Here is a 46,483-nt window from a genome sequence, read left to right on the forward strand (position 1 = left end):
GTCAGCCCTCCGCCGCCGACATCAGGCCACAGCGCGCAGGCACCACTTCCGGCAGCGCCTGCGCCTCCAACACATGCAGATCTAGCTATGTAGTACTAGTCGACGTCGGCGTAGCTGTGCAGGCCGTCGATGAAGATGTTGACCCCGATCAGGTTGAACAGCAGGCAGCCGAACGCCACGAGCTGCACGATGGTCGCGGACCTTCCCTTCCAGCCCGCCGTCACCTTGGCGTGCAGGTAGGCCGCGTAGGCCACCCAGGTGATGAAGGACCACACCTCCTTGGGGTCCCAGCCCCAGTAGCGGCCCCACGCCCGGTCCGCCCAGAGGGCGCCCGCGATCACGGCGAACGTCCACAGCGGGAAGGCGAACACGATCGCCCGGTGCGCCACCTTCTCCAGGTCGGCGCGCGACGGCAGGCGTGACAACCCGTCGCCGCGCACCAGGTAGAGCACCCCGGAGACGCCGGCCAGCGTCAGCAGGCCGCTGGCGATGATCGCGGCGGAGACGTGGATGGCGATCCAGTACGAGTCCAGCGCCGGCACCACCGGCCCCGCGGCCGTGTAGAAGACCTTGACCGCGAGCCCCAGCCCGAGCGCCGAGGTGACCATGACGAACGCGCCCAGGAAACGCACGTTGTGGCGGATCTGGGTGCCGAGGAACGCGGTCACGGCGGCGAAGCAGATCGCGACCACGAACTCGTACATGTTGCCCCACGGCCATCGGTCCACGGCCAGGCCGCGGGTGATGATGGCGCCCAGGTTGGCGGCCCAGCCGAGCCAGGCGAGCACGAGGGCTGTCGTCCCGGCCTTGGCGGCCCCGCCCGGCTTCTCGTCGCGAGAGTCCGCGGGAAGGGGCGTGGCGGGCGTCTCAGCCCCCGTCCACTCCGGGGTGGCGTCGCCCGGCCGCGCGTCGCGGGGCCGGGCGGAGAGTGTGTCCCCGTCCGGAACCGCGGCGGCCTCGGACGCCCCGACGGCGACCGGCTGTTTGACCCCGGCCGGCCGCGCCGACCCGGCCCGGCCCTGCCGGGCCCGCCCGAAGGCCAGCTCGACCGCGAAGAACACCATGGCGACGACATAGAGCAGGACGGCTGCGACGACGAAAAGATCGCTCAGCTCGGCGAGTTGCTCAGCGGACATCCTTCTCTCCTGCTGATAGAACCTTGACGATCTCGGCGAACTCCTCGGCGAAGCCCGCCGCGGAGCCCTCGGTACGGGTCAGGCCGCCGACCTCGACCCTGCCCTCGGAGATCCGGACGAACACCCTGCGGCGCCGGATCATGAGCGAGAGCGCGATGGCGACGACGGCCGTGGCGGCGGCCACGAGGGCGGGCAGACGCCCGGGGTCGTAGGCCGTCTGGAGCGTGATCCACTCCTTGACGCCGGTGAACTCGAGCTTGCCCAGCCCGTCGGGCAGCTCCAGCGACTGCCCCACCGCCAGCGGCTTGGGCACGGCGGACCCCATGACCAGGGGCTTGAGCTTCTTCAACACCTCGGGCGGGGCCAGCTCGTAGACCGACTGCGGCTTGCCCGAGCGTACGCCCAGGTCGCCGGAGAAGGCGCCGAGGATCTTCACCTCGGGGTTGATCCCGCCGGGGAAGGCCGAGGCGTGGTCGCCGTCGGTGAGCGGCACGCTGGTGGGCAGGAACTGCAGCAGGAACCCGAGCTGCGACGGCTGCGCGTCGGGCACCTTGACCACGCAGCCCGAGGTCATCGTGGTCTTCTGCTCGATCAGGCAGGGCACGGGCCCTTCGAAGGCCACCTGCCCCTGACCGTCGGTGACCTTGAACACGGGCGCGTAGCCGTTGCCGATCAGGTACGTCTGCGTGCCGTTGACCTCAAGCGGTTCGTTGACCTTCAGCTCGAAGTCGCGGGCGGGCGCCGCCGGGGTGTCGTTGACCTTGAGATGGGCCGAGTAGTCGAGGGCCTGCCCGCGCTTGTCGCCGGCGACCTGGTAGGCCACCTCGAACTCCGACAGCGTGAACGAGAACGGCTCCAGCGACTCGGCCGAGACCTGGTTGCCCGGCATGAACCGGTCGTAGGCCGCCACGGTGTTGGCGAAGCCGTCGCCCTCGACGACCAGCACGTTGCCGCGGTAGCCGAACAGGGACCCGGCGCCGATCGCGAGCAGGATGCCGAGCAGGGCGATGTGGAAGAACAGGTTGCCGGTCTCGCGCAGGAAGCCCTTCTCGGCCGACACCCAGCCGTCGCCGGTCACGACGCGGAAGCGCAGCTTGCGCAGCCTGCGAGCGGCCTGCGCGACCTCCAGGTCGCCGTCGAACGAGGCCGCGTGCGGCAGCCGGGACGGGTGCTTCGGCGCGGCGGGCGGCTTGCGGCGCAGCTCGCGCAGGTAGGTGGCGGTGCGCGGGACGATGCAGCCGATCAGCGAGGTGAACAGCAGCAGGTAGACGGCCGCGAACCAGGTGGAGGTGAACACCTCGAAGAGCTGGAGGCGGTCGTACCACTCGGCCAGCGCCGGGCTCTGCTCGTAGATCTGGGCGACCTTGTCGGGCTCGACGCCACGCTGCGGCACCAGCGAGCCGGGCACCGAGCCCAGCGCCAGCAGGAACAGCAGGATCAGCGCCGTCCGCATCGAGGTGAGCGTGCGCCACGCCCAGCGCAGCCAGGCCACCGGGCCGAACCCGGCCTGTTGGGGCGGGCGTTCCTTCGTCAGTTCCTGGACGCTCATCAGATCACCGGCTCGAACGCGCCGATCAGCCCCTGCATGGCGGCGATCATCTCTCCCCAGAGCCCGGTCACCAGCAGCACGCCGACGGCCACCATCATGCCGCCGCCGACCCTGGTGATCAGGCGCGAGTGCTTGCGGATGGCCCGGAACGTGCGCAGGGCCCTGCTGTAGGCCAGCGCCGCTCCCACGAACGGCAGGCCGAGGCCGAGGGCGTACGCCACGGCCAGCAGCGCGCCCCGGCCCGCGCTGCCCTCGTTGAGCCCGAGTGTCAGCACCACGGCCAGCGTGGGCCCGATGCACGGGGTCCAGCCCAGCCCGAACACCACCCCGAGCAGCGGCGCGCCGGCCAGCCCGGCGGCCGGCAGGCGGTGGATGCGCACGTCGCGCATCAGGCCGGGCAGCAGGCCGAGGAAGGCGAGCCCGAGCACGATGGTGAGCACGCCGAGCACGCGGGTGATGATCTCCGCGTTGCCCAGCATGACGGCCCCGAGGCCGCCGAACAACGCCCCGCTGAGCACGAACACCAGCGCGAACCCGGCCACGAACAACGACGCCCCGAGCACCAGCCGGCTCCGCTTGGGGTCGGCGCTCATGCCGGTGACGTACGACAGGTAACCCGGCACCAGCGGCAGCACGCACGGCGACAGGAACGACACCACCCCGGCCAGCACCGCGATCGGCACGGCCAGCAGCAGCGAGCCGGAGGCGACGACGTCACTCATCGCGCACCTTGGTCACCGCGTTCATCAGGTCGGTGTACTTGACCGCGCCCAGCGCCCTGGCCGCGATCCTGCCCTGCTTGTCGATGATCAGCGTGGACGGGATGGCCGCCGGCGGCACCGTGCCCTGGAAGGCCAGCGCGACCTTGCCGGGCTGGTCGAAGATGTGCGGGTAGCCGGTCTGCTCGGTGCGTTCGAACGCCTGCGCGTCGGCCTGGCGGTCCTTGAAGTCGACGCCGAGGAACCGCACGCCGCTGTCCTTGGTCTTGACCGCGACCTCCTTGAGCACCGGCGCCTCGGCCCGGCAGGGGCCGCACCAGGAGGCCCAGAAGTTGAGCACCACGACCTTGCCCTTGTGCTCGGCCAGCGAGGCGGTGCCGCCGTCGAGGGTCGGGCCCTCGACCGCGGGCGCGGGGCGGCGCTCGGCGGCTTCGAACACCTGCATCTTCCCGTCGCCCGCGACGAAGCGGGTGTCGCCCGCCTGGGGCTGACCGCCCTGGTTGCCGGCGCAGCCCGCGACGAGCACAGCCAGGAGGACACCGAGGGAGATGGACTTGGCGCGCACGGAGGAAGATCTCCTTGTACTACAAGCGGTAGAGCTTGCAACTCTACCGGGACGCCTCCGCGCTCCGGACATCAGGCCCCGGGGACGGCCGGCCCCGTGTCCAGCGTTCCCGCGGGCTCGCTGTAGCCGATGCTGATCAGGCGGTCGCGGTCGAAGGTGAGCGTGGTCAGGCTGGCCAGCGCGCACTGCCGGCGCCGCGGGTCGTGCCAGAGCCTGCGGCCCTCCGCGGCCGACCTGATGGCCCAGATGGGCAACTGGTGGCTGACCAGCACCACCTCGTGGCCGCGCGCCGCCGCCCTGGCCTCGTCGATGATCGACTTCATCCGCAGGACGATGGCGGGGTATGCCTCGCCCCACGACGGGCGCAGCGGGTTCCAGAAGTAGCGGTAGTTGCGCCAGTCGCGCAGCAGGCCGAGGCCCTGGCCCACGGTGCGGCCCTCCAGCAGGTTGCCCGCCTCGATCAGCCGGGGGTCGGGCGTGGCCTCCAGGCCGAGCTTGTCGGCCAGCGGCGCCGCCGTCTCCAGGGCGCGTTCGAGCGGTGAGCTGTAGAGCTTGACGATGTCACGGCCGCCGACGGCCTTGGCGACCGTCTCGGCCATGAGCCGGCCCGTCTCGGACAGGTGGTAGCCGGGCAACCGGCCGTACAGGATGCCGGCGGGATTGTGCACCTCACCGTGGCGCAACAGGTGAACGACGGTGGTTTCAGCCATGGTGGGCACAGCTTATCCGCTCACCCGCGCCGCGCGGCCGAGGCCCCGCCGCTCAGTTCACGGCCCAGGCGTTCTCCTGCGTCCTGCTGGCCTCCACCAGGGCGTCCACCATGGCCCTGATGGCGGGGCGGCGGGCGGCGTCGGTGCGCCACAGGGCGTAGATGCGCCGCGACTGGCGGGGCCGCAGCGGGACGAGCCGCACGCCGTCGGGCACGCAGTCGCGCCCGAGCCGCGGCACGATCGCGCAGCCCAGGCCGGCCGCGACGAGCGCGAGCTGGGTCGGGTACTCGTCGGCCATGCACGCGATCACCGGCTCCAGCGAGGCGCCGCGCAGCGTGAACACCAGCCAGTCGTGGCAGCAGGTGCCGGGTGTGGAGCTGATCCACTGTTCGCCGTGCAGCGCCGCCAGCTCGATCTCCCGCTCGCCGGCCATGGGGTGGCCGGCCGGCACGGCCACGTCGGCGATGTCGTCGAGGAGCGTGGCCTTGGACAACCCTTCGGGGATGGCCATGGGCCGGTTCAGCCAGTCCTGGATGACGCCCAGGTCAAGCTCGCCTCTGGCGACCTCGCGGACGACCCGATCGGGATCGCGCTCGTTGAGCTGCACCCACAGGTCGGGGTGGTGCTCCTTGAGCGAGAGCAGCGCGGCCGGCATGAGGCCGCGGACGGCGGTGGGGAAGGCGGCCACGTTGAGCCTGCCGACGACCTCGCCGCGCAGCGCCTCGAAGTCGGCCTCGGCGGTCTCGACCAGGGCGAGGATGCGTTCGGCGTGCTCGGCCAGCAGCCCGGCCGCGTCTGTCAGGCGCACGCCGCGGCCGTTGCGCTCCATCAGCCGGGCGCCGGTCTCGCGCTCCAGCTTGGCGATCTGCTGCGAGACGGCCGACGGCGTGACCATGAGCGCGTCGGCCGCCGCCCCGACCGACCCGTAGACATGCACTGCGTGTAGAGCCTTGAGCCGGTTCAGGTCCAACATGTAAGCCAGCCTAAACGGTTTAGCGTAGAAAGTCTCGCTTGTGGTTGATTGTGTAGCAGATGAAAATAGTTGCTATGAGAATCCTGAAGACGAAGCAGCAGCAGACCGGTTCCCCGTCCTACCTCAAGGTGCTCGCCGAGCAGGCCCGCGAGCAGCGCATCCGCTACCAGAAGCCGGGCCGCTGAACGCCCCTCGCCGCCGTCACAGGACGGCGGCGGCCGCCTTCGCCGCGACGGGCAGGGCCTCGGCCACCCGGCCGAGCGCCTCGTCGTCGTGCGAGGCCGACAGGAACCACGCCTCGTAGGCCGACGGGGGCAGGTAGACGCCCTGGTCGAGCATCGCGTGGAAGAACGCGGTGAAGGCATCGGTGTTCTGGGTCTTCGCCTCGGCGAAGCTCGTCACCGCCGAATCGGTGAAGAAAATCGAGAACAGGCTGCCCGCCCGCTGCAGCCGATGTGGCACCCCGGCCTTCGCCAGCGCCTCGGAGGCCATCTCCCCCACCTTGAGCGCCGCCGCGTCGACCCGCGCGTACGCCTCGGCGTCGAGGGCGCGCAGCGTGGCCAGCCCGGCCGCGCAGGCCAGCGGGTTACCCGACAACGTGCCCGCCTGGTAGACGGGACCCTCGGGGGCCAGGCAGGCCATGACGTCCGCCCGGCCGCCGAACGCCGCCGCCGGCAGGCCGCCCCCCATGACCTTGCCGAACGTCATGAGGTCGGCGTCGACCGGGTCGAGGCCGTACCAGCCGGCGGACGAGACGCGGAAGCCCGTCAGCACCTCGTCCACGATGAGCAGCGCGCCGTTCGCCGTGCACAGCTCGCGCAGCCGCGTGTTGAACCCCTCGCTCGGCGGCACCACGCCCATGTTCGCCGGGCAAGCCTCGGTGATCACGCAGGCGATCTCCGACGCGGCGAAGGCCGCCTCGACGGCCTCGACATCGTTGTACGGCAGCACGATCGTGTCCGCCGCCGACGCCCCCGTCACGCCGGGGGTGTCGGGCAGCCCGAACGTCACCACCCCGGACCCCGCCGCGGCCAGCAGCGCGTCGACGTGCCCGTGGTAGCAGCCGGCGAACTTGATCACCTTCGACCGCCCGGTGAACCCCCTGGCCAGCCGGACCGCGCTCATCGTCGCCTCGGTGCCCGAGCTGACCAGCCGCACCTTCTCGACCGGCGCCACCCGCGCCACGAGCTCCTCGGCCAGCTCGACCTCGCCACGCGTGGCGGTGCCGTAGGAGAACCCGCCCGCGACGGCGGCCTCGACCGCCTCGACGACCGCGGGGTGGCGGTGACCGAGGATCATCGGGCCCCAGGAGCAGACCAGATCGACGTAGCGGTTGCCGTCGACGTCGGTGATGTACGGCCCCTGGCCCGAGGCCATGAACCGCGGCGTGCCGCCCACCGCGCCGAACGCGCGCACCGGGGAGTTGACGCCACCCGGCACGATCTCTTTCGCGCGGGCGAACAGGGCTTCGGAGTTGTGTGTACGGCTCACCCGACAAGAGTAGTCATTGCGCACGGTGGTGCCGTTGCCGGCCGCCCGCGCACCCCCGCTCAGTCGGCCAGCCACTCCAGGATGCGCAGCGGGTCGGGCAGCGGACGCCCGTCGGGGGGCCGCAGCCAGGACACCGACCGGTCACCGGGAAGGGCCGAGGGCGGCGCGAGCACGTAGCTGTCGCGGCAGTGCCAGCGCAGGCCGGGGGTGTCGTCGATGGTGGCCGGATCGCAGTCGAGCTGGCACGACCACCACTCGTCCTCGTCCTCCGGGTTGCCGCGCGTCGCCACATAGAACAGAACCCGGTCGCCGTTGGCGGCGACCGGGCCAGGGTGGGCGTCGGCGGCGTCGATCCGGGTGAGGGCCGACAGTCCGGTGGAGAGCGGTACGTCGAAGACGTCGAACACGCGCCCCGTGGGCAGGATCACATTGGCTTCGGGCTCGGCCCGCCACCAGCGTGTGAGCAGGGCGGCGTCGGTCGTGGCCTGCATGTGCCAGGCGGGCGAGAGCGGATGGGCGCCCGGGTCGGGACAGCCGACACGGTCACAGGAGCACGCACGCGGCCCCTGACGCAGCGGGAAGGCACCCGGCACCACGGGCCAGCCCAGGGCGGCGTACTCGAGCACGGTCGAGATGCGTGTCGGCCGCGCCCGTTTTCTGGTACGCCGAGCCAGTGGTACCCCCACCATGGTGTCTCCCGTTCGACTCACAGCGCCTGAGGAGGCCCCTTGCTCCAGGCGCCACGGCGGCCGCGTTCAGCGGCCCGCCGCAGGCAGCGAATTCGCACCTACGCACGCGGGACACACCAGCACTTGTCATGCAACTCTAGCCCACGGGCCTCGGGAGTCGACGGGAAACCCCTGGGTTAGAGCCGCCGAGCCACTTCCGTGGCCCAGTACGTCAGGATCAGGTCGGCTCCCGCGCGCTTGATCGCGACCAGCGATTCCGTGATCATGCGCTCGCGATCCACCCAGCCGTTGGCGGCGGCGGCCTCGATCATCGCGTACTCGCCGCTGACCTGGTAGGCGGCCACCGGCACGTCCACCTCGGCGCGGAAGCGGGCGATCACGTCGAGGTAGGCCAGGGCGGGCTTGACCATGACCGCGTCGACGCCCTCCGCCAGGTCGAGGCGGACCTCGCGCAGCGCCTCCTCCAGCGGCCCGGCCGGGTCCTGCTGGTGGGTGCTGCGGTCGCCGAACTGCGGGGCGCACTCGGCGGCGTCGCGGAAGGGGCCGTAGAAGGCGGAGGCGTACTTCGCCGAATATCCCAGGATCGGGACGTTCCCGAAACCGGCGCCGTCGAGCGCCGCGCGGATCGCGCCCACCTGGCCGTCCATCATGCCGCTGGGCGCCACCATCTGCGAGCCGGCCCGCGCCTGGGCCACCGCGATCGAGGCGTACCGCTCGAGCGTGGCGTCGTTGTCCACGTCGCCGGACGGCGTGAGGATCCCGCAGTGCCCGTGGTCGGTGAACTCGTCGAGGCAGGTGTCGGCCATCACCACGATCGAGTCGCCCACCTCGGCCACCACGTCGCGCAGCGCGACCTGCAGCACGCCGTCGGGGTCGTCGGCGGCCGAGCCGCGGGCGTCCTTCACCTGCGGGATGCCGAACAGGATGACGCCGCCCACGCCGGCCTCGGCGGCCTCGCGGGCCGCCTTGCGCAGCGAGTCGCGGGTGTGCTGCACGACGCCCGGCATCGAGGCCACCGGCGCCGGCTCGGTGAGGCCCTCCTTGGCGAACATCGGCAGGATCAGGTCGGCGGGGTGCAGCCTGGTGCCCGCCACCATCCGGCGCAGCGCCGGGCCGCGACGCAGCCTCCTGGGACGGGAGACGGGGAACTGCGCGCTCATTTGGCTCTCCTCCTGGCGCCACGACGGTTCTGCGAGGGCCGGCGCGGGGTGTCGCCCGCGGCCAGCGCCGCCTGGCGCTGCTTGGCTCCGAACTCGGCCACCGCGGCGGCCAGGGCGGAGGCTGACGGCTTGTCGGCCATGACGTCGACCCGGAGCCCGAACTCCTCGGCGGTCTTGGCCGTCTGCGGCCCGATGACCGCGATCACCGTGACGTTGTGCGGCTTGCCGGCGATGCCCACGAGGTTGCGCACGGTGGACGACGAGGTGAAGAGCACGGCGTCGAAGCCGCCGCCCTTGATGGCCTCGCGGATGGGCGCGGGCGGCGGGGCGGCCCGCACGGTGCGGTAGGCGGTGACGTCGTCGCACTCCCAGCCCAGCTCGGTGAGCCCGGCCACGAGCGTGTCGGTGGAGATGTCGGCCCGCGGCAGCAGCACCCGGTTGATCGGGTCGAGCATCGAGTCGTACGGCGGCCACTCGGCCACCAGGCCCTCCGACGACTGCTCACCGGAGGGCAGCAGGTCCGGCTTGACCCCGAACTCGACCAGCGCCCGCGCGGTCGCGTCGCCCACGGCGGCCACCTTGAGCCCGGCGAAGGCACGGGCGTCGAGGCCGTACTCCTCGAACTTCTCGCGTACCGCCTTGACCGCGTTCGCGCTGGTGAAGGCCACCCACTCGTAGCGGCCGGTGACCAGGCCCTTGATGGCGCGGTCCATCTGCTGCGGGGTGCGGGGCGGCTCGACCGAGATGGTCGGCACCTCCTCGGGCACCGCGCCGTACGCGATGAGCTGCTCGGACAGGCTCTGCGACTGCTCCTTCGTACGGGGCACCAGCACCCGCCACCCGAACAGCGGCTTGGTCTCGAACCACGACAGCTTCTCGCGCTGCCCCACGGCCTCGCCCACCACGATCAGCGCGGGCTCGGTGAACCCGGCGTGCTTGAGGTCGGCCTGCAGCCGGCCGAGCGAGGACACGACGGTGTACTGCTCGGTGGTGGTGCCGCCGCTGCTGACGGCGACGGGCGTGGTGTCGGGCTTGCCGCCCGCGATCAGCGCCTTGCCGATGGCCACGGCGTCGCCGATGCCGTTGTAGACGACCAGCGTGCCGCGGCAGGCGGCGTGGGCGGCCCAGTCCTGTTCCTGGGACGCGTCGACGATCCGGAACTCGGGCACGGCCGTCGCCGGCGGGATGCCCGCGTACGTGAGCACGGCGGTCGCGGGCGGCACGCCGGGCACGATCTCGAAGTCCACCCCCGCCGCGGCGCAGGCCGCGGCCTCCTCGGTGATCGAGGAAAACAGCATGGGGTCGCCCTCGCACAGGCGCACCACGAGCTGCCCTCGTGCGGCACGCTGGACGAGATCGCCCTCGGCGATCTCGACGCCTTCACGGCAGTGGCGCAGCAACGAGCTTTGTGTCTCGGCGTCGAGCACCACCGCGTCGGCCTTGGCGAGCAGCTCGGCGGCGCGGAGTGTCAGCAGGTTGGGATCACCGGGACCCGCGCCTACGAACGCGACGAAACCGGAGGTCGGACTATCGGAGCTCAATGGGATTGCTCCCCCATCAATCTGTCGGCCCCTTCGGCGATCATCTCGGCCGCGAGGAGGCGGCCCAGGTTCGCAGCCTCCGAAGGAGAGCCGGCGGCGGACTTGCGGACCGCTTCGCGGCCGTCGATGGAGACGACCACAGCGGTCAGGTTCAGAGTCTGCCCGTCATCGGCCGCGAAAGCACCCACCGGAGCGGCGCACCCAGCCTCGAGAGCGGACAGGAGGGCACGTTCGGCGGTCACCGCGGAGCGTGTCCCGGGGTCGTCGAGCACGCGCAGGAGCTCGATCAGGTCGGCGCGGTCGGCGCGGCACTCCACGGCCAGCGCGCCCTGGCCGGGAGCGGGCAGCAGCTCCTCGACCTCGAAGATCTGCGCGATCTCGGCGTCGCGGCCGAGCCTGCCGAGCCCGGCCGCGGCGAGCACGACGGCGTCGAGTTCGCCGGAGTGCACCTTTGCGATGCGCGTGTCGGCGTTGCCGCGCAGGGCGACGTACTCGAGGTCGGGGCGGAGCGCGCCCAGCATGGCGACGCGGCGTGGCGAGCCGGTGCCGACCCTGGCCCCGGCGGGCAGGTCGGCGAACTTGTGCGTGCTCACCAGCGCGTCGCGGTGGTCGTGGCGGGCGGGGATGGCGGCCAGCACGAAGCGCGGGTCCTGCTGGGTCGGCAGGTCCTTCAGCGAGTGGACGGCGAGGTCGATCTCGTCGTCGATCAGCTTGTCGCGCAGCGCGCTGACGAACACGCCGGTGCCGCCGAGCTGCGCGAGGTGCGCCTTGGTCACGTCGCCGAACGTCGTGACGCCGACCAGCTCGACCGCGCGCCCGGTGCGGCGCATGTAGTCGTCGGCCACCATCTGGGACTGCGTGGTCGCCAGAAGGCTGCGGCGGGAGCCGAGCCGCAGCGCGCCGGACGGCGACGTCACAGCTCCACCTCCCTCACGGCCTCGGGCACCTTCGGATCGAGATTGAACAACTCGCGCAGGGCTTCGGCATAATGATCGCCCCCCGGGCAGGCGGCGAGCTGCTTGACACGCACAGTGGGCTCGTGAAGCAGTTTGTCGACGACGCGCTGGACGGTCATGGCGACCTCGTCGCGGGTGCGGTCGTCGAGGTCGGGCACGCGCATGAGCAGGCGGCCCAGCTCTGACTCGACCACGTTCGCCGCCTTGCTGCGCAGCGCCACCACGGTCGGGGTGACCTTGGCGGCCCGCTCGCCGTCGAGGTAGGCGCGCAGTTCGTCCGCCACGAGGGCGCGCACGGACCGGACGGCGTCGCCCTCGCGCGAGCCGATGCCGGACTCCTGGATCGTCTCCAGGTCCACCAGCGTGACGCCGGGCAGGGCGCGCACGGCGGGGTCGATGTCGTGCGGCAGCGCCAGGTCCAGCAGGAACGCGGGCCCGTCGAGCATGCCGGGCGTGATGAGGTGCCGGCCCGCGCCGGTGCAGGTGATGACGATGTCGGCCCCGGCCAGCTCGCCGGCCACGGCGGCGAACTCGATCGCCCGCCCGCCGACGGACGCGGCCAGCCGGGCGCCCCGCTCGTACGTGCGGTTGGCCACGACGATGTCGCTCACCCCGGAGCGCGCCAGCGTGGCGGCGGCCAGCGAGCTCATCGAGCCCGCGCCGATCACCAGGGCGCGCCGCCCGGCCAGTTCGCCCGCCAGTGCGAGGCCCGCGGTGACGAGGGAGGCGCCGTGCTTGTCGATGCCGGTGTCGGTCTGGGCCCGCTTGCCCACCCGCAGCGCCTGCTGGACCAGTTCGTTGAGGGTGGCGCCGACGGTGCCCTGCCGCTGCGCGAGCTTGAGCGCCTGGCGGACCTGGCCGAGGATCTGGCCCTCGCCGACCACCATCGAGTCGAGCCCGCACACCACCGAGAACAGGTGCTCGACCGCGCGCTCCTCGTAGTGCACGTAGAAGTGCGGCGTCAGCTCTTCGACGGGGACGCCGGAGTGCACGCCCATGAGGCCGCTGACGGCGGTGACGGCGCCGTGGAAGCGCTCGACCGTGACGTAGACCTCGACCCGGTTGCAGGTCGAGACCACCATGGCCTCCGAGACGGAGGGATCCTGCTGAACGTCGTGCAGAAACTTCACGAGCGCGTCACCCGTCATCGAGACGCGCTCAAGCAGAGCCACCGGAGCGGTCCGGTGGCTCAGTCCGATAGCCAGAACACTCATTGACCGTCCACCGCCATGAGTGGCCCTCCAGCCTTGCGTTGCTCGTGGAACGCGAGAATCTGCAGTTCTATTGATAGGTCGACTTTACGGACATCGACGCTTTCGGGCACGGAGAGCACGACCGGTGCGAAGTTCAGGATGCTGGTGACGCCCACGGCGATCACGCGATCGCACACTTTCTGCGCCGCTGCCGCCGGTGTCGCCAGAACCACGATCGAAACTCCTCGCCGCTTGATCACGGCTTCCAGTTCGTCGATGTGCTCCACATTCAATCCCGCGATGGTGTCGCCCACGACTTCGGGGTCGGCATCGACGAGCGCCGCGACCCGGAAGCCTCTTGACACGAAACCGCCGTAGTTGGCCAGCGCGCGGCCGAGGTTACCGACTCCGACGATCGCGACCGCCCAGTCTTGCGTCAGGCCGAGCTCGCGGGAGATCTGGTAGACGAGGTACTCAACGTCATAGCCTACGCCGCGGGTGCCGTACGAGCCGAGGTGTGAGAGGTCCTTGCGCAACTTGGCGGAATTGACCCCGGCGGCGACGGCGAGGTCCTCCGAGCTGACGGTGGTGATCCCGCGCTCCCCCATCCCGTGCAGCGCCCGGAGGTACAGCGGCAGCCTGGCGACGGTCGCCTCGGGTATACCGCGGTCGCGGGGCTGGGACGACGGGCTCTTCACGTGCCGGTGCTCCAGGGGACGGGCGGCTTGGGGACCGCGGGACGGATTAGAACCGTCTTTCAGGTTAATCCCTTTGTGAACCGATGCACAAAGTCGGCCGGGGTACGGTTGCGTCATGCGTCGCATCACGTTGCTCGGCAAGCCCGGCTGTCACTTGTGTGAGGACGCGCGCCAGGTCATCGCGCGGGTCGCGGGCGAGCTCGGCGTGCCGTGGGAGGAGGTCAGCATCGACTCCTCCGCCGAGTTGCGGGAGAAGTACTGGGAGATGATCCCCGTCACACTGATCGACGGCGTGCAGCACGACTTCTGGCGGGTGGACGAGGCCCGCCTGCGGGCCGCCCTCGCTCAGTAGGCGGCCGTGGGCAGCGGCACCACCTTGGCGGCGTTCACGTTGAGCTCGATGACGTTCGTCGCCAGCACCATCGCCTGCCGTTCGTTGACGAAGCGCTCGACGTGGGGCTGGCGCTGGTGGTCGCGGTAGGCGACGTCGTCGCGGTAGAGCTCGTAGACGATGCGCTGCAAGGGGGCGGACTTCACCGCGTGGCAGGCGTACACGAGGGTGTCGGGCTCGCCGCGGCGCACGGCCTCGACGGTCGCCTCGGCCAGCCGGTCGAACGCGTCGCCCGCGCCGTCCATGATCGTGAAGACGGTGAGCAGGCCGAAGATGTGCGGCGAGGGACGTCCGGGGCCGGACTGCTGCGGGGCGGGTGAGAACAGGTCGGCGCCGGGGAAGACCGCGCCGGTCGCGGGGGCGGGCGGCGTCATGGCGGGCGCGCCGTTCATGATGTAGCCGGTCGAGGGCCCGTCCTGGGGCGGCGCGGTCATGCGGGCGGCGTAGTCGACCTCCCTGTCGCCCGCCCGGTACTCGGCGACCAGGTCGCCCAGCCCCGACGGCCGGCGCGGCGGCGACGGAGGCGCCTCGGCGGCCGGCACGGGCTCCGGTGTCGCCCTGCGCCCGGTGTGCTGCGGCCCCTCGTCGCGGAACATCGCGCGGTCGCCGGGCGTCATCTGGTGCTCGTCGAGCGGCGTGCGCCGCTCCTCGCGGCGCTGAGAGCGCTCCTCCCGGCGCGGGGAACGCTCGTCGCGGTCGTCGCCGAAGTCGTCGTCCTCGTCGTCCTCGTACGGCGCCAGCGGACGCAGCACCGTGTACCAGACCGCGGCCGCGGCCACGGCCAGCAGCGCCGTGGTGAACAGCCCCGGCACCGGGAACCGCATCGCACCCACGAGCGCCAGCGCCGACGGGACGACGACCGCGGTCGCGTGCAGGTTGTCGGTGTCGTACTCGTCGCCCTTGGACCACTTGACGCCGGCCACCGCCAGCATCCCCAGCATGAGCAGCACGGCCACCACGTGCACGCCGATCAGCAGGTAGCTGGGGACGAGGTTCCAGTGGTTGGCCGCGGAGGGCAGCGAGGCGCCCATGTCCTGGTTCTTCAGCGGGTCCCAGATCATGATCACGGTGGCCACGACGGTCAGCGCGATGCCGAACAGCCACGCCAGGAACCTCGGCGGGGCCTTCTCCGACAGCAGTTGCACCAGCCCGATGCCGAGCCAGAGCGGCGCCAGCAGCGATCCTGTCACCTGGTAGATCCGGAACGTGACGCCACCGAAGCCGGCGAGGTACCCGAAGCCGATCACGCCCAGTGACAGGCAGAGGGCGACGACTGCAACGGTCCAGGCGACCAACCACCCCTCAGGCTCGTCGCGCAGCCGTTGGATCAGGGCGCCGGCCGCGACCGCGGCGAGGAGCGCACCGGCGAGAGCTATGACAGCAACGAGGATCTCCATGGTGACTCCAATGCTGCCGGACGATGCCTCCCAGCCGGTAGCCGAAGAGGGAACGGGTCGGTCCACCACGGTATCCGCCGATTACGCCTAGTCATGCATGACTTCTGTGGATTGTGGAATTTCCGGTTGATTTCTAGAGTGTTCGAGCACGCCGCACCCCTTACCCCTAGGGATACCGGATGCCTGACTCGTCGCCGTTCGCCGGGCTGCTCGCGCCAGCGGTCGCTGGACCCGCCCGGACGGGCGAGTTCGCCGTGCGCGAAGACGTCCGCGAGGACGTGCGTGAGGACCCGCGAGAAGACGTCCAAGAGGACCTCCGCACGCTGGTCATGCATGCCAAGAACGGATGCACGCAATCCTTTGGCACGCTCTACGACCGTTACGTGGACCTGGTCTACCGCTACATCTACTTCCGGGTGGGCTCGCACCCGCTGGCCGAGGACCTGACCAGCGAGACCTTCCTGCGGGCACTGCGCAGGATCGGCGACTTCACCTGGCAGGGCCGCGACTTCGGGGCCTGGCTCGTGACCATCGCGAGAAACCTGGTGACCGACCACTTCAAGTCGGGGCGCTACCGCCTGGAGATCCCGACCGGCGAGGTCATCGACGTACCGCTCGACGGCTCCCACATCCCCGAGAACGCCGTGGTCACGGCCATCATCAACGACCGGGTCCTGCGTGCCGTACGAGATCTCAATCCCGAACAACAGGAATGCGTCGTCCTGCGCTTCCTGCACGGCCTCTCGCTCGCGGAAACCGCGCTGATCATGGGGAAGAAGAGTGGAGCGATCAAAGCGCTGCAGTTCCGTGCCGTACGGGCGCTCGCCAGAGCCCTCAAGCACGACCTGGCGTAACCTCCCCCATCCGCCCCTCGTTAAGCAGGTGTCATGGCCGCGTCGGTCAGGGAGCCGTCATGAGTAGGGCGCGCAGGCGGCGCGAACGCGTGCTGGAGCAGCTCACCGAACTGCGAGAGCTGCCTCTCGGCACCCCGCAGGCCGCCTTCAAGCAGCGGCTGCGTGCCGAGCTGCTGTCGGGCGCCCTGGAGGCGGAGCCCGAGGCGGCCGGCGCGCGCGGCCACCGGCGACCGCCCAGACGCCGGCCGCTGCTGTCGGGGCTCGCCGCCGTCGGGCTGGCGAGCGCGCTCATGGTCTCCTCCTTCGCGACCTACCAGGCCGTGCCCGGCGACTCGCTCTACCCGCTCAAGCGCGCCGCCGAGAGCACGCTCGTCCGGCTCAGCTCCACCGACGCCCAACGCGGCGAGCGCGAACTGGACTCGGCCAAGGCCCGCGCCAAGGAGGTCGCCAGCCTGCTCGGCTCCTCCGCCGAGGGCCCGCTGGTCAAGAAGACGCTCAAGGACATGGAGGAGTCCACCCGGGCGGGCATCAGCCGGCTCGAACGGGCCGAACCCCGCTCGCCGAAGATCAAGAAGTTCGCGCGGGAGCAGGAGGAGACCGTCAAGCCGATGCTCCAGGAACTCGACGAGGACCAACTCGCCCAGGCCACGGGCTACCTCGACTACATCGAGGGTCTGGCCGCCCCCGAGTAGGTAAGTAAGCTGAAGCCCATGTGGCGGCTTATGCGACGACGACAGGACCCGCAGCCCCAGGTCGCCGGCGAGGCCGCGGCACAGGCGGCGGTCACCGTCGCGCCGGTCGAGCCGGACCTGCGGGCCGCGGCCTTCTTCGACGTCGACAACACGATGATGCGCGGCGCGTCGATCTACCACTTCGCGCGGGGGCTGGCCACGCGCGGGCTGTTCACCACGTCCGACCTGCTGAAGTTCGCCGTGGGGCAGGCGGTCTTCCGGCTGCGCGGCAACGAGAACCCCGAGCACATCGCGGTGGCCAGGGAGACGGCGCTCGCGTTCGTGGCCGGAGCCAAGATCGACGACGTCGTCCGCCTCGGCGAGGAGATCTACGACGAGGTCATGGCCGACCGCATCTGGGGCGGCACCCGCGCGCTCGCGCAGAGCCACCTCGACGCCGGCCAGCGGGTCTGGCTGGTCACCGCCACCCCCATCGAGCTGGCCAGGGTGATCGCGCAGCGGCTCGGCCTGACGGGCGCGCTCGGCACGGTCGCCGAGACCAGCAACGGCGTCTACACCGGGCGGCTGGTCGGCGACCTGCTCCACGGGCCCGCCAAGGCGGAGGCGGTGCGCGCGCTGGCCCGCCGCGAGGGCCTCGACCTGAGCCGGTGCGCCGCCTACAGCGACTCCGCCAACGACCTGCCGATGTTGTCGCTGGTCGGCACCGCCGTGGCCATCAACCCCGACAGCGAGCTGCGCGAGCACGCCAGGAAGCACGACTGGGAGATCAAGGACTTCCGCACCGGCCGCAAGGCCACGATGACGGCCCTGCCCATCGCGGCCGGCGTGGGGGCCATCGCGGGCAGCGTGGCCGCCGGCATCGCCCTGCGCCGCCACTACCGCGGCCGGCCCTGACCACTGGCCGACGTCCTACTTCAGTGAGGCGAACAACCGGTCCGCCTCCGGCTGCCTCCACTGCAGCCGGTTCCGGTCCCGCGCGGCGGGCTCCCACGGCACCGACACGGTCTTCATCTCGGTGTCGGCGAGCTGCGTGCCCAGCTCGTACATCTCCTCCAGGCTGAGGTCCGTCCGGACCGACCGGCGCACCTCGCCCATGAAGTCCTTCAGCCTGACGGGGTCGGCGGCCAGCCGCGTGCGCACCTCACGCAGCATGGACAGGACGAACTGCTGCTGCCGTTTGACCCGCTGGATGTCGGAGCCGTCGCCGTAGCGGCGCAGCCGGACGTAGCCGAGGGCCTGCTCACCGTTCAGCACGCTCTCGCCCGCGGGCAGCTTGAGCTTGGCGGCCTTGTCGTCCACAGGCTGTGGAAGCTTGACCGGCACCCCGCCGAGCGCGTCCACCATGTCCTTGAAGCCGGCGAAGTCCACCTCCACCGTGTGGTGCAGGCGCAGCCCCGTCAGCGCCTCCAGGGTCGCCCTGAGGCACGCGGCGCCGCCCGAGTCGTACGCCGAGTTGATCAGGTCCGTCCTGGCCGGGTCGGAGCCGCAGGGCGCGATCCGCACCATCGAGTCGCGCGGGACGCTGACCGCCGTGGTCCGGCTGCGGTCCGCGGGCACGTGCACGATCATGATGGTGTCGGACCGCCGGCCGCCCGAGCCCGGCTGCCTGGCGAGGTTCGGGCCGTACTCCTCGTTGCCCTCGCCCGCGCGGGTGTCCGAGCCGATCAGCAGCACGTTCCTGGTGCCGCTCACGTCCACCACGTCCGTCCCGGCCGGCGGGGCTGCGGTGTGCCGGTCGGCGACGAGCAGCGCGGGCACCGCGACGGCGACGGCCGTGGCCGCGGCCACGAGAGCGGCCGTCCACCATCCCGGCCACCTGCGCCAGGGACGGCCGCGCAGGAACCGCTCGCGCTGACGGGCGAGCGTGGGCGGCGGCTGGTGCTCCAGTTCGGCCCCGAGGTCGCGGAGCAGCTTCAGGTCGTCCATCGTCACTCCTTCTCCATCGGGTTGGCGTCGCCGAGCGCGGCGCGCACCTTCCGCCTGCCCCTGTTGAGGCGGGAGCGCACGGTTCCCACCGGGATGCCGAGTGCCCGCGCGACCTCCTCGTACGTCAGGTCGCCCCAGGCGATCAGCAGCAGCACGTCGCGGTCCTTGGCGGGCAGCGCGGCCAGGGCGCCGGCCAGCTCCGCGCGCACGGCCTGGGCCGTCACCCCGGCCGCCACCCGGTCGGCGGGCGACTCCACGTCGGAGTCCACGGGCGCGCGCAGCAGGGCCCGGTAGCGGGCCGCCTCGGTGCGGTGGTGCCTGGAGACGAGCTTGGTGAGGATGCCGAAGAGCCACGGCCTGGCGTCCGGGTAGGCCAGGTCGTAGCTCTTCCTGCGGGAGAAGGCGACCAGGAACGTCTCTCCGACGAGGTCCTCGGCGGGTTCGGGGCCGAGGCGTCTGGTGACGTAACGGTAGAGCATGGCGGAGTAGCGGTCGAAGAGCTCGGCGAACGCCTCGGGATCTGTCCACGAGGCCCGTACGAGGTCCGCGTCCGCGCCCCTGACGGCGGGTTGTGTGATCATCTCCGCCCTTCTGCGGGGGATGGGTCACGGATGTCTCGCCACAACCCGCCGATCGGGTTCACGTGCCGGCGGGCGCGCCCTAGATCTCCTTGAGCTGCCCCCCGTCGACCACGAACTCGGCGCCCACCGTGCTGCCCGAGCGCGGCGAGGCGAGCAGGGCGACCACGTCGGCGATCTCCTGCGGGTGCGCCAGCCGCCCGGTGGCCAGGCCCATCATCGCAGGGGCCACCTCGGTGAGCACGCTGTCCCGGTCGGAGCCCACCATGCCGGCGAAGACCTCGGCCGCGCCGCCCTCCTTGGTCCACCAGTCCGTCAGCACCGGGCCCGGCGAGACGGTGTTGACCCTGATGCCCTGCGGGCCGTACTCGGCCGACAGGGACTTGCCCAGGGCGAGCACGGCCGCCTTGGCGGCGCTGTAGTCGACGTTCACCGCGCCGGGCTGCCTGGCCATCGTGGACGACACGTTGACGATGGAGCCGCCGCCCCGCTCCAGCAGGTGCGGCACGACGGCGCGGACCATGCGCACGACCGAGAACAGGTTGAACTCGACCATCGCCGCCCAGTCCGCGTCCGCGGGCGTCATGAACCCGCCGCGCGGCAGGATCGCCCCGGGGGGCGGGCCGCCGGCGTTGTTGACCAGGATGTCGACCCCGCCGAACTCCGCCACGGCGCGCGCGACGACCTCGGCGGGCGCGTCCGGGTCCATCAGGTCCACCGCGACGTTCAGCACCTTCGCGTCGGCGGGGGTGCGGGAGGCGGCGACCACGTGGGCCCCCTCCTCGGCCAGGGTGCGGGCGATGGCCAGGCCGATGCCCCTGGACGCGCCGGTGACGATGGCGACGCGGCCGGAGAGCTGCAGATCCATGGGGAGTTCCCTTCGATGTTCCTTCGAGGTTCGGGCGAACCGTGCATGGAACACCGGGGTGCCGGGGGCGGTTGCGCCCCGACGGTCACAGGAACGGCGGGAAGGCGTGGCCCCTGCGCAGCCGCAGCTCGTTGAGGAGTTGCTGGATGACCTCGCGCACGTGGTCGGTGATGTTGAAGACGAGCATCGGATCGTCGGCGGCGGACGGCTCGTACTCATCGGTGCGGATCGGCTCGCCGAACTCGATCATCCACTTGGACGGCAGCGGCACCAGGCCGAGCGGCCCCAGCAGCGGGAAGAACGGCGTGATCGGCAGGTAGGGCAGCCCCAGCGTCCGGGCCAGGAAACGCAGGTCGCCGATCTTGGGATAGATCTCCTCGGCCCCCACGATCGCGGTGGGCACGATGGGCACCCCGGCCCGGATGGCCGAGGCCACGAAGCCGCCCCGGCCGAAGCGCTGGAGCTTGTAGCGCTCGGAGAAGGGCTTGCCGACACCCTTGAAGCCCTCGGGGAACACGCCCACCAGCTCGCCCTTGCGCAGCAGCCGGTCGGCGTCCTCGGGGCAGGCCAGCGTGTGGCCGGTCTTGCGGGCCAGGTGGCTGAGGAACGGGAGCTGGTAGACCAGGTCGGCGCCGAGCAGCCGCAGCGGCCTGCCGACCTCGTCGTGCATCGCCACCTGCAACATCAGCGCGTCGAGCGGCAGCGTGCCGGAGTGGTTGGCGACGATCAGGGCGCCGCTGTCGTGGGGGATGTTCTTCAGCTCGACCGCGTCGACCCTGAACCAGTGGGTGTAGAGCGGTCTGAGCAGTTCGAGCACCACTTTGTCGGTCAGCTCGGCGTCGTAGCCGAACTCGTCGACCTCGTAGTCGCCCATGACGCGCCGGCGCAGGAAGGCCAGCAGCCCGGCGAGTTGCTCGGCGAACTGCTCGGCGAGTTCGTCGGCGGACCGGTCGGCGGCGGGCTCGTCGAAGGATGGGGCCTCGCTGATCGGGATCACGCGGCCCTCCTCCTCGTCGGGAACGCTCACGCGCGCGCACCTCCGAGCGGTCGCAGCTCGCGGGAGCGCAGGAAGTCGTCGAAGGCCGCCCCGGTGCTGAACTTGGGCCGCCAGCCCAGCTCGGCCTCCAGGCCGGCGGTGTCGACCGCGCGGCCGTGGCTCATCAGGCGGACCTGCTCGGGCGAGTACTCGACCAGCCCCATCCGGCGCACGGCGCTGCCCAGCACCTTGAAGGCGGGCGAGAACAGCGGCAGCGACAGCCGCCCCGCCCTCCTGGCGCACTGGGAGAGGAGCAGCACACCTGCCCCGGCCACGTTGAACGTGCCGGGGTGGTCTTCGGTCGCCATCCGGCGCAGCACCTCGACCGCGTCGTCCTCGTGGACGAACTGCAGCCGCGGGTCGAAGCCGAACACGGTCGGCAACACCGGTTGGGTGAAGTAACGGGTCAGCGGCGAGTCGACGCCCGGACCCATGAAGTTGGCGAAGCGCAGCAGCGAGACGACCACATCGGGACGACGCCGGGCGAAGCCCCGCACGTAGCCCTCGACCTCGGCCGCGTCTTTGGCGTAGCCGTGGACGGGGCCCTCATGCGGCTCCAGGGACTCGGTGAACACCGCCGGATCGCGGGGCGACGAGCCGTAGACGGCGGTGGTGGAGCGGACCACCACGCGCCGCACGGTCGCCGACCGCTGGCAGGCACCGAGCAATTGCATGGTGCCGATCACGTTGTGCTCCTTCATGGCGGCCCTGCCACCGCTCCGCGAGGGAGCGCTGACCAGGCTCATGTGCACAACGGTGTCGATGTCCGCGGCCGCGATCACCTGGGCGATGTCGGGGCTGCGCAGATCGACCCGGACGAATTCCGTCCGGCCGAGTGAGATGCCGCCTTCTCGCGTCAGCGAGGGGGGCGGCACGGTGTCCACTCCGATGACCCGGCTGATGTCCGGGTCGGCCGCCAGAGCACTCGCCACCCGGGCGCCAATGTGGCGCGAGACCCCGGTGACCAGCACAGTGTGGGTCATCAGCGCCTCGCAAGCTGCGTCGGTTACTTCTTGTTGCGCCGCTGGATGCGCGTCTTCTTGAGCAGCTTGCGGTGCTTCTTCTTGGCCATCCGCTTGCGGCGCTTCTTGATCACAGAGCCCACGGGACCCCCAGGTACTGATAGCAAGTCTGAACCGATGTGCGAGCGCACACCGGCTCACAGACTACCGGCGATCCACGGTAGATCGCCCCTCGGGGGGTGAGAGCCCGGTCCCAGCAGCGGCGACCGGGCCTCTCCCGCAAGAGCACTCACGACACGCCGCGGCGTGTCGCTACGTCAACCTGCCTCGATGTAGGCCTCCCGCAGATAGTCGTGTACCGCCTGCTCAGGCACCCTGAACGATCGGCCGACTCGGATGGCCGGCAGCTCGCCTGAGTGGACGAGCCGGTACACCGTCATCTTGGACACCCTCATGACCGTCGCCACTTCTGCGACGGTCAGGAACTTCACCTCGCTGAGAGGTCTTTCGCCTGCACCCATCGGACGCCTCTTCCGCACGTGTTTCCGGGTTATCCCCACTGGTGCCATTGCTCACGCACGTGTACTGCCGTCAGCGTAAGTCGGGACTCCGAGTGCGCAAACCCCCTATTTTCTCAGTTGACGGAGCCACCTGTCAGCCGAACCAGCGAAATCGCTGGCCAGCAGCCTGACCGGGCACCTCGCCTGGACGTTGGAACTGTCCAAGCTGCCACACATAAGAGTCGCCGGAGCCCTATCAAAAGTTGGCAAAGGGACAGCGAGCCTCTTGGAATGCAGGCGCGAAAAGACCGTATGGGGATGACCGAATTCGACTCAAAGTGCTTGTGAGACGGTTGTGACCAACCTCTCGGTCAACGGAGCGTAGTAGCGCGGCAACACGTTGTCGTCAAGCGGCACGACCACGTCAAGCTTGCCCTCCGCCTCACCGACGAAGAGCCCGGGGTCGTTGCTGTCGGCGAACGCCACCGTCGGCACACCGGCCTCTCCGGCCGCTCCCGCCCAGCCGTGGTCGGCGATCACGAGGTCGGGCAGGCCGCCGTCGAGCTCGCCGAGCATGTGCCGCATCGGGTCGGCGTCGTGGGTGTGCACCAGCGCGCCGCGGTCGTCGAGCATGGCGATGTCCTGGAGGTAACGGATCCGGCGCGGACGCCCGAAACCCGACCCCGCGTACGTCCACCCCTCGGCCGGGGACAGCAGCCGCGCCCCCTTGCTCGCACAGAGGTCCGCCAGCCGCAGATGCACGGCCAGCAGGCCGGTGGGGTGCCCCGTGGCGAACAGGATGCGCGGCTCAGGTCGCGCCAGCACCGCGGCGATGCGCTCGGCCATGGCGTCGATCGCGTCGATCGTCAGGTCGGGGTCGATGGTGTCCTGGCCCCAGCGGTGGCCGGGATCGGAGACCACGCCGGCCGACTTGGCCATCAGGGCCAGGATGTCGCGGTACGGCCACGGCTGGTCGAAGATCAGCCCCAGCGCGTAGTAGGGGTCGCCGTTGGCCAGGGAGCTGTAGTGGTCGAGGTTGTTCTCGCGGGGGGTCGCGACATCGCCCGCTATGCGCGTGTGGACAAGGTGATCTCGGAGTTCGTCGCGGCTCAGCACTGGTTCTTCCTCGTCGGGGAATCGAGGCCGTGCAGCCTCTCGTCAGGGCATCGGATCGAGGCCGTGCAGGGGGAACACCGCGTTTCGGGTCGCCATGACCGCACGGTCAATGGGGTCCGCTGGATCATAACCACCGGACAGGTCACGAAATTCCGGATTGCGGCCGTCGGTCATGGTCAGGGGCGGTGTCTCGCCCGTACGCTGCCGTACGAGCTGCCGCCAGTCCGGCCCCGTCGGCGTGGCCGGATCGATCGGATGCCCCGACAGCTCGGCGATCAGGTGCGTCCAGGCCCGCGGCACCACCTGGACCAGCTCGTAGCCGCCCCCTCCGGTCGCGATCCACCGCCCGCCCGCCGTCTCGTGCGCCAGCCGGTGCAACGCGGCGTACGCGGCCCGCTGGCCGTCGACGCTGAGCATCAGGTTGGCCAGGGGGTCGAGGGCGTGGCTGTCGCAGCCGTGCTGGGTCACGAGGATCTCGGGCCCGAACTCGCGCAGCAGCGGCGGCACGACCGCGTGGAAGGCCCGCAGCCAGCCGGCGTCGCCGCAGCCGGCCGGGAGCGCGACGTTGACGGCCGTGCCGTCGGCGCCGGTCTCGTTCGGGAAGCCCGTGCCGGGGAACAGCGTGCGGGGGCTCTCGTGCAGGCTGATCGTCAGGACCCTGGGGTCGTCGTAGAACGCGGTCTGCACGCCGTCGCCGTGGTGGACGTCCACGTCCACGTACGCGACGCGGCTCACGCCCTGCCGCAGCAGCCACGCGATGGCCAGCGCCGGATCGTTGTAGACGCAGAACCCGCTGGCCGCGGCCGGCATCGCGTGGTGCAGCCCGCCGGCGACGTTGACCGCGTGCTCGGCCGTGCCCTCCCACACCGAGCGGGCGGCGGCCAGGGAAGCCCCGGCGATCAGCGCGGACGCCTCGTGCACGCCGGCGAAGGCGGGATTGTCGGTGGTGCCCAGCCCCACGCTCAGGTCGGGACGGCCGTCGGCGGACACCCGCCTGACGGCCTCGACGTAGGCGCGGTCGTGGACCATGGCCAGCTCGTCGTCGCTCGCGGGAGCGCACCCGGCCACCTCGACCTTGTCGAGCACGCCCAGCTCGCGGGCCAGCGCCATGGTGAGCTCCACCCGGACGGGCGCGAGCGGATGGCTGGGGCCGAAGTTGTAGGAGGTGAGAGCGTCGTCCCAGATCACCCGTGCCGACCGGCTCATGCCAAACCCTCCACGTGGTCCCTCGCCTTGCGCCGACGTTACCGCAGCGCAGACGCCCGTCTGAAGCCCGGGTTCGACGCCGCTGCCCCGGCTGTACCGACATTTCCTGAACTAGGGTTGCCAACGTGCGCGCGGCACGGACCCTCATGACGATCGTGCGATTCTTCCGGCGTCCGGCGGTCTTCGACCGGACGCTGGTGATCGTGCTCGCCGTGCCGGCGGCCGGCGCGATCACCCTGCTGGTCCTCGCGCGCGAGTACGACGGTGTCTGGAGCCCCGTCCACTACCTGCTCGGCGTGCTCGCGCTGCTCGTGCGCCGCCGCCGGCCGGTGGCGGCGCTCGGCCTGCTGGCCGTGGTGGACGCGGTGTTCCTGCTGACGCACGCCGTGTCCTACGTCAACCTGCCCACCTTCATCGCCCTCTACAGCGTCGGCCGCCAAGGAGGCGATCGCGGTCGTGCGCCCGCCGGTGTGGCGGCGCTGTTCTCGGTGGGCGTTCCCGTGGGCGTCGGGCAGCTCGTGCGGCTCCGGGCCGAACTCGGCGAGCGTGGCAGGCGCGAGGCCGCCGACGCCGCGGTGCGCGCCGAACGGCGGCGCATCGCCAGGGAGCTGCACGACGTGGTCGCGCACCACATCACCGTGATCAACGCGCTGGTCGGCGGCGCGCGGGCGACGCTGCCGCCGGGGCAGGCCGTCACCAGGGACGCCCTGGAGAGCGCCGAGCAGACCGCCCGCCAGGCGATGTCGGAGATGCGCCGCCTGCTCGACGTCCTGCGGGCCGACGGCAACGAGGGGCCCGACGCCGCGACCGGGGTGGGCGCCGACCGGCTGCCCGCGCTGATCAGGGAGGCCGGGTCGGCGGGGCTGCCGGCCACCCTGACCGTGACGGGCGCGGCCGTGGAGCTGCCCGCCGCCGTCGATCACGCCGTCTACCGGATCGTGCAGGAGGCGCTGACCAACACCCGCAAGCACGCGGCCGGGGCCAGGGCCAGCGTGCGCCTGGCGTACGGGGCCGCCGCGGTGGAGGTCGAGGTGCTCGACGACGGCGTGGCGAAGAACGGGGGCGCTCCCGGCTTCGGGCTCGGCGGCATGGCCGAGCGCGTGGCCCTGTGCGGCGGCCGGCTGTCCACCGGTCCCCGTCCCGAAGGAGGATTCCGCGTGCACGCCCGTATCCCGCTGGAGCAAAGATGATCACGGTTCTGCTCGTGGACGACCACGCGCTGGTGCGCATGGGCTTCCGGCTCATGCTCGACGCGCAGCCCGACATCGATGTCGTCGGCGAGGCCGGGGACGGCGAGGGGGCGGTGGAGCTGAGCAGGCGGCTGCGCCCCGGCGTGGTGCTGATGGACCTGCACATGCCGGGCATGGACGGCGTGCGCGCGACCGAGCTGATCACCGCGGAGCTGCCGGGCGTGCGGGTGCTCGCGCTGAGCACGTTCGACCTGGACGAGAACGTGGTCGCGGCGCTGCGGGCGGGCGCCGCCGGCTTCCTGCCCAAGGACGTCTCCCCCGAGGAGCTGATCGAGGGCGTCCGCGTCGTGCACCGCGGCGAGTCGGCCGTGGCCCCGCGCCTGCTGACCCGGCTCATCGGCACGTTCGTCCGCGGCCCGGCCTCGCGTTCGGCGCCCGCCGCGCTCTCGGGGCTCACGGAGCGCGAGCGGGAGATCCTCGTGCTCATCGCCCGCGGCCGGTCGAACGCGGAGATCGCCGCGGGCCTGGCCGTCTCCCCCTCGACCGTGAAGAACCACGTGACGAGCCTGTTCGCGAAGATCGGCGTCAGGGACCGCGCGCAGGCCGTGATCATCGCTTACGAGGCGGCGCTGATCCACCCTGGAGAGTAGGACCACGGTCCTAGACGCCCGTCCGGCGAACGGTTCCCGGGCAGGAAGAAACCCGGCGTACCGGACGGCACGCTGGGATCATGACCGCGATTCGGGCAACGAACCTGAGCAAGCGCTACGGCGGCACCCTGGCCGTGGCTGACCTGACGTTCGACGTCGAGCCCGGTCGGGTGACCGGCTTCCTCGGCCCCAACGGCGCCGGGAAATCAACCACGATGCGTATGGTCCTCGGCCTCGACCACCCCTCGGGCGGCTCGGTGCTCGTGGACGGACGACCGTACGCGGAGCTGCGGCACCCGCTCCGCAAGGTGGGCGCGCTGCTGGACGCCAAGGCCGTGCACGGCGGGCGCAGCGCCCGCAACCACCTGCTCGCCATCGCGCAGAGCAACGGCATCCCGGCCGCCCGCGTGGCGGAGGTGCTGGCGGCCGTCGGCCTGAGCGAGGTGGCCAGGCGACGCGTCGGCGGGTTCTCGCTGGGCATGGCGCAGCGGCTGGGCATCGCCGCGGCGCTGCTCGGCGATCCGGAGATCCTGCTGTTCGACGAGCCGGTCAACGGGCTCGACCCCGACGGCATCCTGTGGATCCGCACGTTCATGCGCGACCTGGCGGCCGAGGGGCGGACGGTGTTCGTCTCCAGCCACCTGATGAGCGAGATGGCGCAGACCGCCGACCACCTGATCGTCATCGGCAAGGGCCGGCTGATCGCCGACACGAGCGTCGGGGAGTTCATCGGACGCAGCTCCCAGGGCTACGTACGGGTCCGCTCGCCCCGCCTGGCCGAGGTGTCCGACCTGGTCAAGGTCGGCGAACTGCACCCCGACCACCTGCGCGTGACCGGCCTGAGCACGCTCGAGATCGGCACCATGACCGCGCGGGCCGGCATCCCGCTGGAAGAGCTGACGTTCGTGCAGCCCTCGCTCGAAGCCGCCTACATGGAACTGACCAAGGACAGTCTGGAGTTCTCCGCATGATCGACATCCTCCGGTCCGAATGGACGAAGATCCGCTCGGTGCGCTCGACGGTCTGGACGCTGGTGGTCACCGCCTTCCTGATGGTCGGCCTCGCCGTCGCGTTCGGCTTCGCGGCCAAGGGCTCCGCCGGCGGGGAGCCCGTTCCCGGCGACGCCGCGACCATGATGAGCATGGCGGGCGTCATGGTGGCCTCGCTGTCCATGGCCGCGCTGGGCGTGCTGGTGATCTCCAGCGAGTACCGCACCGGCGGCATCCGCACCTCGCTCATGGCCGTGCCGAAGCGCATGAGCCTGCTCACCGGCAAGATCGCGGTCTTCACCGCGACGGCGCTGGTCACCTCCCTGCTCGCGGCGTCCGCCGCCATGCTGGCGGGCCTGCTGATCACGCAGCCGCCGTCCCTCGACATGGGGGACGTGCTGCGCTCCGTGCTCGGGGCGAGCCTCTACCTGACCGCGTGCGGCCTGTTCGGGCTGGGTCTGGGCACGCTGATCAGGCACACGCCGGGGGCCATGGTGTCGGTCATCGCGCTGATCACGGTGCTGCCCCCGATCACCGTCCAGCTCCCCGGGCAGTGGGGCAGGACGGTGAGCGAGTTCTTCACCACCAACGCGGGCATGCTCATCGTGATCCCGCCGCGCGGCGACAGCACGCTGGGGCCGTGGAGCGGGTTCGGCGTCTACCTGGTCTGGATCGCCGTCCCCCTGATCGTGGGCGCCGTCGCCATGCGGCGACGCGACGCCTGACCGGCCCGAAGCGGCAGCCGGACGCGACCGGCGGCGCGGCGGTCGCCGGGAGGCCCCTCAGCCGGAGGCGAGCTGCCGGCCGCGGTCGCGCGCGGCCTCGATGGCGGCGAGGAACGCCGCCCGGACGCTGTGGCGCTCCAACTCGGCGATCGCCGCGATCGTCGTGCCGCCAGGAGAGGTGACGGCCTCGCGCAGGATCACCGGGTGCTCCCCCGAGTCGCGCAGCATGATCGCCGCCCCCACGATCGACTGGGTGACCATGTCGAGCGCGGCCGAGCGCGGCATGCCGAGCAGGATCCCCGCGTCGACCATGGCCTCGACCAGGTAGAAGAAGTAGGCGGGCCCGCTCCCGGACAGCGCGGTCGCGGCGTCCTGCTGCGACTCGGGGATGCGCAGCACCTTGCCGACCGGCCGCAGCAGCCCCTCGGTCAGCTTCAGGTGCTCCTCGCCCGCGTACGACCCCGCCGAGATCACGCTCATCGCCTCGTCGAAGCGGATCGGGGTGTTGGACATCACCCGCACCACTGGCACCTCGACCCCGAGCCGCTGCTCGACGAAGGACGTGGTGATGCCGGCCGCCGCGCTGATCACCAGCCGCTCGGCGGGCACGTAGGGGGCGATCTCCGCCAGCAGCGTGCCCATGTCCTGGGGCTTGACCGCCAGGACGAGCGTGTCGGCCATCTTGGCGGCCTCCGGGTTGGACACCGTGCGCACGCCGTACGTGCGGCGCAGCGCCTCGGCCCGCTCGTCCCTGCGGGTGGTCGCCACGATGTCGTCCGGCTCGAACCCGGCGCGCAGCAGCCCGGACAGCAGCGCCTCGCCCATCTTGCCCGTGCCCAGAATCGCGATCATTTCGGCCTCTCGAACGAAGTGGACGCTGGCCTGGCAGCCTATCGGCTAGTGGCGCGAGATCAGCGAGCGCAGGAAGAAGGCCAGGTTGCGGGGACGTTCGGCCAGGCGGCGCATGAGGTAGGCGTACCAGTCGGAGCCGTAGGGGACGTAGACGCGCACCCGCGCGCCCAGCCCGGCCAGGCGGGCCTGCTCGTCGGGGCGCACACCGTAGAGCATCTGGTACTCGAAGCCGGTCGCGTCGCGGCCGTCGAGCACGGCCAGCGCGGAGGCGATGCGCAGCAGCTTGGGGTCGTGCGTGGCGACCATGGGGTAGCCGGTGCCGGCCATGAGGATCTTCAGGCACCGGACGAAGGAGCGGTCGATGTCGGCGGGCCTGGCGTAACCGCCCGGCGCGGTGTAGGCCCCCTTGCACAACCGCACGCGGGCCCCGCCGAGCTTCTCGCAGCGGTCGAGCGAGTCCGGCAGGTACGCCTGCACCACCACGCCCACGCCGGGATGTTCCCTGCGCAGGGCGGCGTGCACGGCGTGCAGCCCGGGGATCGTGTCGTGCTCCTCGGCGTCGAGCGTCACGGTGACGTCCTTCTCGGCGGCGGCGGCGCAGATGGCGGCGGCGTTCGCGGTGGCCAGCCGCCGTGACTGGCGCAGGCCCAGCGCGGTGAGCTTGACCGACACGTCGGAGCCGGCGGGCAGCAGGCCGAGCAGCGACACGTAGGAGGCGACGGCCGCCTCGGCCCGCGCGGGGTCGGTGACGTCCTCGCCGAGGTGATCGACGCTGACCAGTAATCCGTCGCGGGTCAGCGCGCCGACCACGGCCCCGATGTCGTCGGCGACGTAGCGCCTGACCACGTCCGCGGTCAGCGGTGAGGTGGTGACGAGCCGCTCGGCGCGCCGGCTCTTCGAAAGGGCGAGCATGGCCTGTCGGAGCACGCGAACCACACTAGCCACCTGAACCGCCGGGCGGTGGGATCCGTCGTATGGGGTATGCGGACAATGACAGCGACTCTCCTGGCCGGTTCTCTGGCACTCGCCACGGCCTGCGGCACGGCCCCGCCGACCGAGCGGGCCTCCGCCTCGGTCCCCGCCAAGCCCCCGGCCGTCTCGAACCCGGGCGTCTCGAACCCGGCTGTGTCGGTGCCGGTCACGACCACTCCGCCGAACGCCCCGGAGGAGGGTCCCAAGCCGGTCAAGCCGACGGGCGACGCCATCAACGTCCACAAGATCCGCTGGACCCAGGCCAAGGCGGTCTCGAAGGGCAAGAAGGTGCGGCTCACCTGGTGGTCCGGGGTGGAGCCGTGCACGGTCCTCGACAAGGTCAAGGTGAAGGAGACCTCGAAGAGGGTCACGATCACCCTGTACGAGGGCACCTCGCCGAAGGCGCGGAACATGTCGTGCATCATGATCGCGATCGAGAAGACCACGACGGTCAAGCTGAAGAAGCCCCTGGGCACGCGCAAGATCGTGGACGGCGCGAAGTAGAACCCCAAGTAGCGACAAATTGGGATATGTCCACTTACGGACAACCCCAGTGACAAATGATCGATTTGTTGCGATACATCGATCAGAGCACCGTGGCGCGGGGGCGCCGGTGGTGATGTCACGCTCCAATGGGGGGACCCGTGAGACGGCTCTTACGCTGCCTAGTTTCCGCTGCCCTGGTCACCGCCGGACTCGTCGCGCTCGCGCCCCAGGCCGCGGCCCTGCCTCAGCGCTTCCAGAAGCAGACCGTGTTCAGCGGCCTGGTCAGCCCGACCAACGTGGAGTTCGCCCCCGACGGGCGGGTGTTCGTGGCCGAGAAGGGCGGCTACATCAAGGTCTTCGACTCGCTCACGGACACCACGCCGACCGTCTACGCCGACCTGCGCACCAAGGTGCACGACTACTGGGACCGCGGCCTGCTCGGCCTCGCCCTGCATCCCGGCTTCCCCGCCGACCCGCGCGTCTACGTCCTCTACTCGTACGACGCCGAGCCCGGCGGCGCCGCCCCCCGCTGGGGCCTGCCGAACGACGACTTCGACGAGTGCCCGTCACCTCCCGGCCCGACCGAGGACGGCTGCCGCATCACCGGCCGCCTGTCGGTCATCTCGCCCTCGGGGGCGGAGACCCCGCTGATCACCGACTGGTGCCAGCAGTACCCGAGCCACTCGGTCGGCGATCTGCAGTTCGGCCCCGACGGCGCGCTCTACGCCTCGGCCGGTGACGGCGCCAGCTTCCAGTTCCCCGACTACGGCCAGGACAACCTGCCCAGCTCCGACGTCGTGCCGGACAACCCGTGCGGCGACCCGCCGAACGCCGTCGGCACCGCGCTGAGCCCGCCCGCCGCCGAGGGCGGCGCGCTGCGCGCCCAGGACGTGCGGACGAACGGCGACCCGGCCGGCCTGTCCGGCACGATCATCCGGATCAACCCCGACACGGGCGCCGCCGCCGCCGGCAACCCGAACGCCGCCAGCCCCGACCCCAACGTCGCCCGGATCATCGCCCACGGCCTGCGCAACCCCTTCCGCATCACCGACCGTCCCGGCACCGGCGAGATCTGGTCGGGCGAGGTCGGCTGGGGCGCGTACGAGGAGATCAACCGGATCGCCGCCCCCACGGCGGGCGTGGCGAACTTCGGCTGGCCCTGCTACGAGGGCCCCGGCCGCGAGGACGGCTACGACGCCCTGAACCTCACCCTCTGCGAGAACCTCTACAGCGCCGGAGCCGCCGCGCACACCCAGCCGTTCTACTCCTGGAACCACGGCCGCCGCCTCAACACCGCCGACACCTGCGTGCCCGGCGGCCAGTCCTCCTCCAGCGGCGTCGCCTTCCACGCGGGCGGCCGGTACCCGCAGGCGTACGACGGAGCCCTGTTCTTCTCCGACTACAGCCGCAAGTGCGTCTGGGTGATGACCGAGGGCGCGAACGGGCAGCCCGACCCGGCCACGGTGACCACGTTCGACACCGGCATCGGCGCGGTCGAGCTGGAGACCGGCCCGAACGGCGACCTGTTCGCGGTCGACTTCGACAACGGCAGGATCGTCCGCTACCTGTTCGACAACGCGCCGCCCACGGCGGTCATCAGCGCCACTCCCACCACCGGCACCGCCCCGCTGACCGTGAACTTCTCGGCCACCGGCTCGACGGACGCCGACGGCGACCCCCTCACCTACGCCTGGGACCTCGACGGCGACGGCGAACTCGACGACTCCACCTCGGCCACCCCGTCGCGCACCTACCAGCAGACCGGCTCGTACGTGGTCACGCTGCGGGTCAAGGACGACAAGGGCGGCCAGGGGGACGCCACGGTCACGATCAACGTGGGCAACTCCGCGCCCACGGCGGCCATCACCACGCCGTCGTCCGCCACCACGTGGGCGGTCGGCGACACGATCGGCTTCTCGGGCACCGGGACCGACCCGGAGGAGGGCACGATCCCCGGCTCCCGCATGACCTGGACCCTGATCATGCACCACTGCCCCGGCGCCTGCCACGAGCACGAGATCACCAGGTTCACCGGCGCGTCCGGCTCCTTCCAGGCCCCCGACCACGAGTATCCGTCGCACCTGGAGCTGCGCCTGACGGTGACGGACCAGCACGGGCTGAGCGACACCGAGAACGTGCTGCTGCAGCCGAGGACCGTGAACCTCACCTTCCAGACCGATCCGCCCGGCCTCCGCCTCGGCTTCAACCAGGAGCAGACGGTGACCCCGTTCACCAGGACGGTGATCGCCGGCTCCAGCAACTCGGTCACCGCGCCCTCCCCGCAGGGCGAGCACGCCTTCAGGTCCTGGTCGGACGGGGGCGCGGCCACGCACAACCTGCTCGCCCCGGCCACGTCCACGACGTACACGGCCACGTACGAGGCCGTGCAGGCCCCGTCCGGGCTGGTGGCCGCCTACGGCATGAACGAGAACGCGGGCTCGACGACGGCCGACTCCTCCGGCGCCGGCAACACCGGCACCCTGACCGCCACCACGTGGTCCGCCGCCGGCAAGTACGGCCCCGCGCTCTCCTTCAACGGCTCCTCCAGTTGGGTCACCGTCAACGACTCCCCCGGCCTGCGCCTCACCACCGGCATGACCCTCGAAGCCTGGGTCAATCCCACCACGGTCACCAGTTGGCGCACCGTCCTCATGAAGCAGTACACCGGCGACCTCGCCTACGCCCTGACGGCCGGAAGCCACGTCGACCGTCCCCACACCGTCATCCACACCACGGGCGAGGTCAGCACCGGCGGCACCGCCACGCTCCCGCTCAACACCTGGAGCCACCTCGCCGCCACCTACGACGGCACCACGCTGCGCCTCTACGTCAACGGAGCCCTCGTCAGCCAGCGCACCGCGGGCGGACCCGTCCGCACCGACGGCAGCCCGCTGCGCATCGGCGGCAACAGCCTCTGGGGCGAGTACTTCAACGGCCGCATCGACGAGGTCCGCGTCTACAACCGGGCGCTCGGCATCACCGAGATCCAGACCGACATGAACACCCCCCTCTGAGCCACCTCCCCGAAGCGGACCCCCGGTGACGCACCCACGCGCCGGGGGTCCGCCCCTTTTACTCTCCTCGAGCGGTGCCGGGCGACCAGGTTCGTGGCGATCCCGTAGAGCCAGGGCCGCGCGGCCCCCACCGAGGGGTCGTAGCCCCCGCCGACCGGCGGCCGACAGATCGGGAGGAACCCCTAACCGCTCAGGGCCGTTACGCGTGTTGTGCACTGTCACGCCCGTTCTTGCCCGTTCTGCGGGAATGCTTTCGCGCTCATCGAGGTTGAGTCGGGTAGGCTCAAGTCGTTTGACAAAGACGACACGCATCCATAGGTTGAGTCCAACAGACTCAACTTTGACTACAAGGACGTACTCATGGCACGTGCGGTAGGTATCGACCTTGGGACGACCAACTCCGTCGTCTCGATCCTCGAGGGCGGTGAGCCCACCGTCATCGCCAACGCGCAGGGCTCGCGGACCACGCCGTCCGTGGTCGCCTTCGCGAAGAACGGCGAGGTCCTCGTCGGTGAGGTGGCCAAGCGGCAGGCCGTCACCAATGTGGACCGCACGATTCGCTCGGTCAAGCGGGAGATGGGCACCAACTGGTCCCAGGAGATCGACGGGAAGAAGTTCTCCCCCCAGCAGATCAGCGCCTTCGTCCTGCAGAAGCTCAAGCAGGACGCCGAGGCCTACCTGGGCGAGAAGATCACCGACGCGGTGGTCACCGTCCCGGCCTACTTCAACGACGCCCAGCGCCAGGCCACCAAGGAGGCCGGCACGGTCGCGGGCCTGAACGTGCTGCGCATCATCAACGAGCCCACCGCGGCGGCCCTCGCCTACGGGCTCGACAAGGAGCAGGACCAGACGATCCTGGTCTTCGACCTCGGCGGCGGCACCTTCGACGTGTCCCTGCTCGACGTCGGCCAGGAGGACGGCCACGGCTTCGTCGAGGTCAAGGCCACCTCCGGTGACAACCACCTGGGCGGCGACGACTGGGACCAGCGCGTCGTCGACGAGCTCGTCAAGCGCTTCCAGAACGCGCACGGCGTCGACCTCGCCAAGGACAAGATGGCGCTCCAGCGCCTGCGCGAGGCGGCCGAGAAGGCCAAGATCGAGCTGTCCAGCCAGTCCGAGACCAACATCAACCTGCCCTACATCACGGCCTCCTCCGAGGGCCCCCTGCACCTCGACGAGAAGCTGACGCGCTCGGAGTTCCAGCGCCTGACGGCCGACCTGCTCGAGCGGACCAAGGGCCCGTTCAACCAGGTCATCAAGGACGCCGGCATCAAGGTCGCCGACATCGCCCACGTGGTGCTCGTCGGTGGCTCGACCCGCATGCCCGCCGTGTCCGAGCTGGTCAAGGAGCTGACCGGCGGCAAGGAGCCCAACAAGGGCGTCAACCCCGACGAGGTCGTCGCCATCGGCGCGGCCCTGCAGGCCGGTGTGCTCAAGGGCGAGGTCAAGGACGTCCTGCTGCTCGACGTGACCCCGCTGTCGCTGGGCATCGAGACCAAGGGCGGCATCTTCACCAAGATCATCGAGCGCAACACCACGATCCCGACCAAGCGCTCCGAGGTCTTCACCACGGCCGAGGACAACCAGCCGTCGGTGCAGATCCAGGTCTACCAGGGTGAGCGCGAGATCGCCTCCTACAACAAGAAGCTGGCGACCTTCGAGCTGACCGGCATCGCGCCGGCCCCGCGCGGCATCCCGCAGATCGAGGTCACCTTCGACATCGACGCCAACGGCATCGTCAACGTCTCCGCCAAGGACCTGGGCACGGGCAAGGAGCAGACGATGACGATCACCGGCGGCTCCGCGCTGCCGAAGGACGACATCGCGCGCATGATGCGCGAGGCCGAGTCGTACGCCGAGGACGACAAGAAGCGCCGCGAGGAGGCCGAGGTCCGCAACAACGCGGACGGTCTGGCCTACCAGACGGAGAAGTTCCTCCGCGAGAACGACGACAAGGTCCCGACCGACATCAAGACCGAGGTCAACGACGCGCTGGCCGAGCTGAAGAAGGCTCTGGAGGGCACCGACACCGACGTCATCCGCACGTCGGCGGAGAAGCTCGCCACCGTCAGCCAGAAGATGGGCTCGGCCATCTACGCCGCCACCCAGGGCCAGCAGCCCGGCGGCGAGGGCGCCCCGCAGGACGCCACGGCCGGCCAGGAGCAGAAGGCCGACGACGACGTGGTCGAGGCCGAGATCGTCGACGACGACCAGCCGAAGAAGGACAAGTGATGCCGCCGCGTGACAACGGGCAAGAGGAGCCGGTGATCCGCGACAACCGCAAGATCGACCCGGAGACGGGTCAGGTCAGGGAGTCCGTCCCCGCCGACCAGACGGCTGAGCAGCCCGCCGCGCAGGCGACGCCGCAGGCCGCCGCCGGCAACGGCGAGCTGGAGATCCAGCTCGCCGAGCGGACCGCGGACCTCCAGCGCCTCCAGGCCGAATACGTCAACTACCGCCGGCGGGTCGAGCGCGACCGCGCCGCGGTGCGCGAGCAGGCCGTCGCCGGGGCGCTCACGGAGCTCCTTCCCGTGCTCGACGACATCGGCAGGGCCCGCGACCACGGTGAGCTGACCGGCGGCTTCGCGAAGGTGGCGGAGTCGCTGGAGTCGGCGCTCACCAAGCTGGGCCTCAGCGCCTTCGGGCAGAAGGGCGAGCCGTTCGACCCGACCGTCCACGAGGCGCTGATGCACAGCTATTCGTCGGACGTGAGCGAGCCAACGGCCGTCGAAGTGTTGCAGCCTGGATACCGGATGGGTGACAGGGTGCTGCGCCCGGCGCGGGTGGCCGTCGCCGAGCCCGGCGACCTTCCGGTCGCCTCCGATGACGAAGTCGACAACTGACCCGAAGGACGAAGGGCCGTAGATGAGCACCAAGGACTACCTGGAAAAGGACTACTACGCCGTCCTTGGTGTGCCCAAGACCGCCACCGCCGACGAGATCAAGAAGGCCTACCGGAAGCTGGCCAGGCAGTACCACCCCGACACCAACCAGGGCGACGCCTCCAAGGAGACCAAGTTCAAGGAGGTCTCCGAGGCGTACGACGTCCTGTCCGACAGCAAGCGGCGCAAGGAGTACGACGACGCGCGCGCGCTGTTCGGGTCGGGGATGGCCGGCCAGCGGCCCGGCGGTGGCGGATTCCCGTTCGACTTCGGCGACCTGTTCGGCGGCACCAGCCAGCCCGGTCAGAGCGGGAGTGCTGGTGAGCGGCTCGGCGACCTGTTCGGCGGGCTGTTCAACCGGGGTGGCGGCGGCACCGGCCGCACCACCACCACGACCCGTCCGCGGCGCGGCCAGGACATCGAGTCCGAGGTGACGCTGACGTTCACCGAAGCGGTCGAGGGCACCACCGTGTCACTCAGGCTGACCAGCTCCGCCGCCTGCACCGCGTGCAGCGGCACCGGCGCCAAGGCGGGCACGACCCCCAGGGTCTGTCCCACCTGCGAGGGCACCGGCGCGGCCAGCCGCAACCTGGGCAACTTCGCCTTCTCCGAGCCGTGCCGCGACTGCAAGGGCCGCGGGCTGCTCGTGGACGACCCCTGCCCCGTGTGCGAGGGCAGCGGCCGGGCCAAGAGCACCCGCAACATCCAGGCGCGCATTCCCGCGGGGGTGGCCGACGGCCAGCGGGTCAAGCTCAAGGGCAAGGGGGCGCCCGGCGAGAACGGCGGCCCGGCGGGCGATCTCTACATCCACACCCACGTCAAGCCGCACGCCGTGTTCGGCCGGGCGGGTGAGAACCTGACGATCTCGGTTCCGGTGACGTTCACGGAGGCCGCTCTGGGGGCCGAGATCAAGGTGCCGATCCTCAAGGGCATGCCGGTCACGCTGCGCATTCCCGCGGGCACGCCCAACGGGCGCACGTTCCGCGTGCGCGGCAGGGGCGTCACCCGGAAAGACGGCACCAAGGGCGACCTGCTCGCCAGCGTCGAGGTGGTCGTCCCGAAGACTCTCGACGACAAGTCGCGTGAGCTGCTCAACGAGTTCAACACCGCGCACGCGGCCGAGGACCCACGTGCGGAGCTCATTCAGCGAGCCAGAAGCGAGTAGCCGATGGACGCCAACTATTTCGACCTCTCGGACGACACCCCTGTCTATGTGATCTCGGTGGCCGCGCAGCTTTCGGGGCTCCACCCGCAGACGCTGCGCCAGTACGACCGGCTCGGCCTGGTCAGTCCTGGCCGCACTGCGGGGCGCGGCCGCCTCTACTCCACGAGAGACATCATCCAGCTCCGCGAGGTCCAGCGGCTCTCCCAGGAAGAGGGCATCAACCTCGCGGGCATCAAGCGGATCCTCGAACTCGAGAACGAAGCTCTGCGGCTGCGTGAGGAGGTTCACCGCCTGCGGGCCGAGATGCGCATGGTCAGAGCCTTGATCCGCTACGAGCTGCCACCGGGGGCCTAGGAACGACATGGACTACAAGCTCACCCAGAAGAGTCAGGAAGCGCTCTCGGGTGCCATGCGGCGTGCCGCCGCGGAGGGCAACCCGGAGATCTCCCCGGCACACCTGCTGACCACGCTGCTCTCCCAGACGGGCGGCACCGCCGTGCCGCTGCTCGAAGCCGTCGGCGCCGACTGGCGCACGCTGCGGGCGCGTACGGAGGAGCAGCTCGCGACGTTGCCGAAGGCGCAGGGTTCGACGGTGGGGGCGCCGTCGAGCTCCCGTCAGCTCCTGACGGTGCTGAACACCGCCGCCCAGCACGCCAACCGGCTCGAAGACCTCTACGTCTCCACCGAGCACCTGCTGGTCGGCCTGGCCGCCGACGGGGGGCAGGCGGCCGAACTGCTCAGGTCGCAGGGCGCCACGCCGCAGGCTCTGCTCGACGCGTTCGAGAAGGTGCGCGGCAACGCCCGCGTCACCAGCGAGACCCCCGAGGACACCTACCAGGCGCTGGAGAAGTACGGCGTCGACCTGACCGAGCGGGCCCGCGGCGGCAAGCTCGACCCGGTGATCGGCCGCGACTCCGAGATCCGCCGTGTCGTCCAGGTCCTGAGCCGCCGCACCAAGAACAACCCGGTGCTCATCGGCGAGCCCGGCGTCGGCAAGACCGCGGTCGTCGAGGGCCTGGCCCAGCGCATCGTGGCCGGCGACGTGCCGGAGTCGCTGCGCAACAAGCGGCTGATCTCGCTCGACCTGGGCGCGATGGTGGCCGGGGCGAAGTACCGCGGCGAGTTCGAGGAGCGGCTCAAGGCCGTGCTCGCCGAGATCAAGGGCAGCGACGGGCAGATCGTGACCTTCATCGACGAGCTGCACACCGTCGTCGGCGCGGGGGCCGCCGAGGGCGCGATGGACGCCGGCAACATGCTCAAGCCCATGCTGGCCCGCGGCGAGCTGCGCATGATCGGCGCGACCACGCTCGACGAGTACCGCGAGCGCATCGAGAAGGACCCGGCGCTGGAGCGCCGCTTCCAGCAGGTCTACGTGGGCGAGCCCACGGTCGAGGACACGATCGCGATCCTGCGCGGGCTCAAGGGCCGCTACGAGGCCCACCACCAGGTGCAGATCGCCGACGGCGCGCTGGTGGCCGCCGCCGCGCTGTCCGACCGCTACATCACCAACCGCTTCCTGCCTGACAAGGCCATCGACCTGGTGGACGAGGCCGCCTCCCGGCTGCGCATGGAGATCGACTCCCGTCCCGTGGAGATCGACCAGCTCCAGCGCAACGTCGACCGGATGAAGATGGAGGAGCTGGCGCTGTCGAAGGAGACCGACGAGGCCTCCGTCCAGCGCCTCGAACGGCTCCGCCAGGAGCTGGCCGACCGCCAGGAGGAGCTCAACGCCCTCGTCGGCCGCTGGGAGCATGAGAAGGCCGGGCTCAACAAGGTCGGCGAGCTGAAGAAGCAGCTCGACGAGGCGCGTGGCGCGGCCGAGCGGGCCCAGCGCGACGGCGACTTCGAGGCCGCCTCCCGCCTGATGTACGCCGAGGTGCCCCGGCTGGAGCAGGCGCTGAAGGTCGCCTCCGAGGCGGCGCCGCCCGACAACGCCATGGTCAAGGAGGAGGTCGGGGCCGACGACATCGCCGAGGTGATCTCGTCCTGGACCGGCATCCCCGCGGGGCGGCTGCTGGAGGCCGAGACGGCCAAGCTGCTGCGCATGGAGGACGAGCTGGGCACCCGGCTCATCGGGCAGCGGCAGGCCGTCCAGGCGGTCTCCGACGCCGTACGGCGCAGCAGGGCCGGCATCGCCGACCCCGACCGGCCGACGGGCTCGTTCCTGTTCCTCGGGCCCACCGGCGTGGGCAAGACCGAGCTGGCCAAGGCGCTGGCGGAGTTCCTGTTCGACGACGAGCGGGCGATGACCCGCATCGACATGAGCGAGTACTCCGAGAAGCACAGCGTGGCCAGGCTCGTCGGGGCGCCTCCCGGCTACGTCGGCTACGAGGAGGGCGGCCAGCTCACCGAGGCCGTCAGGCGGCGGCCGTACACGGTGGTGCTGCTCGACGAGGTCGAGAAGGCCCACCCCGAGGTGTTCGACATCCTGCTGCAGGTGCTCGACGACGGGCGGCTGACCGACGGCCAGGGCCGTACGGTCGATTTCCGCAACACGATCCTGATCCTGACCTCCAACATCGGCTCGCAGTTCCTCGTCGATCCCAAGCTGGAGAACGGCGCCAAGCGCGAGGCCGTCATGGGGGCGGTGCGCAGCGCGTTCAAGCCGGAGTTCCTGAACCGGCTCGACGACGTGATCCTCTTCGACGCGCTCGGCTCGGAGGAGCTGGCGCGGATCGTCGATCTGCAGGTCGATCGCCTGGCCCGGCGGCTGGCCGACCGCAGGCTGACCCTGGAGGTCACCCCTGCGGCCCGCGAGTGGCTGGCGCTGACCGGCTACGACCCGATGTACGGCGCCCGCCCGCTGCGCCGCCTGGTGCAGTCGGCCATCGGCGACAAGCTGGCCAAGGCGGTGCTGTCCGGCGAGATCGCCGACGGCGACAAGGTCGTGGTCGAGTTGGGCGACGACGAGCTGCTCATCCAGCGAGCGGCCTGACGGCGGGCGGCTTCCTGAGCCCGGGGATCCAGGCGATCCCCGGGCTCCGGCATGTCATGGCAAGGTCATCGGCCCGGCCGCTCGTTAAAGGTTCGCCCCGTTGTGCGGACAAGCCGCCCTCCCCCGGCCCGATCGGCGGATACGTTCGGCGTTCGTCAGATCACCAGACATCGATCAGGGGGACGTGCAGTGTCATTCCAGAAGATCCGGAGCGTGATCGCGGTAGCCGCTCTGTCCGCTGGTGTGAGCTGGCTGTTCGCGGGCCCCTCCGCAGCCGGGACGACCTGTGCCGACACCGGGTCCGCGCTGCTGTCGCCCACCTCGATCGCCTCGTACTGCGACGGGCACGCCAGGCTGCGCCTCGACGACGGCGGCTCCGGCGGCAGCCGCATGATCGTCTCCGAGAGCAACCGGCTGGCCCTGGCGGCCGGTGCGCTGGCCAGGCAGCTCGGCCTGACCGGGCTGGCCTCGGGCAGGGACGCGCTGGGCATGGCGGACATGGGCGGCGTGGCTGCCACCTGGGGCATGCCCTCGCTGGCCTCGGCCTCGCCGGCGTTGTTCCCCATGGTGCCGGGCCCGATCGGGATGGCGGACCTGTCCACCATGGCGGGCATGCCGGGACTGCCCACGCTGCCCGAGATGCCGCGGACGCCGTTGGAGGACAGGCTGCCGGAGGAGATGACGGTCGGCCAGGGCCCTTACCACAACCGCGTCTCGGGCAACGGGATCCAGTCGCCGCTGGACCTGGACAAGCGGGTGCGCCAGGTCGGCGGGGAGGTCGTCGAGGTGCTGCTGCCGAAGGCGATGGAGAGCGTCGAGGGCGCCTCGATGCTGCCGGGCGGCGAGCCCGCGGTGGCCGGCTTCACCGGTCTCACCCACGGCCTCGGACTACGCTGACCCCGCACGACAGCCGGCCCGCACGGTGTCCGGGCATGGGTCGGTGAGCCCTGCCGGATCCGGCCAGCCGGGCTCAGCTCACGCGCGGACGTCCCGGTCTCAGGAGACGAGCTCGTCGAGCTCGTCCTCGGGGAGCCCGAGATCGACCCTGATGCGGTAGCGGGTGCGCAGCAGCGCCACCTGCTCCGGGTCGTTCTCGTCACACCGAAGGACGGCCTGGGTGGCCCATTCGAGCCCCCCTTGCAGGTCGCCGTAGGCGACCAGTGTCTCGGCGATCGTGTGAGCAGTCGCCGTTGAGACGTTTCCCTCCGCGCGTATCGTCTCGATGAGCTCCCTTGCCTCGTCCGGCCTGTCGAGTTCGAAGAGCGTGTCGGCGATGCCGGCACGCGGGTCGAACCCGGCCTCTCCGCCGTCCTCGACCGCGCGCTGGAAACACTCCATCGCGCGTGCCGGCTGCCCCGCCGCCCGCCATTCCTCGGCGGCGAGAACGAGTATGGAAGCCCTGGACACGTCGCCTGACGAGTAGTCGAGCGCGACGTCATAGAGCCGACCGGCCAAGGAGCCGTGGTCGTCGGCCAACAGGGCCTGCTCGAGAAGACGATCAAGGTGCTCACGGGTCACATGCGCCACACCGCGAGACTACCGAGCCGCTCGGCCCTTTGCCCGGTCAATCCACATCGCCGGTCCGGCGCAAATTCGGTAACGTCTCGTCAAATTCTGCTCACAGTACGCGTTTTCTCGCAGGTCAAGGGGCATATAAGGGTCACTTTGCCGCCTTGCGAGCGAAGGGGACTGTGATGGGTATGTCCAAGCAGCTGACCTTCACGCTGGCTTGTGCTGTCGTGTTGTCGGCTCTTCTGCCCGGCGTCGCCGGCTATTTGTCGGCCCGCCTGGAGGCCGTCGAGGCCGCCGAGCGCAACCTTCAGGCGCTGGAGGCCCGGCTGAGCCTGCGCGAGGCCAGAGACGCGCGCCCGGTCTCCTTCCCCGCCCCGTGCATACGCACCCCGGCCGGGCCGCGCCTGAACCAGGCGCCCGTGACCGCGCTCGGGGAGCACGACAAGCGCTGGCAGCGCGACTCGACCGGCGGGGCCGCCGGCCCGATCAAGGCACTCGAGGAGACCGGCGAGCACTGACCCGCCGTCAGCGGGAGGGCCAGTCCCTGAGCTGCCGGGTCAGAAATCCTCTGATCAGGTGCTTGGCCGCGTCGATCATCTCGGGCGCGCCGTCGGGGTCGTGGCGGAAGGCCAGCTTCAGCACGGCGTCGCCGGCCTCGACCGCCACGAGCATGGCCAGGTCGAACTCCGGGCTGTCGGCCAGCCCGAACTCCTTCAGGAACAGCCCGCGCAGCCGGCCCGCGATCACGGTGTTGTTGTCGGAGTCGGAGTCGAGCAGGTTGAGATCGACGGCGTCCCCGAAGTGCAGGCTCTTGAACCCGGCGACCGTCCTGTGCATGTCCACGTAGATGTCGATGATCACGTCGACGGCTTCCCACCAGCCGCGATAGTCCTCCTCCAGGAACCTGCGATCGACCCTGCGGACGAACTCCTCGACGTTGCGCCGGGTGAGCTCCTGGGTGATGGCCCGTTTGTCGGGGAAGAACTGGTAGACGGACCCGATCGCCACGCCCGCCCGCTCGGCTATGCGGGTGGTGGACAGCGACTCGTATCCGCTCTCGTCGAGCAGTTCGGCACACGCGTCGAGCATGCGCTCGACCCGCCGGGCACTGCGGCGCTGTGCGGGCTGCCGCCTGAGGGCTTTGGGCTGGACGCACTCGTCATCAATTTGCGGCGAAGACACGGATTCATCTTCTCCCGTATGGACGATCCTTACCCGCCAATTTGCTCAATCGAGCCAGTCCGCGCATCGCCCCGGGCGAAATCCGGGACAACGCGTAGCCGATTTTACCCTCGAAGTTCACGGGGACGACGGCCTGGTTTCTGTGCACGGCGCGCAGAATGTGCGCGGCCACGCGCTCGGGCGGGTACCCGCGCCGGGCGAGCCCCCGCACGGCCCATTCACGCATTCCCGTGCCGCCGGCGTACGTGGCGTTGCCCGCGATGTCCGTGGACACGAATCCCGGGCAGATGGTGCTGACCCCGATGCCGTGACCGGCGAGTTCGGCCCTGAGACAGTCGCTGAGCATCTTCACGGCCGCCTTCGAGGTCGAGTAGGCCGGCAGCAGCCGCGACGGCGCGAACGCCGCCAGCGAGGCGACGTTGACGATGTGGCCGCCCTCGCCGCGCTCGGCCATGGCCGCCCCGAAGAGCCGGCACCCGTGCACGACGCCCCAGAGATTGACATCGAGGGTCCGGCGCCAGTCATCGACGGTGTGATCGAGGAACGCCCCCGCCACGGCGATCCCGGCATTGTTGACCACCACATCCGGCACGCCATATTCGGCAATGATATTCCGCGAAAAGTCCTCCATCTGATTGGCATTCGCCACATCCACCCGCACGCCGTACGCGGTGATGCGAAAGTCTTTCGCGATTTCCTCGGACACCTGCTTCGCCGCGTCGATGTCGATGTCCGCGCAGACCACCTCGGCCCCGTGCGCCGCGAACGCCCGCGCGGTCGCCCGCCCGATGCCGGAGCCCGCGCCGGTCACCACCACCAGCCGCCCGCCGAAGCCCCCGCGGGCGCGGGCCCGCGCGCGGCGCAACCCGCGTCCGGCGGGACCGCCCTCGGCGTGCTCGACGAACTCGGCGACCATCTCGGCGACGGCCTCGGGCCGGCTCCGGTGCGCCCAGTGCCCGGCCGCGATCCTGCGATGCCACGACCGGGGCGCCCACTCCGCCACCGCGGCCGACAGCGCCGGCGTGACGTAGGCGTCCCTGGTGGCCTCGATGATCTGCAGCGGGACGTCGGGAACGCGTGGATCGAGCGCCGCGCCCGGCATGTTGCCCCGGTAGAGGGCCAGCCCGTTGAGCCCGTCCCTGGTCAGGGTGTCGGCGGGATGGCCCGGCCGCGGCGTGGCGCCCTCGCGGCGCAGGGCGGCCGAGACCACCGCGGGCAGCACCGACCGCCAGGCCGCCTCCGGCAGCACTGGGAGCCGGAACGCCCCGATGTACCAGGACCTGATCCGCTGGGCCGCGACGTCACGCCGCCGGCCGCGCCGCATGAAGTCCGCCGCCTGCCGCAGCCCGGGTCCGCCCAGGCTGGTGAACGAGGCCAGCCGGTCGCGGATCTCCGGCCGGCCGAGCGCCTCCCACCCCTGCAGCGAGCCCCAGTCGTGCCCGACGAGGTGCACCTTCGCGAGGCCGAGGGCGTCCAGCACGGCGCCGAGGTCGCCGATCAGCCGGTCGAAGCCGTAGTCACGCCGGTTCGCGGGCGCGCCGGACGCCCCGGCCCCGCGCACGTCGTAGCGCACCACGTGGAAGCGGTCGCGCAGCAGCGCGGCCACCTCGTCCCAGACGCGGTGCGTGTCGGGGTAGCCGTGCAGGAGCAGGACGGCGGGATCGGCCGGATCGCCCTCCTCGAAGACCGCCAGCCGCACGTCACCGGACTCGACCATCCGCATCGCGACCTCCTATTGGACGAACTGTCCAGTAGAATAGATGGATCAGGGCTGGGCGGCCAGCCCCGCGCAGGAGCGCAGTTCCTTCCAGTCGGCCACGGCCTGGGTGCGGGCCGGCCCCGTCATCGGTATCGGGATACCCCCTTGGATGGTGGCCGGAGTCCAGGCGTCCTTCAAGATCTTGCGGCCGTTGATGGTCAGCGTCAGCACGCCGGTCCTGCCGGTGGTCGCCGGGTTGGAGTTGTAGAAGACGAAGTTGCCCATGCCGTAGTTGACGTAGGCGTCGTCGAGGTAGCCCGAGCCGAGCAGGACGTGCGCGTGGCCGCCGACGACCACGTCCGCCCCCGCCTTGACCAGCTTGGGGGCCAGCGAGAGCTGGGCCTCGTTGGGGCACTTCTGCATCTCGGTGCCCCAGTGCAGGTGGACGATCACGGTGTCGGAGTTCCTGCGGGCCTGGCGCACCGCGCGCAGCAGGGCCGTCTCGTTCTTCGCCGAGGCCAGGCCGCCCTTGCCGGACGTGGCCGTCCACGCCTGGATGAACTCCGCGTCCAGCACCTGCGTGGCCCCGATGATCGCCACCCGGTTGCCGTTGACCGTCTTGCGGAAGGGCCGGTACGCCTGCGCCGCGTCCGCCCCGATGCCCACCACGGGGAGCTTGCCGCGCTTGATCGCCGCCAGCGAGTCGGCCAGACCGCTGTCCATGTAGTCCATGCCGTGGTTGTTGGCCATGGAGGCGACGTCCACCCCGGCCGCTCTGAGCGCGGTCAGCGCGCTGGCCGGCGCCCGGAACGTGTACTGCTTGCCCGGGGCCGGCGTCCCGGCCGTGGTGATGGCCGTCTCCAGGTTCACCATCGCCAGGTCGGCCTTGCGCAGCACGCCCGCGATCGGCCCGAGCGCCGTGCGCGGATCGTCCAGCCTCGGCCGCAGGATGCCCTCGAAGTGCACGTCCCCGCCGAAGGCGATGGTGAACGGCCTGCGCTGCGGGGTCGGCTTGGCCGTCGGCGTCGGCGAGACGACCTCCCGGTCCACCGGCTTGCTCTGCGGTTGCCGCTCGGGCTCCGCCGGGGAGCACGCGGCGGCCAGGACGACGGCAGCGATCACCGGGAGGGCGCGGGGGAATCTCATCTGCTGCCACTTCCACTCGATACCTGACTTACAGGGATCGAGCATGCCATGCAGGGCGGATTACCGCGCAGGCCCCCCAATGACTATCAAATCGGACATCGGTTGCCGAGGCTTGTCAGAGATCGGGGTGTAGCAGGAAGACCGCGACCGAGCGGGCACGCGGTGAGCGGGGGGGGTG

45 protein-coding genes and 1 pseudogene are annotated in these 46,483 nt (G+C 70.9%); 17 read left to right on the forward strand and 29 right to left on the reverse strand.

Going from position 1 to position 46,483, the window contains the following annotated elements:
• Positions 1 to 95 precede the first annotated feature (95 nt).
• The 13 genes from ccsA to FAF44_RS22195 form a co-directional block, all read right to left on the reverse strand.
• Positions 96 to 1,136: a cytochrome c biogenesis protein CcsA gene (gene ccsA, locus FAF44_RS22135; protein ID WP_237105137.1), complete on the reverse strand. Its 1,041-nt coding sequence runs from the start codon at positions 1,134 to 1,136 to the stop codon at positions 96 to 98.
• Positions 1,126 to 2,685 (reverse strand): cytochrome c biogenesis protein ResB, encoded by a 1,560-nt coding sequence (locus FAF44_RS22140; protein ID WP_237105138.1) that lies wholly within the window; start codon positions 2,683 to 2,685, stop codon positions 1,126 to 1,128. Before FAF44_RS22140 ends, ccsA begins: the two co-directional genes overlap by 11 nt.
• Positions 2,685 to 3,407 (reverse strand): cytochrome c biogenesis CcdA family protein, encoded by a 723-nt coding sequence (locus FAF44_RS22145; RefSeq protein WP_237105139.1) that lies wholly within the window; start codon positions 3,405 to 3,407, stop codon positions 2,685 to 2,687. Before FAF44_RS22145 ends, FAF44_RS22140 begins: the two co-directional genes overlap by 1 nt.
• Positions 3,400 to 3,969: a TlpA disulfide reductase family protein gene (locus FAF44_RS22150; RefSeq protein ID WP_237105140.1), complete on the reverse strand. Its 570-nt coding sequence runs from the start codon at positions 3,967 to 3,969 to the stop codon at positions 3,400 to 3,402. The genes FAF44_RS22145 and FAF44_RS22150 overlap by 8 nt, the downstream gene beginning before the upstream one ends.
• A gap of 71 nt (positions 3,970 to 4,040) precedes the next feature.
• Entirely contained in the window at positions 4,041 to 4,679 is a 639-nt protein-coding gene (locus FAF44_RS22155) for a histidine phosphatase family protein (protein ID WP_237105141.1), read from the reverse strand.
• 52 nt (positions 4,680 to 4,731) lie between these two features.
• Positions 4,732 to 5,652, reverse strand: a complete 921-nt coding sequence (locus FAF44_RS22160) for a LysR family transcriptional regulator (RefSeq protein WP_237105142.1) — start codon at positions 5,650 to 5,652, stop codon at positions 4,732 to 4,734.
• 201 nt (positions 5,653 to 5,853) lie between these two features.
• On the reverse strand, positions 5,854 to 7,143 hold the full coding sequence (gene hemL / locus FAF44_RS22165; RefSeq protein ID WP_237105143.1) for a glutamate-1-semialdehyde 2,1-aminomutase: 1,290 nt from the start codon (positions 7,141 to 7,143) through the stop codon (positions 5,854 to 5,856).
• Positions 7,144 to 7,202: 59 nt separating this feature from the next.
• A complete protein-coding gene (locus FAF44_RS22170) occupies positions 7,203 to 7,832 on the reverse strand; it encodes a bifunctional DNA primase/polymerase (RefSeq protein ID WP_237105144.1) in 630 nt (209 codons plus the stop codon).
• Between the two features lie 176 nt (positions 7,833 to 8,008).
• Positions 8,009 to 8,992 (reverse strand): porphobilinogen synthase, encoded by a 984-nt coding sequence (hemB, locus tag FAF44_RS22175; RefSeq protein ID WP_237105145.1) that lies wholly within the window; start codon positions 8,990 to 8,992, stop codon positions 8,009 to 8,011.
• Positions 8,989 to 10,533, reverse strand: a complete 1,545-nt coding sequence (locus tag FAF44_RS22180) for a bifunctional uroporphyrinogen-III C-methyltransferase/uroporphyrinogen-III synthase (protein WP_237105146.1) — start codon at positions 10,531 to 10,533, stop codon at positions 8,989 to 8,991. The genes hemB and FAF44_RS22180 overlap by 4 nt, the downstream gene beginning before the upstream one ends.
• Complete coding sequence (gene hemC / locus FAF44_RS22185; RefSeq protein WP_237105147.1) at positions 10,530 to 11,450, reverse strand: hydroxymethylbilane synthase; 921 nt, start codon at positions 11,448 to 11,450, stop codon at positions 10,530 to 10,532. Before hemC ends, FAF44_RS22180 begins: the two co-directional genes overlap by 4 nt.
• On the reverse strand, positions 11,447 to 12,703 hold the full coding sequence (locus tag FAF44_RS22190; RefSeq protein ID WP_237105148.1) for a glutamyl-tRNA reductase: 1,257 nt from the start codon (positions 12,701 to 12,703) through the stop codon (positions 11,447 to 11,449). The genes hemC and FAF44_RS22190 overlap by 4 nt, the downstream gene beginning before the upstream one ends.
• Positions 12,700 to 13,380, reverse strand: coding sequence for a redox-sensing transcriptional repressor Rex (locus FAF44_RS22195; RefSeq protein WP_237105149.1), 681 nt, complete (start codon positions 13,378 to 13,380; stop codon positions 12,700 to 12,702). The genes FAF44_RS22190 and FAF44_RS22195 overlap by 4 nt, the downstream gene beginning before the upstream one ends.
• Before the next feature lie 115 nt (positions 13,381 to 13,495).
• Between FAF44_RS22195 and FAF44_RS22200 the strand changes: the two genes are divergently transcribed.
• Positions 13,496 to 13,732 (forward strand): glutaredoxin family protein, encoded by a 237-nt coding sequence (locus tag FAF44_RS22200; protein WP_237105150.1) that lies wholly within the window; start codon positions 13,496 to 13,498, stop codon positions 13,730 to 13,732.
• Here FAF44_RS22200 and FAF44_RS22205 read toward each other — a convergent pair.
• The gene (locus FAF44_RS22205; protein WP_237105151.1) at positions 13,726 to 15,168 is read right to left on the reverse strand and encodes a putative quinol monooxygenase; all 1,443 of its coding nucleotides are present in this window, start codon (positions 15,166 to 15,168) and stop codon (positions 13,726 to 13,728) included. The two genes, FAF44_RS22200 and FAF44_RS22205, sit on opposite strands and share 7 nt — an antisense overlap.
• Positions 15,169 to 15,347: 179 nt before the next feature.
• On the opposite strand from FAF44_RS22205, the gene FAF44_RS22210 reads away from it, so the two are divergent.
• Genes FAF44_RS22210 through FAF44_RS22220 form a run of 3 tightly spaced genes read left to right on the forward strand, consistent with a single transcriptional unit; the run spans position 15,348 to position 17,608 of the window.
• Positions 15,348 to 16,022 (forward strand): sigma-70 family RNA polymerase sigma factor, encoded by a 675-nt coding sequence (locus FAF44_RS22210; protein WP_237105152.1) that lies wholly within the window; start codon positions 15,348 to 15,350, stop codon positions 16,020 to 16,022.
• Between the two features lie 59 nt (positions 16,023 to 16,081).
• Complete coding sequence (locus tag FAF44_RS22215) at positions 16,082 to 16,714, forward strand: DUF5667 domain-containing protein (protein ID WP_237105153.1); 633 nt, start codon at positions 16,082 to 16,084, stop codon at positions 16,712 to 16,714.
• Between the two features lie 30 nt (positions 16,715 to 16,744).
• Positions 16,745 to 17,608 (forward strand): HAD family phosphatase, encoded by an 864-nt coding sequence (locus tag FAF44_RS22220; protein ID WP_237105154.1) that lies wholly within the window; start codon positions 16,745 to 16,747, stop codon positions 17,606 to 17,608.
• Between the two features lie 15 nt (positions 17,609 to 17,623).
• Here the strand turns inward: FAF44_RS22220 and FAF44_RS22225 are convergent, their stop codons facing one another.
• From FAF44_RS22225 to FAF44_RS22265, 9 genes are all read right to left on the reverse strand, one after another.
• On the reverse strand, positions 17,624 to 18,640 hold the full coding sequence (locus FAF44_RS22225; RefSeq protein WP_237105155.1) for an LCP family protein: 1,017 nt from the start codon (positions 18,638 to 18,640) through the stop codon (positions 17,624 to 17,626).
• A 2-nt stretch (positions 18,641 to 18,642) separates the two neighbouring features.
• Entirely contained in the window at positions 18,643 to 19,221 is a 579-nt protein-coding gene (locus tag FAF44_RS22230; protein ID WP_237105156.1) for an RNA polymerase sigma factor, read from the reverse strand.
• Between the two features lie 79 nt (positions 19,222 to 19,300).
• Positions 19,301 to 20,086 carry an SDR family NAD(P)-dependent oxidoreductase gene (locus FAF44_RS22235; protein WP_237105157.1) on the reverse strand — a complete coding sequence of 262 codons (786 nt, stop codon included), beginning with the start codon at positions 20,084 to 20,086 and terminating at the stop codon, positions 19,301 to 19,303.
• Between the two features lie 85 nt (positions 20,087 to 20,171).
• Positions 20,172 to 20,987, reverse strand: coding sequence for a lysophospholipid acyltransferase family protein (locus FAF44_RS22240; protein WP_237105178.1), 816 nt, complete (start codon positions 20,985 to 20,987; stop codon positions 20,172 to 20,174).
• Positions 20,988 to 21,109: 122 nt separating this feature from the next.
• A complete protein-coding gene (locus FAF44_RS22245) occupies positions 21,110 to 22,105 on the reverse strand; it encodes an NAD-dependent epimerase/dehydratase family protein (protein WP_237105158.1) in 996 nt (331 codons plus the stop codon).
• Positions 22,106 to 22,128: 23 nt separating this feature from the next.
• Positions 22,129 to 22,227, reverse strand: coding sequence for an AURKAIP1/COX24 domain-containing protein (locus FAF44_RS22250; protein WP_018654693.1), 99 nt, complete (start codon positions 22,225 to 22,227; stop codon positions 22,129 to 22,131).
• A gap of 174 nt (positions 22,228 to 22,401) precedes the next feature.
• The gene (locus FAF44_RS22255) at positions 22,402 to 22,605 is read right to left on the reverse strand and encodes a helix-turn-helix domain-containing protein (RefSeq protein ID WP_026214222.1); all 204 of its coding nucleotides are present in this window, start codon (positions 22,603 to 22,605) and stop codon (positions 22,402 to 22,404) included.
• Positions 22,606 to 22,917: 312 nt separating this feature from the next.
• Positions 22,918 to 23,700, reverse strand: a complete 783-nt coding sequence (locus FAF44_RS22260; protein WP_237105159.1) for a phosphatase — start codon at positions 23,698 to 23,700, stop codon at positions 22,918 to 22,920.
• A gap of 42 nt (positions 23,701 to 23,742) precedes the next feature.
• Entirely contained in the window at positions 23,743 to 24,906 is a 1,164-nt protein-coding gene (locus tag FAF44_RS22265) for an acetoin utilization protein AcuC (protein WP_237105160.1), read from the reverse strand.
• A gap of 125 nt (positions 24,907 to 25,031) precedes the next feature.
• Here FAF44_RS22265 and FAF44_RS22270 point away from each other — a divergent pair, with 125 nt between their 5' ends.
• The 4 genes from FAF44_RS22270 (at position 25,032) to FAF44_RS22285 (ending at position 28,460) form a co-directional block, all read left to right on the forward strand.
• Positions 25,032 to 26,096 carry a sensor histidine kinase gene (locus FAF44_RS22270; protein WP_237105161.1) on the forward strand — a complete coding sequence of 355 codons (1,065 nt, stop codon included), beginning with the start codon at positions 25,032 to 25,034 and terminating at the stop codon, positions 26,094 to 26,096.
• Positions 26,093 to 26,746 carry a response regulator transcription factor gene (locus FAF44_RS22275; protein WP_237105162.1) on the forward strand — a complete coding sequence of 218 codons (654 nt, stop codon included), beginning with the start codon at positions 26,093 to 26,095 and terminating at the stop codon, positions 26,744 to 26,746. The genes FAF44_RS22270 and FAF44_RS22275 overlap by 4 nt, the downstream gene beginning before the upstream one ends.
• A gap of 80 nt (positions 26,747 to 26,826) precedes the next feature.
• The gene (locus tag FAF44_RS22280; protein ID WP_237105163.1) at positions 26,827 to 27,717 is read left to right on the forward strand and encodes an ABC transporter ATP-binding protein; all 891 of its coding nucleotides are present in this window, start codon (positions 26,827 to 26,829) and stop codon (positions 27,715 to 27,717) included.
• Positions 27,714 to 28,460, forward strand: coding sequence for an ABC transporter permease (locus tag FAF44_RS22285; RefSeq protein ID WP_237105164.1), 747 nt, complete (start codon positions 27,714 to 27,716; stop codon positions 28,458 to 28,460). The genes FAF44_RS22280 and FAF44_RS22285 overlap by 4 nt, the downstream gene beginning before the upstream one ends.
• Before the next feature lie 57 nt (positions 28,461 to 28,517).
• On the opposite strand, the gene proC is transcribed toward FAF44_RS22285, so the two are convergent.
• Positions 28,518 to 29,312, reverse strand: a complete 795-nt coding sequence (gene proC, locus FAF44_RS22290; protein ID WP_237105165.1) for a pyrroline-5-carboxylate reductase — start codon at positions 29,310 to 29,312, stop codon at positions 28,518 to 28,520.
• Positions 29,313 to 29,357: 45 nt separating this feature from the next.
• On the reverse strand, positions 29,358 to 30,239 hold the full coding sequence (locus FAF44_RS22295; protein ID WP_237105166.1) for a proline dehydrogenase family protein: 882 nt from the start codon (positions 30,237 to 30,239) through the stop codon (positions 29,358 to 29,360).
• A gap of 63 nt (positions 30,240 to 30,302) precedes the next feature.
• Here FAF44_RS22295 and FAF44_RS22300 point away from each other — a divergent pair, with 63 nt between their 5' ends.
• The 8 genes and pseudogenes from FAF44_RS22300 (at position 30,303) to FAF44_RS22340 (ending at position 41,663) form a co-directional block, all read left to right on the forward strand.
• Entirely contained in the window at positions 30,303 to 30,788 is a 486-nt protein-coding gene (locus FAF44_RS22300; RefSeq protein ID WP_237105167.1) for a hypothetical protein, read from the forward strand.
• A gap of 140 nt (positions 30,789 to 30,928) precedes the next feature.
• Positions 30,929 to 33,784, forward strand: a complete 2,856-nt coding sequence (locus FAF44_RS54860) for a LamG-like jellyroll fold domain-containing protein (protein ID WP_308193357.1) — start codon at positions 30,929 to 30,931, stop codon at positions 33,782 to 33,784.
• 360 nt (positions 33,785 to 34,144) lie between these two features.
• On the forward strand, positions 34,145 to 36,016 hold the full coding sequence (dnaK, locus tag FAF44_RS22315) for a molecular chaperone DnaK (RefSeq protein ID WP_237105168.1): 1,872 nt from the start codon (positions 34,145 to 34,147) through the stop codon (positions 36,014 to 36,016).
• Entirely contained in the window at positions 36,016 to 36,627 is a 612-nt protein-coding gene (grpE, locus tag FAF44_RS22320; RefSeq protein ID WP_237105169.1) for a nucleotide exchange factor GrpE, read from the forward strand. Before dnaK ends, grpE begins: the two co-directional genes overlap by 1 nt.
• 22 nt (positions 36,628 to 36,649) lie before the next feature.
• Entirely contained in the window at positions 36,650 to 37,831 is a 1,182-nt protein-coding gene (gene dnaJ / locus FAF44_RS22325; protein ID WP_237105170.1) for a molecular chaperone DnaJ, read from the forward strand.
• Between the two features lie 3 nt (positions 37,832 to 37,834).
• Positions 37,835 to 38,116, forward strand: a pseudogene (locus tag FAF44_RS22330) (helix-turn-helix transcriptional regulator); the annotation flags it as partial.
• Between the two features lie 76 nt (positions 38,117 to 38,192).
• Complete coding sequence (gene clpB / locus FAF44_RS22335; protein WP_237105171.1) at positions 38,193 to 40,766, forward strand: ATP-dependent chaperone ClpB; 2,574 nt, start codon at positions 38,193 to 38,195, stop codon at positions 40,764 to 40,766.
• Positions 40,767 to 40,979: 213 nt separating this feature from the next.
• Positions 40,980 to 41,663 carry a hypothetical protein gene (locus FAF44_RS22340; protein WP_237105172.1) on the forward strand — a complete coding sequence of 228 codons (684 nt, stop codon included), beginning with the start codon at positions 40,980 to 40,982 and terminating at the stop codon, positions 41,661 to 41,663.
• A gap of 99 nt (positions 41,664 to 41,762) precedes the next feature.
• On the opposite strand, the gene FAF44_RS22345 is transcribed toward FAF44_RS22340, so the two are convergent.
• Positions 41,763 to 42,293: a tetratricopeptide repeat protein gene (locus tag FAF44_RS22345; RefSeq protein WP_237105173.1), complete on the reverse strand. Its 531-nt coding sequence runs from the start codon at positions 42,291 to 42,293 to the stop codon at positions 41,763 to 41,765.
• Positions 42,294 to 42,466: 173 nt separating this feature from the next.
• On the opposite strand from FAF44_RS22345, the gene FAF44_RS22350 reads away from it, so the two are divergent.
• On the forward strand, positions 42,467 to 42,796 hold the full coding sequence (locus FAF44_RS22350) for a hypothetical protein (protein WP_237105174.1): 330 nt from the start codon (positions 42,467 to 42,469) through the stop codon (positions 42,794 to 42,796).
• 7 nt (positions 42,797 to 42,803) lie between these two features.
• Here the strand turns inward: FAF44_RS22350 and FAF44_RS22355 are convergent, their stop codons facing one another.
• From FAF44_RS22355 to FAF44_RS22365, 3 genes are read right to left on the reverse strand one after another with little or no spacing between them, the layout of a single operon-like run.
• Positions 42,804 to 43,460 carry a TetR/AcrR family transcriptional regulator gene (locus tag FAF44_RS22355; RefSeq protein WP_237105175.1) on the reverse strand — a complete coding sequence of 219 codons (657 nt, stop codon included), beginning with the start codon at positions 43,458 to 43,460 and terminating at the stop codon, positions 42,804 to 42,806.
• Positions 43,461 to 43,464: 4 nt separating this feature from the next.
• The gene (locus FAF44_RS22360; protein ID WP_237105176.1) at positions 43,465 to 45,183 is read right to left on the reverse strand and encodes an SDR family oxidoreductase; all 1,719 of its coding nucleotides are present in this window, start codon (positions 45,181 to 45,183) and stop codon (positions 43,465 to 43,467) included.
• 42 nt (positions 45,184 to 45,225) lie between these two features.
• Entirely contained in the window at positions 45,226 to 46,305 is a 1,080-nt protein-coding gene (locus FAF44_RS22365) for a CapA family protein (RefSeq protein ID WP_237105177.1), read from the reverse strand.
• Positions 46,306 to 46,483 lie beyond the last annotated feature (178 nt).

The sequence above is a fragment of the Nonomuraea sp. MG754425 genome (assembly GCF_021699195.1).
Classification (GTDB): Bacteria; Actinomycetota; Actinomycetes; order Streptosporangiales; family Streptosporangiaceae; genus Nonomuraea.

What these genes read in the sequence shown, in the direction of transcription:
- ccsA (WP_237105137.1), bottom strand. Translation starts at nt 1,136, where the DNA reads ATGTCCGCTGAGCAACTCGCCGAGCTGAGCGATCTTTTCGTCGTCGCA.
- FAF44_RS22140 (WP_237105138.1), bottom strand. Translation starts at nt 2,685, where the DNA reads ATGAGCGTCCAGGAACTGACGAAGGAACGCCCGCCCCAACAGGCCGGG.
- FAF44_RS22145 (WP_237105139.1), bottom strand. Translation starts at nt 3,407, where the DNA reads ATGAGTGACGTCGTCGCCTCCGGCTCGCTGCTGCTGGCCGTGCCGATC.
- FAF44_RS22155 (WP_237105141.1), bottom strand. Translation starts at nt 4,679, where the DNA reads ATGGCTGAAACCACCGTCGTTCACCTGTTGCGCCACGGTGAGGTGCAC.
- FAF44_RS22160 (WP_237105142.1), bottom strand. Translation starts at nt 5,652, where the DNA reads ATGTTGGACCTGAACCGGCTCAAGGCTCTACACGCAGTGCATGTCTAC.
- FAF44_RS22170 (WP_237105144.1), bottom strand. Translation starts at nt 7,832, where the DNA reads ATGGTGGGGGTACCACTGGCTCGGCGTACCAGAAAACGGGCGCGGCCG.
- hemB (WP_237105145.1), bottom strand. Translation starts at nt 8,992, where the DNA reads ATGAGCGCGCAGTTCCCCGTCTCCCGTCCCAGGAGGCTGCGTCGCGGC.
- FAF44_RS22190 (WP_237105148.1), bottom strand. Translation starts at nt 12,703, where the DNA reads ATGAGTGTTCTGGCTATCGGACTGAGCCACCGGACCGCTCCGGTGGCT.
- FAF44_RS22200 (WP_237105150.1), top strand. Translation starts at nt 13,496, where the DNA reads ATGCGTCGCATCACGTTGCTCGGCAAGCCCGGCTGTCACTTGTGTGAG.
- FAF44_RS22205 (WP_237105151.1), bottom strand. Translation starts at nt 15,168, where the DNA reads ATGGAGATCCTCGTTGCTGTCATAGCTCTCGCCGGTGCGCTCCTCGCC.
- FAF44_RS22210 (WP_237105152.1), top strand. Translation starts at nt 15,348, where the DNA reads ATGCCTGACTCGTCGCCGTTCGCCGGGCTGCTCGCGCCAGCGGTCGCT.
- FAF44_RS22215 (WP_237105153.1), top strand. Translation starts at nt 16,082, where the DNA reads ATGAGTAGGGCGCGCAGGCGGCGCGAACGCGTGCTGGAGCAGCTCACC.
- FAF44_RS22220 (WP_237105154.1), top strand. Translation starts at nt 16,745, where the DNA reads ATGCGACGACGACAGGACCCGCAGCCCCAGGTCGCCGGCGAGGCCGCG.
- FAF44_RS22225 (WP_237105155.1), bottom strand. Translation starts at nt 18,640, where the DNA reads ATGGACGACCTGAAGCTGCTCCGCGACCTCGGGGCCGAACTGGAGCAC.
- FAF44_RS22230 (WP_237105156.1), bottom strand. Translation starts at nt 19,221, where the DNA reads ATGATCACACAACCCGCCGTCAGGGGCGCGGACGCGGACCTCGTACGG.
- FAF44_RS22235 (WP_237105157.1), bottom strand. Translation starts at nt 20,086, where the DNA reads ATGGATCTGCAGCTCTCCGGCCGCGTCGCCATCGTCACCGGCGCGTCC.
- FAF44_RS22245 (WP_237105158.1), bottom strand. Translation starts at nt 22,105, where the DNA reads ATGACCCACACTGTGCTGGTCACCGGGGTCTCGCGCCACATTGGCGCC.
- FAF44_RS22255 (WP_026214222.1), bottom strand. Translation starts at nt 22,605, where the DNA reads ATGGGTGCAGGCGAAAGACCTCTCAGCGAGGTGAAGTTCCTGACCGTC.
- FAF44_RS22265 (WP_237105160.1), bottom strand. Translation starts at nt 24,906, where the DNA reads ATGAGCCGGTCGGCACGGGTGATCTGGGACGACGCTCTCACCTCCTAC.
- FAF44_RS22275 (WP_237105162.1), top strand. Translation starts at nt 26,093, where the DNA reads ATGATCACGGTTCTGCTCGTGGACGACCACGCGCTGGTGCGCATGGGC.
- FAF44_RS22280 (WP_237105163.1), top strand. Translation starts at nt 26,827, where the DNA reads ATGACCGCGATTCGGGCAACGAACCTGAGCAAGCGCTACGGCGGCACC.
- FAF44_RS22285 (WP_237105164.1), top strand. Translation starts at nt 27,714, where the DNA reads ATGATCGACATCCTCCGGTCCGAATGGACGAAGATCCGCTCGGTGCGC.
- proC (WP_237105165.1), bottom strand. Translation starts at nt 29,312, where the DNA reads ATGATCGCGATTCTGGGCACGGGCAAGATGGGCGAGGCGCTGCTGTCC.
- FAF44_RS22300 (WP_237105167.1), top strand. Translation starts at nt 30,303, where the DNA reads ATGACAGCGACTCTCCTGGCCGGTTCTCTGGCACTCGCCACGGCCTGC.
- dnaK (WP_237105168.1), top strand. Translation starts at nt 34,145, where the DNA reads ATGGCACGTGCGGTAGGTATCGACCTTGGGACGACCAACTCCGTCGTC.
- grpE (WP_237105169.1), top strand. Translation starts at nt 36,016, where the DNA reads ATGCCGCCGCGTGACAACGGGCAAGAGGAGCCGGTGATCCGCGACAAC.
- dnaJ (WP_237105170.1), top strand. Translation starts at nt 36,650, where the DNA reads ATGAGCACCAAGGACTACCTGGAAAAGGACTACTACGCCGTCCTTGGT.
- clpB (WP_237105171.1), top strand. Translation starts at nt 38,193, where the DNA reads ATGGACTACAAGCTCACCCAGAAGAGTCAGGAAGCGCTCTCGGGTGCC.
- FAF44_RS22350 (WP_237105174.1), top strand. Translation starts at nt 42,467, where the DNA reads ATGTCCAAGCAGCTGACCTTCACGCTGGCTTGTGCTGTCGTGTTGTCG.
- FAF44_RS22360 (WP_237105176.1), bottom strand. Translation starts at nt 45,183, where the DNA reads ATGCGGATGGTCGAGTCCGGTGACGTGCGGCTGGCGGTCTTCGAGGAG.
- FAF44_RS22365 (WP_237105177.1), bottom strand. Translation starts at nt 46,305, where the DNA reads ATGAGATTCCCCCGCGCCCTCCCGGTGATCGCTGCCGTCGTCCTGGCC.